The sequence below is a fragment of the Streptomyces sp. NPDC059582 genome, assembly GCF_042735715.1.
Classification (GTDB): domain Bacteria; phylum Actinomycetota; class Actinomycetes; order Streptomycetales; family Streptomycetaceae; genus Streptomyces.
On record NZ_JBHWCC010000023.1, the window covers coordinates 60,683 to 117,935 of the forward strand.

The 57,253-nt window shown below is 72.6% G+C and carries 50 protein-coding genes and 1 pseudogene (2 of these 51 cut by a window edge); 26 read left to right on the plus strand and 25 right to left on the minus strand.

Annotation, left to right across the window (positions count from 1 at the left end; all coding sequences use genetic code 11):
* The 4 genes from ACFV0T_RS20705 to ACFV0T_RS20720 all read right to left on the minus strand — a co-directional run.
* On the minus strand, positions 1-437 hold the 5' end (the start) of the coding sequence (locus tag ACFV0T_RS20705; protein ID WP_385780920.1) for a HupE/UreJ family protein. Its footprint begins 694 nt before the window's first position; only the first 437 of its 1,131 coding nucleotides appear in the window; it begins with the start codon at positions 435-437; its stop codon lies off the left edge, out of view.
* A gap of 168 nt (positions 438-605) precedes the next feature.
* Positions 606-869: a VanZ family protein gene (locus ACFV0T_RS20710; protein WP_385781083.1), complete on the minus strand. Its 264-nt coding sequence runs from the start codon at positions 867-869 to the stop codon at positions 606-608.
* A 143-nt stretch (positions 870-1,012) separates the two neighbouring features.
* Positions 1,013-2,377, minus strand: a complete 1,365-nt coding sequence (locus tag ACFV0T_RS20715; protein ID WP_385780923.1) for an aKG-HExxH-type peptide beta-hydroxylase — start codon at positions 2,375-2,377, stop codon at positions 1,013-1,015.
* Positions 2,374-3,945, minus strand: coding sequence for an FxsB family cyclophane-forming radical SAM/SPASM peptide maturase (locus ACFV0T_RS20720; RefSeq protein ID WP_385780926.1), 1,572 nt, complete (start codon positions 3,943-3,945; stop codon positions 2,374-2,376). Before ACFV0T_RS20720 ends, ACFV0T_RS20715 begins: the two co-directional genes overlap by 4 nt.
* 286 nt (positions 3,946-4,231) lie before the next feature.
* On the opposite strand from ACFV0T_RS20720, the gene fxsA reads away from it, so the two are divergent.
* From fxsA to ACFV0T_RS20735, 3 genes are all read left to right on the plus strand, one after another.
* Complete coding sequence (gene fxsA, locus ACFV0T_RS20725; protein ID WP_385780929.1) at positions 4,232-4,450, plus strand: FxSxx-COOH cyclophane-containing RiPP peptide; 219 nt, start codon at positions 4,232-4,234, stop codon at positions 4,448-4,450.
* A gap of 179 nt (positions 4,451-4,629) precedes the next feature.
* The gene (gene fxsT / locus ACFV0T_RS20730) at positions 4,630-8,331 is read left to right on the plus strand and encodes an FxSxx-COOH system tetratricopeptide repeat protein (protein ID WP_385780932.1); all 3,702 of its coding nucleotides are present in this window, start codon (positions 4,630-4,632) and stop codon (positions 8,329-8,331) included.
* A 62-nt stretch (positions 8,332-8,393) separates the two neighbouring features.
* Positions 8,394-9,407 (plus strand): hypothetical protein, encoded by a 1,014-nt coding sequence (locus tag ACFV0T_RS20735; protein WP_385780935.1) that lies wholly within the window; start codon positions 8,394-8,396, stop codon positions 9,405-9,407.
* Between the two features lie 21 nt (positions 9,408-9,428).
* Here the strand turns inward: ACFV0T_RS20735 and ACFV0T_RS20740 are convergent, their stop codons facing one another.
* The 12 genes from ACFV0T_RS20740 to ACFV0T_RS20795 form a co-directional block, all read right to left on the minus strand.
* The gene (locus ACFV0T_RS20740; RefSeq protein ID WP_385780938.1) at positions 9,429-11,744 is read right to left on the minus strand and encodes a hypothetical protein; all 2,316 of its coding nucleotides are present in this window, start codon (positions 11,742-11,744) and stop codon (positions 9,429-9,431) included.
* Between the two features lie 136 nt (positions 11,745-11,880).
* A complete protein-coding gene (locus tag ACFV0T_RS20745; RefSeq protein ID WP_385780941.1) occupies positions 11,881-12,993 on the minus strand; it encodes an AAA family ATPase in 1,113 nt (370 codons plus the stop codon).
* Positions 12,990-13,961, minus strand: a complete 972-nt coding sequence (locus ACFV0T_RS20750) for a hypothetical protein (RefSeq protein ID WP_385780944.1) — start codon at positions 13,959-13,961, stop codon at positions 12,990-12,992. Before ACFV0T_RS20750 ends, ACFV0T_RS20745 begins: the two co-directional genes overlap by 4 nt.
* 134 nt (positions 13,962-14,095) lie before the next feature.
* Positions 14,096-15,307 carry a hypothetical protein gene (locus ACFV0T_RS20755; RefSeq protein WP_385780946.1) on the minus strand — a complete coding sequence of 404 codons (1,212 nt, stop codon included), beginning with the start codon at positions 15,305-15,307 and terminating at the stop codon, positions 14,096-14,098.
* Positions 15,308-15,722: 415 nt separating this feature from the next.
* The gene (locus tag ACFV0T_RS20760) at positions 15,723-16,397 is read right to left on the minus strand and encodes a GntR family transcriptional regulator (RefSeq protein WP_385780948.1); all 675 of its coding nucleotides are present in this window, start codon (positions 16,395-16,397) and stop codon (positions 15,723-15,725) included.
* Positions 16,398-16,442: 45 nt separating this feature from the next.
* Complete coding sequence (locus tag ACFV0T_RS20765; protein ID WP_385780950.1) at positions 16,443-17,444, minus strand: proline racemase family protein; 1,002 nt, start codon at positions 17,442-17,444, stop codon at positions 16,443-16,445.
* Positions 17,445-17,663: 219 nt separating this feature from the next.
* Positions 17,664-18,560: a dihydrodipicolinate synthase family protein gene (locus tag ACFV0T_RS20770; RefSeq protein ID WP_385780953.1), complete on the minus strand. Its 897-nt coding sequence runs from the start codon at positions 18,558-18,560 to the stop codon at positions 17,664-17,666.
* Between the two features lie 33 nt (positions 18,561-18,593).
* On the minus strand, positions 18,594-20,012 hold the full coding sequence (locus tag ACFV0T_RS20775; protein WP_385780956.1) for an FAD-dependent oxidoreductase: 1,419 nt from the start codon (positions 20,010-20,012) through the stop codon (positions 18,594-18,596).
* On the minus strand, positions 20,005-20,304 hold the full coding sequence (locus ACFV0T_RS20780) for a (2Fe-2S)-binding protein (protein WP_385780959.1): 300 nt from the start codon (positions 20,302-20,304) through the stop codon (positions 20,005-20,007). The genes ACFV0T_RS20775 and ACFV0T_RS20780 overlap by 8 nt, the downstream gene beginning before the upstream one ends.
* The gene (locus tag ACFV0T_RS20785; protein WP_385780961.1) at positions 20,301-21,455 is read right to left on the minus strand and encodes an NAD(P)/FAD-dependent oxidoreductase; all 1,155 of its coding nucleotides are present in this window, start codon (positions 21,453-21,455) and stop codon (positions 20,301-20,303) included. The genes ACFV0T_RS20780 and ACFV0T_RS20785 overlap by 4 nt, the downstream gene beginning before the upstream one ends.
* Before the next feature lie 40 nt (positions 21,456-21,495).
* A complete protein-coding gene (locus ACFV0T_RS20790) occupies positions 21,496-22,329 on the minus strand; it encodes a hypothetical protein (protein WP_385780964.1) in 834 nt (277 codons plus the stop codon).
* Between the two features lie 337 nt (positions 22,330-22,666).
* The gene (locus tag ACFV0T_RS20795) at positions 22,667-22,972 is read right to left on the minus strand and encodes a hypothetical protein (RefSeq protein WP_385780966.1); all 306 of its coding nucleotides are present in this window, start codon (positions 22,970-22,972) and stop codon (positions 22,667-22,669) included.
* Between the two features lie 356 nt (positions 22,973-23,328).
* Between ACFV0T_RS20795 and ACFV0T_RS20800 the strand changes: the two genes are divergently transcribed.
* From ACFV0T_RS20800 to ACFV0T_RS20840, 9 genes are all read left to right on the plus strand, one after another.
* On the plus strand, positions 23,329-24,054 hold the full coding sequence (locus ACFV0T_RS20800; protein ID WP_385780969.1) for a DNA polymerase beta superfamily protein: 726 nt from the start codon (positions 23,329-23,331) through the stop codon (positions 24,052-24,054).
* A gap of 414 nt (positions 24,055-24,468) precedes the next feature.
* Entirely contained in the window at positions 24,469-26,625 is a 2,157-nt protein-coding gene (gene fusA, locus ACFV0T_RS20805) for an elongation factor G (protein ID WP_385780972.1), read from the plus strand.
* Positions 26,626-26,995: 370 nt separating this feature from the next.
* Positions 26,996-28,312 (plus strand): ABC transporter substrate-binding protein, encoded by a 1,317-nt coding sequence (locus ACFV0T_RS20810; protein WP_385780975.1) that lies wholly within the window; start codon positions 26,996-26,998, stop codon positions 28,310-28,312.
* A 5-nt stretch (positions 28,313-28,317) separates the two neighbouring features.
* Positions 28,318-29,316: a carbohydrate ABC transporter permease gene (locus ACFV0T_RS20815; protein ID WP_385780977.1), complete on the plus strand. Its 999-nt coding sequence runs from the start codon at positions 28,318-28,320 to the stop codon at positions 29,314-29,316.
* Positions 29,309-30,163, plus strand: coding sequence for a carbohydrate ABC transporter permease (locus tag ACFV0T_RS20820; protein ID WP_385780980.1), 855 nt, complete (start codon positions 29,309-29,311; stop codon positions 30,161-30,163). Before ACFV0T_RS20815 ends, ACFV0T_RS20820 begins: the two co-directional genes overlap by 8 nt.
* 44 nt (positions 30,164-30,207) lie before the next feature.
* Positions 30,208-31,572 carry a GH1 family beta-glucosidase gene (locus ACFV0T_RS20825; RefSeq protein ID WP_385780983.1) on the plus strand — a complete coding sequence of 455 codons (1,365 nt, stop codon included), beginning with the start codon at positions 30,208-30,210 and terminating at the stop codon, positions 31,570-31,572.
* A 165-nt stretch (positions 31,573-31,737) separates the two neighbouring features.
* A complete protein-coding gene (locus ACFV0T_RS20830) occupies positions 31,738-33,630 on the plus strand; it encodes a discoidin domain-containing protein (RefSeq protein WP_385780986.1) in 1,893 nt (630 codons plus the stop codon).
* Positions 33,631-33,921: 291 nt separating this feature from the next.
* Positions 33,922-34,794 (plus strand): helix-turn-helix domain-containing protein, encoded by an 873-nt coding sequence (locus tag ACFV0T_RS20835; protein ID WP_385780989.1) that lies wholly within the window; start codon positions 33,922-33,924, stop codon positions 34,792-34,794.
* Positions 34,791-34,976 carry a DUF397 domain-containing protein gene (locus tag ACFV0T_RS20840; RefSeq protein WP_385780991.1) on the plus strand — a complete coding sequence of 62 codons (186 nt, stop codon included), beginning with the start codon at positions 34,791-34,793 and terminating at the stop codon, positions 34,974-34,976. Before ACFV0T_RS20835 ends, ACFV0T_RS20840 begins: the two co-directional genes overlap by 4 nt.
* A gap of 59 nt (positions 34,977-35,035) precedes the next feature.
* Here ACFV0T_RS20840 and ACFV0T_RS20845 read toward each other — a convergent pair whose 3' ends face one another.
* From ACFV0T_RS20845 to ACFV0T_RS20860, 4 genes are all read right to left on the minus strand, one after another.
* Positions 35,036-35,671 (minus strand): hypothetical protein, encoded by a 636-nt coding sequence (locus tag ACFV0T_RS20845; protein ID WP_385780993.1) that lies wholly within the window; start codon positions 35,669-35,671, stop codon positions 35,036-35,038.
* Between the two features lie 75 nt (positions 35,672-35,746).
* Positions 35,747-37,192 (minus strand): hypothetical protein, encoded by a 1,446-nt coding sequence (locus ACFV0T_RS20850; protein WP_385780996.1) that lies wholly within the window; start codon positions 37,190-37,192, stop codon positions 35,747-35,749.
* A gap of 403 nt (positions 37,193-37,595) precedes the next feature.
* On the minus strand, positions 37,596-37,988 hold the full coding sequence (locus ACFV0T_RS20855; protein ID WP_385780999.1) for an SCO5389 family protein: 393 nt from the start codon (positions 37,986-37,988) through the stop codon (positions 37,596-37,598).
* A gap of 47 nt (positions 37,989-38,035) precedes the next feature.
* A complete protein-coding gene (locus ACFV0T_RS20860; protein ID WP_385781002.1) occupies positions 38,036-38,983 on the minus strand; it encodes an adenylyl-sulfate kinase in 948 nt (315 codons plus the stop codon).
* Between the two features lie 145 nt (positions 38,984-39,128).
* Between ACFV0T_RS20860 and ACFV0T_RS20865 the strand changes: the two genes are divergently transcribed.
* Together ACFV0T_RS20865 and ACFV0T_RS20870 are read left to right on the plus strand one after the other, a co-directional pair.
* Positions 39,129-39,734 (plus strand): hypothetical protein, encoded by a 606-nt coding sequence (locus ACFV0T_RS20865; RefSeq protein ID WP_385781005.1) that lies wholly within the window; start codon positions 39,129-39,131, stop codon positions 39,732-39,734.
* 40 nt (positions 39,735-39,774) lie between these two features.
* Positions 39,775-40,518, plus strand: coding sequence for a YcnI family protein (locus ACFV0T_RS20870; protein ID WP_385781008.1), 744 nt, complete (start codon positions 39,775-39,777; stop codon positions 40,516-40,518).
* Positions 40,519-40,645: 127 nt separating this feature from the next.
* Here the strand turns inward: ACFV0T_RS20870 and ACFV0T_RS20875 are convergent, their stop codons facing one another.
* A complete protein-coding gene (locus ACFV0T_RS20875) occupies positions 40,646-41,410 on the minus strand; it encodes a CDP-alcohol phosphatidyltransferase family protein (RefSeq protein WP_385781010.1) in 765 nt (254 codons plus the stop codon).
* 107 nt (positions 41,411-41,517) lie between these two features.
* On the opposite strand from ACFV0T_RS20875, the gene ACFV0T_RS20880 reads away from it, so the two are divergent.
* The 5 genes from ACFV0T_RS20880 (at position 41,518) to ACFV0T_RS20900 (ending at position 46,805) form a co-directional block, all read left to right on the plus strand.
* On the plus strand, positions 41,518-42,498 hold the full coding sequence (locus tag ACFV0T_RS20880) for a dehydrogenase (protein ID WP_385781013.1): 981 nt from the start codon (positions 41,518-41,520) through the stop codon (positions 42,496-42,498).
* Between the two features lie 113 nt (positions 42,499-42,611).
* On the plus strand, positions 42,612-43,010 hold the full coding sequence (locus tag ACFV0T_RS20885; protein ID WP_385781016.1) for a 6-pyruvoyl tetrahydropterin synthase family protein: 399 nt from the start codon (positions 42,612-42,614) through the stop codon (positions 43,008-43,010).
* Entirely contained in the window at positions 43,007-44,188 is a 1,182-nt protein-coding gene (locus ACFV0T_RS20890; RefSeq protein WP_385781019.1) for a glycosyltransferase family 4 protein, read from the plus strand. Before ACFV0T_RS20885 ends, ACFV0T_RS20890 begins: the two co-directional genes overlap by 4 nt.
* Positions 44,185-45,255 carry a trans-aconitate methyltransferase gene (locus ACFV0T_RS20895; RefSeq protein WP_385781021.1) on the plus strand — a complete coding sequence of 357 codons (1,071 nt, stop codon included), beginning with the start codon at positions 44,185-44,187 and terminating at the stop codon, positions 45,253-45,255. Before ACFV0T_RS20890 ends, ACFV0T_RS20895 begins: the two co-directional genes overlap by 4 nt.
* Positions 45,252-46,805: a lysylphosphatidylglycerol synthase transmembrane domain-containing protein gene (locus tag ACFV0T_RS20900; protein ID WP_385781023.1), complete on the plus strand. Its 1,554-nt coding sequence runs from the start codon at positions 45,252-45,254 to the stop codon at positions 46,803-46,805. Before ACFV0T_RS20895 ends, ACFV0T_RS20900 begins: the two co-directional genes overlap by 4 nt.
* On the opposite strand, the pseudogene ACFV0T_RS20905 reads toward ACFV0T_RS20900, so the two are convergent.
* Positions 46,697-47,437: pseudogene (locus ACFV0T_RS20905) on the minus strand (creatininase family protein); the annotation flags it as partial. The gene ACFV0T_RS20900 and the pseudogene ACFV0T_RS20905 overlap by 109 nt on opposite strands.
* A gap of 38 nt (positions 47,438-47,475) precedes the next feature.
* Between ACFV0T_RS20905 and ribA the strand changes: the two are divergent.
* The 4 genes from ribA to ACFV0T_RS20925 all read left to right on the plus strand — a co-directional run bounded on the left by ribA (position 47,476) and on the right by ACFV0T_RS20925 (position 51,647).
* Entirely contained in the window at positions 47,476-48,135 is a 660-nt protein-coding gene (ribA, locus tag ACFV0T_RS20910; protein ID WP_385781026.1) for a GTP cyclohydrolase II, read from the plus strand.
* A gap of 101 nt (positions 48,136-48,236) precedes the next feature.
* Positions 48,237-49,382 (plus strand): NAD(P)/FAD-dependent oxidoreductase, encoded by a 1,146-nt coding sequence (locus tag ACFV0T_RS20915; protein ID WP_385781030.1) that lies wholly within the window; start codon positions 48,237-48,239, stop codon positions 49,380-49,382.
* Positions 49,379-50,503 (plus strand): saccharopine dehydrogenase, encoded by a 1,125-nt coding sequence (locus ACFV0T_RS20920; protein ID WP_385781032.1) that lies wholly within the window; start codon positions 49,379-49,381, stop codon positions 50,501-50,503. The genes ACFV0T_RS20915 and ACFV0T_RS20920 overlap by 4 nt, the downstream gene beginning before the upstream one ends.
* Positions 50,496-51,647, plus strand: a complete 1,152-nt coding sequence (locus tag ACFV0T_RS20925) for a saccharopine dehydrogenase family protein (protein ID WP_385781034.1) — start codon at positions 50,496-50,498, stop codon at positions 51,645-51,647. The genes ACFV0T_RS20920 and ACFV0T_RS20925 overlap by 8 nt, the downstream gene beginning before the upstream one ends.
* 17 nt (positions 51,648-51,664) lie before the next feature.
* Here ACFV0T_RS20925 and ACFV0T_RS20930 read toward each other — a convergent pair whose 3' ends face one another.
* Positions 51,665-52,894, minus strand: a complete 1,230-nt coding sequence (locus ACFV0T_RS20930) for a serine hydrolase domain-containing protein (protein WP_385781036.1) — start codon at positions 52,892-52,894, stop codon at positions 51,665-51,667.
* Between the two features lie 252 nt (positions 52,895-53,146).
* On the opposite strand from ACFV0T_RS20930, the gene ACFV0T_RS20935 reads away from it, so the two are divergent.
* Both ACFV0T_RS20935 and ACFV0T_RS20940 read left to right on the plus strand, forming a co-directional pair.
* A complete protein-coding gene (locus ACFV0T_RS20935) occupies positions 53,147-53,584 on the plus strand; it encodes a PPOX class F420-dependent oxidoreductase (RefSeq protein ID WP_385781039.1) in 438 nt (145 codons plus the stop codon).
* A gap of 289 nt (positions 53,585-53,873) precedes the next feature.
* Positions 53,874-54,284 carry a VOC family protein gene (locus ACFV0T_RS20940; RefSeq protein WP_385781042.1) on the plus strand — a complete coding sequence of 137 codons (411 nt, stop codon included), beginning with the start codon at positions 53,874-53,876 and terminating at the stop codon, positions 54,282-54,284.
* A gap of 55 nt (positions 54,285-54,339) precedes the next feature.
* Here the strand turns inward: ACFV0T_RS20940 and ACFV0T_RS20945 are convergent, their stop codons facing one another.
* Together ACFV0T_RS20945 and ACFV0T_RS20950 are read right to left on the minus strand one after the other, a co-directional pair.
* A complete protein-coding gene (locus ACFV0T_RS20945) occupies positions 54,340-55,698 on the minus strand; it encodes an MFS transporter (RefSeq protein WP_385781045.1) in 1,359 nt (452 codons plus the stop codon).
* Positions 55,699-56,006: 308 nt separating this feature from the next.
* The gene (locus ACFV0T_RS20950; protein WP_385781047.1) at positions 56,007-56,672 is read right to left on the minus strand and encodes a TetR/AcrR family transcriptional regulator; all 666 of its coding nucleotides are present in this window, start codon (positions 56,670-56,672) and stop codon (positions 56,007-56,009) included.
* Between the two features lie 162 nt (positions 56,673-56,834).
* On the opposite strand from ACFV0T_RS20950, the gene ACFV0T_RS20955 reads away from it, so the two are divergent.
* Positions 56,835-57,253 carry the beginning of a shikimate dehydrogenase gene (locus ACFV0T_RS20955; RefSeq protein WP_385781050.1) on the plus strand. Its footprint extends 523 nt past the window's final position, so 419 of the gene's 942 nt are visible here — the first part of the coding sequence; its start codon is at positions 56,835-56,837; its stop codon lies beyond the right edge, outside the window.

The window sequence follows — 57,253 nt, forward strand, 5'->3', positions numbered from 1 at the left end:
CGGAAGATGTCGCTGCGGACGGTGAGCGCGCCGGACGCCGGGCAGTCGTAGGCGAGCGCGACCCGCACCGCGCCGGAGTCGGCGAGTTCGACGCGGGCACCGTCCGCAGCGGTGCACCCGATCGAGCCGCGGCTCAGCCGCAGCCGTTCGCCGACGTACGCCGCCACGTCGCTCGCGTGCGCGTCCAGCGAACTGCGCCGCACCCCGGTCGGCACCTCGGCGGCCGTGCCGTCCGCGCCGGCCGCGTCCGGGCTCAGGACACCGTCGAGGCTCAGCAGCCGGGCGAGGACGTCGTACTCCACGTCGACGACAGCCGTGACGTCGTCGCCCTGGCTGCGCAGATCGACCGCGACCGAAGTCGCACGGATGTGTGCCTGCGCCGGAGTGGCGACGAAGAGAACGGCAACAAGGGCGGCGAGAAACGTCAGCAGACGCACAGTCGAGCACTTCCATGGTGAGGGGAACGGCGGTCGGCCCCAACCCTGCAGTGCTCGCACAACACCCGGCAACTGGAGATGTCCCAGTTCACCGACCCTTCCACTGCCGGTCACCCACCAGTCGAGAGCCGGGTTGCCGGGCGTCGAAAGCTGGGCTTTCGAACCCGGCTACGAGGCCCGCGTACGAAGCCGGGTGAGCCCGGCGCCCAGGGGCCACCCGCACGAGGTGAGCATGACGTCCTTGACGTCGGCGGCGCGGCTCAACAGCAACTGGCCGAGCCCGATGAGCAGCAACAGGCCCGCACCCGCCGCGACCACCGCCCCCGCCTGCGGCAGCACCACGCGCAGCAGCCATCCCACGGGAGCGAACAGAACTCCACGCTGCCCACATTGACGATGGTGACAGCGCGAAGAGTGGCCCTCCTGTCGGATCCGTGGGTCTTGGCCGGAGCCGCCCTTGCGCGATCACGAGCGCATCGGCCGTGGTCAACTCGCCCCTCGGACACCAGCTACAGCTGAGACCCCTGTCGATCAGGGGTCTTCTGCGTTTCTCCGCGCGGTCTGCGGATCCGGGTTCACGCCGACAGCATCCGCGCCGTGCTCCCGTTGCGCTCCCGCCACGCCGCGCGGTGCGCGCGGGCCGCCGATTCGGCGCGGTGCCTGGCACTCGCGGGGACCGGCAGTCGGCACAAGGCGTCGAGGGTCCGCAGCATCCGGTCGGCGAAACGGACGCCCAGGGGCGTGAGCCGGCCCGAGGCCAGGGTCACGAGCGTCGCCTCCCGTGCCGCCAGGCGCCAGCGAGCGAACTGCATGTGTGCCTCCGTACGCAGTCCCGGGTCCGGCTCCGTCTCGCGCTGCCGAGCCCAGAAGCGTGCCACGCCGAGATGGGCGTACGCGCCGTGGAAGAGGCCGAGCAGGGGACGCGGGTCGGGGCGCCAGGGGGCGTAGAAGCCTTCCGGGCCGCCCGGCTCCAGCAGGTCGAACAGGTGCAGCAGCGCCGCGAACTTGTTGTGCTGCATCTCGTGCGTCATCGTCACCGCGAAGCCCGGCCCCGTCGTCGGCCGGGACATCGCCACACACCCGAACGTCTCCGCGCTGCTCCCGCTGACGGTTCCCTGGCCACGGCCGACGAGGGGCACCAACAGGCGTGGCCCCGCGGCCAGTTCCGTGTACAGCTCCGGGTGGTCCGTGCGCAGCAGACCGCAGGCCTCGCGTGCCACCGCCGCCCAGCGGCGCACCTCGTCGGCGTCCAGGTCGTCGGGGCAGCGCGCCGCGTTCGGGAATCCCGGCTGGTCCAGGACGTCGAGCAGCAGCGGGGCGCCGGAGTCGAAGGTGGCGAGCAGGTGCGCCCCGTGCCAGCGGCCCGCGCTGCGGTACGGGGACGCGGGCACCGTCAGGGTTCCGGGAGCGGCGCCGGGGGAGTGTCCGCGCAGCGAGAGCCGGGCCCGGCCGGCCGCATCGACGCGTATCTCGGCCCGGCCCCCGGAGCCCGCCTCGGGGAATCGGGCCCTGCCGAGCGACGGCAGCACCACCCACGGGCCGTCCACCGGCCACTCCACCCGCCCCGGCAACTCCGCGTGCACCGCCGCGGCGGCGGCCAGCGCGGTGAACCACCGCACGGGCGATCGCTCCGGATCGTCCCGCCGCGTCAGGTGCGCGAGCAGTCCGAACAGGGCGGGTCCGGCCGCCGGGTGGGTCAGCACGGCGGCCGCCGCCTCGGGAGCCGCGCGCGTGGCGGCGGCGAACAGCTCCCAGGCGCGCCCGGCCTCCTCGGCCACCGGTCCCCCGGCCGCCCGGGCCGCGGCCGTCGCGGCGTACATGCTGGCCAGGCGCCGGCTGTGCTCGGCGCGGGCCAGCAACCGCAGGGCGCCGGCCCCGCCCCCGCCCGCGGCGACCTCGTCGAACAGTTCGCCCGGCATACGATGCGGCGACGGCGTCATGCCACCTCCGCTCCCGTCGCACCCGGACCCCGCCACCGGCCCGGATCCGCGCCTCGTCGCCGATCGGCCCCGGGGGCAGGTCCCCGCGCGGGAGGCGAACTCCGGCGCCGACCGGTCGACGGATCCTGCCGCGGGTCTGCCTGTCGTCCCTGTGCCGGGTGGGTCTGCTGTTGTTGTGCCGGGTCTGGCTGTCGTCCCTGTGCCGGTTGGGTGTGCTGTTGTTGTGCCGGGTCTGCCTGTCGTCCCTGTGCCGGGTCGGTGTGCCGCTTTCGCGCCGTGTCGTCCGGCCGTTCCTGTGCCGAGTCGGTCGGCCGTTCCCCATCCCGCCTCGACCCCGTGTCCCCCCGCGTCAGGCCGGTTCCCGTCATGTCCGCCCGCAGTCGGTGCCGTACCCGGCCGATCAGTTCCGTCAGTTCCGCGCAGTACACACTCGGGTTGGCGAACCCGGTGTCGTGTCGGTAGCGGGTCGCGTAGTGGCCGCCGCCGCACACCCGGTGCAGCGGGCAGGCCCGGCACCGGGCGCACAGGCCGTCGGCGCCCCACTGGCGGGCCGCGACGCCCGGATGGCGCAGGAGTTCGTCGAAGGAGTGGCGCCGGATGTCGAGTCCGGTGCGGACGGCGCCGTCGTAGGCGGTGCGCAGGGCGTCGTCCTGGGCGAGGGAGCCGTCCGTCTCCACCACCGCGTACCGCACGGGGGCCAGGCCGAGCGACTCCGTCCGCGGGGTGCCGCCGAGCAGCAGCGCGAGCAGGTCGTCGAGGAGTCGTACCCGCGTCTCCTGGGCCGGGGCGTCGTACCAGCGCTCGAAGACGGCCCACAGCCAGTCCGCGTAGGGGGTGCGCCGCCCGGCGGGGTCCAGCCCCGGCGGCGGGGTGTCCCAGTTGCCCAGCGGAAGAAGGAAGTCGACGGCCGGCGGGCGGTGTTCGAGGAGATCCTCGTAGGTGCGCACCGGGTCGTTGCGCAGGTCGATCGTGCACAACAGGGCGCCGAACAGCGGGCGGTAGACGTCCTCGGCGAGGAGGCGCAGCGCCGTCCGGACCCTGGTGTGGCTGCCGCGTCCGTCGGCGCCGCGCCGGTGCCGGTCGTGCGCGGCCCGCCCCCCGTCGGTGCTCACGCCGATTCGCAGGCCCAACTCGCCGCACAGGTCCAAGCGTTGCCGGGTCAGCCGTAGGCCGTTGGTCTGGAGCGAGAGGTGCAGTCGTATGCCGTCACCGACTGTCGCGCGCAACACCCGTACCGTCCGGGTGAGTTCTGTGTCCCCGATCAGGAGGGGCTCGCCGCCGTGCAGGACCACACCCGCCTCCGTGACGCCGTGCGCGGACAGGTGCGCGGCGACGCGTTCGGCGGCGCGGGCCACGGTCGCCGGGGCCATCGTGCGCGGCTGTGTGCGCCAACTCTGGTCATGGGAGCGGTACATGTAGCAGTAGTCGCATGCCAGGTCGCACCGGCTGTGCACCTTGAGGACGAAGGAGTGGAACGGGTACGGCACCCAGCCCGCCGCCTGTGACGCTTCCACGTCGGCGGCCCTCGGCCAGGGCGGCTCGGCATGGCGCAGTGGCGGTCGACTCATCCGCTTCCCCCCGAAGACGTACGCAGCGGACCCGGCCCGGCGTGGTCGGCGGCGCACTCTGTTCGACCAGTATTCGTTCGTGGTGCGTCCAGCGTCAACATCACGAATGAGTCAACGGGTGCCTTCCGGGAGGCGATTGTGGGCGCCCCGGCGCTCGATGGGTTCCCACCGCTGCCGCGGGAGCGGGCCTCGGCGCTACCCTGAAACGGCAGTCCCGTAGCCTGCCGGCGCGCAGGCGTCCGGAGGGCCGCCGCGGCGGTCCACGAGACCTCATGGAGTGGACACCGTGGCCGAAGCCGAAGGCGTCGCCCCTGGTGAGGCCCGTGCGGGTGGGGCCGGTGGGTCGACGCCCGACGTCGAGTCCACCGTCCTGGACCTCACCGCACTCGCACCCGAGGACGTCGCCGCCCTGCCGGAGTCCGTGCTCGGCGTGGTCCTGCGCCGGGTGTACGCCGGTTGCGCGGAGGGTGATCCGTTCGTCACCGGGCACAAAGAGAGCGCATGAGCGCCCGGTGCGCGGAGCGACCCTATACTGACACCTCTGTGTCCGTTTTGCGAATATTTACCCGTGGTGCCGCCCAGCCCTGCCGCCTTCCCCGTCGCCTTCTCAGCCGCCGTCCCTGTCGCTTTCCCTGTCGCTTTCCTTGTCGCCTTCCCTGTCGCGCCGCGCCGAGCGGAGAGGTCATGCCAGACGTCAACCCACCTGACGGACGAGCTTCGTTCGCCGTCTTCCTCGCCACCTCCGAGAACCTCGGCCTGAGCACCACCCTGCGCAACGCCGCCGACATCCTCGCGGAGGCCAACCGCAGCGTCCTCGTCGTCAACGGCCGCTCCGCAGCCGACGGCCCCTCGGCCCAGCTCCCCCCGCCCGCACCCGGCGAGGTCCGTACGACCGCCGTCGTCGGCCCCGCGCTGGCGGCCCTCGGCGCCGACCCCGTCGCCGCGTCCTACGACCACGTCCTGATCGAGGCACCGGTCCCCGACACGCCGGAAGCGGCGGAGGCGACCCGGCCCGCCGCCTACGCCGACGCGCTCGTCGTCGGATTCGCCATGACCGCCTGGTCCATCGACGGAGCGGCCGCCCTCGCCGAGGACCTCACGGCGCGCCGGGCCGACCGCCCCCCGCGGCTGCTCACCCTCGGCCTCAAGAGCGACGTCGGCGTCCACGACCGGCTGCGCAACGCGCGCGAGCGGGTGCGCCGCAAGTTCGGCCCGATCGCCCGCACCCTCGGCGAGGACGACATCCCCTTCCTGGAGATCCCGTACAACCCGATGTACCAGGACAGCCGCAGCCTCGCCGTCGAGGCCGAGGACGCCGGCACCGTCACCGGCCTGCGCCCCTACTACGAGCGGCTCGCCGACTGGCTGCGCGACCGTCGTACCGCGCGGCTGACCGATGTCACCGTCGTCCACTCCACCCGGCACGCGCCCTGGGCCGCCTGGCTGCGCGACCGGCTCGCCGCGCAGGGAGTACGCACCGAACTGCGCCGCGCCGACACCTACACCGGCGAACGCCCCGACTCCGGCGGCGCCCTGCTGTTCCTGTCGCCCGACGACGCCGACGAGACGCTGCTCGCCCAGATCGGCGCACTCTCTCACACCGACGTACGCATCGTCCTGGTCGACGAACCGTTCCCGCACACCGAGGCCGCGCACCACGAGCGGATCGACCTGCGCGGCACCACCGAGGAGGAGGCGCTGCGGCTGCTGTACCGGGGCCTCGGCCTCGGCACCGCCGAGCACGCCGCGCCGCGTGCCGCGGCCCGCTTCCCCCGGCTGCCCGAGACCACCAACCTCACCGTGCGCGGCGGCGGGTTCGTCGACCGGGGGGACCTGCTCGCCCGGCTCGACGGCACTCTGCGCGCCGCCGGCCGCGACGGCAACTGCGCGGTCCTGCACGGGCCCAGCGGCTGGGGCAAGAGCGAGGTCGCCTATGAACTGTGCCATCGCTACGGCGCCGGCTACGACGTGGTGTGGTGGGTGCGTTCCTGGGAGCGGCAGCGCGTGGAGCGCGGCCTCGCGCGGTTGGCCGGCCGCCTCGGCAGCCCCGAGGAACGGCTCGGCTCCAGCGCCGACGACGCCGGTGTCTCCCGTCTGCTGACCCGCCTGTCCCGTCCTGACGACGACCTGGGCACCTGGCTGCTCGTCTACGACGGCGTCACCGACCCCGCCTCCCTGGACGGCCTGCTGCCCGTGCCGCACGAGCGCGGGCACGTTCTGATCACCAGCCGTCTCCCCCCGCAGCCGGAGACCCCGGCCGGCGCCCCCGGCACCCCGGGCGTCCCCGAGACCCGCCCCCCGCACCTGACCCCCCTGGCCATTCCCCCGATGACCCTCGAGGAGAGCCGCGCGCTGCTCGCCGAGCGGGTCCCGGAGATCACCGAGCAGCAGGCCGGACAGCTCGGGAACGTGGTGGACTTCGTCCCGCACGCCCTGCACCTGGCCGCCCACTGCCTCGCCGAACGCGCCGCGGTCCATCGCCGCGACGACCACATGAACCCGGACGCCGCCCTGCGCGCCGCGGTCGGCGACGTGCTCGCCGAGTACCGCGCAGGCAAGACCGAACTCCTGCGCCACACCGAGGGCGCGGCCCCGCTCGCCGTGATGGTCCGCGTCGCCCGGCGCGTCGTACAGTCCACCCCCGGCGCCGTCGCGTGGCGCGCCGAGAGCCCCGAACACGACGCGCTCGGCTGGCTGCTGAACGCCGCCTCCCTGCTCACCGGCCGCGGCATGGGCCTGGAACTGCTGCGCTCGCGCCGCATCCTGTCCGAGCTGGCCCGCGACGACGACGCCGACCGGCCGCCCACCCCCGGCACCCGCCACCCCGACGACGTGCAGCTGCCCGACGAGCACATGGTGAGTGTCGCCCTGTGGGCCCTGGCCCAGGTCGGCCTGCTGGACGTCGACTTCGACCGCGCCGCGCAGCCCCTCGCCCAGCACCACGCGCTGCGTGACCTGATCAGGGAGGGCATGGCCGACGAGGACCGCCACCACATCGAGTCGGTGCTCCGGGGCATCCTCGCCGAGTACGCCCCCCAGGAGCACCAGGACCTGCCCGCCGACTGGGCCCGCGAGGTGTACTCACTGCGCCTGTGGGAGGACCCCCGGCCCCGGGTGCGCCGCTCGCTGCTGCGCCACCTCAGCGCCCTCAGCCGGCGTGCCGAGTCCGCCGACCTCGTCCGGCTCCTGGAGATCGCCGCCCGCGCCCGCGACAACTGGCGGGCCGACGGCGACGAGCAGTCCCCCGAGTACCTGAGGCTGCTCAATTTCACCGCCCGCGCCCACCGTCTGCGCGGCGACTACGACACCTCCCGCCGTCTCGCCCAGGAGGCACTGGGCGGACACCGCAGACTCCTCGGCACCACCCACCCCCGCACCCTGCTGTCCGCCGACTCCTACGCGGCGACCCTGCGCACCCTCGGCAGGTTCGACGACGCCCTGCTCCAACTGCGCCCCGCCCTGGACGGACTGCAACTGCTGCTCGGCTGGAAGCATCCCGCCACCATCCAGGTCGAGTACAACGTCGCCCTCACCGAGGCCCTCACCGGCCGTGTCGCCCGCGCCCTCAGCCGCGTCCAGGAACGCTTCCGCTACCGGCAGGCCGTCGGCGGCGCCGACGACGAGGTCGCCTGGGACAGCGCCGACCTGCTCGCCTACCTCTACCGCGCCGCGGGCCGCGACGGCGAGGCCCACGACCTGCTGCGCCAGCGGCTGCGCCGGCACGGCGACATCTGGGACGGCGACCGTCTCAACACCGAAGTGGGCCTCGCCGTCAGCGAACGCCGCCTCGCCGACGGCTTCCCGGCGGTCAAGGACCCGCGCTACGGCTACGAACTCGCCCACGAACGCGACCAGCGGGCGCTGCGCCTGTACATCGGCCGCTTCGGCGCCGACCGGTTCGACACCCTGCGCTGCCAGTTCAGCTACGCCGCCGACCTGCACGCCCTCGGCAAGGCCGACGAGGCCGAACAGCAGGCCCGGCAGTGCGGGGACACCCTCGCCCGGCGATTCGGCCCGGGGCACCCGTACACCGCCCTGTGCCAGGTGCGCCACGGCGTGTACCTGCGGGCCACGGGCGAGGTCCGGCTGGCCGAGGAGGTGGGCCGGCACGCGCTGAACCTCCTCACCCACAAGCTGGGCCAGGCCCATCCCTGGGTGGCCGCCGCGGAGAACTCCCTGGCCGCCACGCTCGCCACCGCCGGCCGCCGCGACGAGGCGGCCGCGCTCGCCGGGGTCGCGCTGAGCCGGCTGCGTGACCTCGGCGTCGCGCACCGCCCCGACGGGCGCCGGGTGAGCCAGCACCTCGACCAGCTCACCACCGCCGAGACCGCCCGCCCGGCACCCCAGTCGGGCTACGACATCGACCTGGAACTGCCCGACGTGTAGCGCACCGCCGACGCCGGCCGGCCGCGAGCGGCCCCGCACCCACCACCGAAAGGCGAGCACCCGTGGCAGCCCCCATAGCCCACCGCACGCACACGCTGAAGGAGTCCCACTGGACCGACAAGCGTCACGGCCGGATCACCGCGCTGTGCGAGGAGGAGGTCGTGGGGACGCCCCGGATCCGCTCGCTGTCCCACTACAGCAACGGCATCCTCGACTTCACCGTCTTCCGCCTCCCGCGCGCCCCGCTCAGCAGCCTGGTCGCCGAACCGGGCGACGAGGAGGAGAGCGAGGCGCTGCCCGGCAGCCGGCTGCTGCTGTGCGCCCAGGACCTCGGGGCGGTCCTGCGGCCGCTGGGCACCGGTGAACTGATGCGCACGGTCGTCGCCAACACGCGCGGCGGTCTGTGGGGCGGGCGCGCCCGCCCCGGCGAGTTCCTGGCGGCGGTGACGGACCTGCCCGAGGGGGTCCCCGCGATGGACGCCGCCATGAACCACCTCGTCACCCGGATCCGCACCGAGGTGCACTCGTTGCCCGACGAGAAGCCCGGCGGCGACCCCGAGGCCAAGGCCCACCCGCGCACGGGAGCGGGCCCCGACGGTCCGCACGTCGACTTCGGTACGGCCGCCGCGCCGGACGTCGTCTACGAGGAGCAGCTCCGCAGCCTGTGGCGCACCCACGTGAACACCACCGACCTGCACTACGCGGGCTACTACCGGGACTGGACCCTGGTCTGCGTCGGCGACGTGTTCGACGCCCATGAGGTCGGCCCACGCTTCATCGACGTCAGCGTCCGCACCCGGCGCACCGCCTACCGTGACCTCTCCCGCAGCCTGCGCGGCCACCTCGTCCGTCTCACCGACGCGCTCTCCCTGGTCGCCCCGCCCGTCCCCGGCCGCGCCCCCGTGGACCGGCTCGTCCTCGATGTGCAGGAGGGCGCCGTGTACGTCCACTGGACGTCGCCCGGCGCCTTCCTGCTCGGCGTCACCCTCGATCAGCGGCAGGTCGACAACGCCGAACGCCGCCTTCAGGGACTGGCGCAGGCCGTCGGCGCTGTCACCACACCGCCACCCCGCTGAGCGGCCGGACCGACGGCGGGCTCACGGCACGCCGGCCGCGCTGAGCGAGCCCCACACCTCCTCCGCGAGCACCTCCACCGCACGCGCCGGAGTCAGCGGATGCGGGGGCTCGGCATCGCCCAGCAGATGCACCGGCAGCACCTCGACCGCGCACTCGTACTCCCGGCAGATCCGGCGCAGTTCACCGAGCTGGAGCTCGGTCGGCGCACCGGGGACCGCGCTGCGCACCCAGGCCGCCACCGCGCCCCGGAACTCCTCCGTCAACTGCCGCACCAGCGTGGCGCAGCCCAGCATGCTGAGCTCCGCGGCCGTCGCCGCGGCCCGCCGGTTCACCGCCCGCCCGGCCACCCGCCGCGTCACCGTCTCCAGCATCGCCAGCGCGTCGAGGAACCTGCGCCGCACCGGCACCGGCAACTCCGCGACACCCGCGTCCGGTTCACCCGGGGTCCGTACGGTCGTCGTCGGCACCCCGGCCGCACCCGGCTGCGCCTCCATCGCCAGCGTCGCGAACACGCGGCGCAGCTCGACGAGGTGGGCCGACTGCTGCTGCTCCAGATCGCGCCGCATCTGCTCGCCCAGCTCGGCGAGCTCGCCCTCCCGCTGCTCCTCCACCAGACGCCGCTCCAGTTGCAACAGCGCCTCGTGCACGCTCTGCGCGAACCCGCCCTGCCGGTACACGAGCGGCCGCGACCCGATCGCCCGTCCCAGCCGGTCCTGCATCGCCTGCGAGACCAGCCCGTTGACCACCAGCAGCGCCTCGAACCGCCCCGGGCGCACCGCGCTGCGCAGCCCGTGCACATGGGCCGCGACGCGTTCGGCGTCGTCGGCCAGAAGCACCGAACGGGTGTGGATCACCGCCAGGTAGGCGTTCGGAGCGGGCGACAGCCAGTGCACCACCTCGTCCCGGCCGCCCGGCGAACGCGACAGCCGCGCCGGCACCGGATCACGCGAGGCGATCCGCCACTGCCCCAGGTCCAGCGCTTCGTGCACGTCGTTGAGGACCTGCCGGTACGAGACCCGCTCGTGCAGCTGCCGCACCGCCTTCAGCACCGTCGCCCCGGTCACCGAACGCACCACCGGCACCTGGGCCTCGGCGGGGGCGCCGGGAACCTCCGGCTCCTCGCTGAGCTGCCACGCCAGCCGGCACACCTTGAGCACCTCGCGCGGCACGCCCTCGGTCAGCTCGTGCAGCAGCCGCAGCGCCTCCTCCTGGAACGGTCCCGTGACCGGCGTCCCGGCGGCCGCCCGTTCGCCGCTCGCCGCGAGGTACTTGGCGACCAGCTCCCGGGTGTGCTCGTCGCTCAGGCCCGTAGGCCACAGCTGCACCACCCGCTCGTGCATGCTCGCCCGCAGTGTCCGCAGGCCCTCGGGCGGGGTGCAGAAGACCAGCAGACCGCCGTGGCTCGTATAGATGTTGACGAGCCGCTCGAAGGCGTCCAGGAAGGTGCGCCGGTTCTCCTCCGGCCAGTCGAGCACCTTCTCCAGGGAGTCGAGCAGCAGGATGTAGGGGGTGCCGACCCGGCCGTGCAGGAAGCCCTGCACCGCCAGCGCGTCGAAGACCCGGTCGATACCGGCCGCGGTGCCCGCCCCGCCGCCGGACGGGCCGATCGCCTCGGTGATGCCCCGCTCGCGCAACGGCTCGGCAGGCTCCTCGCCGCCGAGCCAGTTCCACACCATGCGCTTGAACGGCGGCTCCAGCAGCAGGGCCAGCGCGGTCGCGAACCGGCGGTGCTCCGTGACCTCGCCGAGCGTGCCCCGCAGGTCGGCGTGGATCACCTCGGGGTCGTAGCGCAGTGCCGCCACCACCTTGTCCGGGTCCAGTGTGCGTTCGCGCAGCCCGGTCGCGATCTCCTGGAGCGTGTCCCGGCGCGGATCGTCGTCCTGAGCGCCCACCCAGCCCGCCGTCACGTACGCGTAGTAGTCCCGCACCAGCTCCTCGAAGGCCTGGCGGCCCTGCGGCGAGTCGCCGGGACCGCGCAGCCGGTCACGGTAGAGCCGCCCCATGTCCTGCGCCGGCTCGTCCACGATCCACATCGCCGACTCGGGGTGCCGCTCACGCACCTTCTGGTACATCCGGCGCAGCGCGTGGCTCTTGCCGAGACCGAACCCGCCCACCAGGGCGATGGCCCGGCCACGCCGGCCGGGCGCGGCGGGCGGCGCGAAGTAGTCGTCGACGAGTGCCTGGAGATCCTCGACGAGCGGGGTGTCGATGTGGGCGTTGCCCGAGTCGGCCCCCCGCACGGTGGGGTCTCCCAGGTCGGACGCCGGACCGAGGCGTACGACCGGGATCAGCGGGAAGGGGTTCTCGTGCCAGATGTCTCCACGGTCTGGGGCCACGATGGCACTCCTCGTGTGTCCGGATTCGGCTTCCGAGCGGCGGGGCGGGGTGCGGGGGTCACTGCGGGCGGGATCCGCCGGATTCGCGGTGCGACGCGGGGGCCGCGCGGCACCGCGGAGGTGCGGGTGCCGGAGGTCAGGAGCCCGGCGGGGGAGCGGACTGTCTGGGCACCGGGGCACCGGCCGACGGATTGCGGGCCATCGCCGTCATGTCCAGGGTGGGGGCGCCGAGGTCGGCCGCGGTGACGATGACCTCGCCACCCGTGCGTCTCTGCTCCTCGGCGATGCTGAAGTACCTCTTGCGCAACTGCCGTACGTCGGAGGTGAGCCAGGCCCCCGAGGTGACCGGCGCGTCGGGGTCGGGATGGTCCCCGCGGGCGGACTGGCTGAACTTCACGGTGTCCTCCGAGGTGAGGCTGCCGAGCTTGAGATGGGTGAGCGCGGAGTCCGGCCAGATCTCCTCGACCACTTCGTGTGCCGTGTCGGGATTCTGGTGGCACACCTCGACGAACAGTACGATCCGGCTCCGCGCATGTTTCAGACACGACCTCAGGAAGTCCGTGCGCACGGACCCCATGTCGTCCCGCCAGTCCATGTGCGGCACCAGGACCAGCAGCAGCGCGTCCTGCTGGGCGAGCAGCCTGCTGAGCGCCTTGAACGCCTCGTGGACGTCCTGCTCGCCCCGGACCCGCTGCAAGGTCTTCTCGGGGAGGTACCCGCTCAACTCGTCGACGATCTTGTCGCGCAGAGCGGCGTTGATGTCCTGCGTCGACGCGAACTGCCCGCGCGCGTCCGTGCTGATGCCGTTCGCGCGATTGTCGTACCCGCCGGTCATCGCCACATACGGGTGCGGCGGCCGGATGACCTCCGGCTGACCCGGGGCCGGCGGCGGGGCCTGCTGCGACACCCGTGCGAAGTACTCCTCGAAGCGCTTCAGGTGCTGGTGGGCGAGATGCACACACCGGTGGATCAGGGTCGTCTTGCCCATGCCGACGGGTCCCGTCACCACCACCAGATGCCCCGTGTCCACCTTCGGAAGGATCATCTCCGGCAGCCGTTTCAGGCACTGCTCGAACTGTTTCACCTGGTCCAGGGCGTGATCGACGTCCACCCACTGACCGGCGTGGCTGTCCTCCACCCACGGCACCAGCGGATGGTCGTCCAGCACCGACGGCGGCAGCCACGGCAGACTCGTCTTGCTGCCCGGCACGTTCACGCCGTACGGGTTGTCCTGAACCGGCTCGGTCATACGGCCGCTCCCGACCCGGAACGGCCGACCCGCCACTCCCGCACCGTGCGCCAAGCCCAGTGTGCGAAACCCCGGTCGAGGTCCGACACCGCGCGCAGCACCCGGTTCACGGCGTCCCCGGCCGCCCGCGACTCGGCGGCGCGACCGTCCGTGCCGAACACCGTGCCCGCACGCGCCGAAGGCAGTGGCTCCGCCAGTGGCAGCCCCTCGACGGCCTGTACCGCGGCCCGCCGCCGGGCCCCCGGACCCGACACCTGGAACAGCGTCCCGGTCAGCGTCTCCCGCGCCGACCGCACCGCCGTGTGATCGGCGTCCGCGTCCCCCTCGTACGCGGTCAGATACGCCCGCGCCGCCCCCCGGAACGCCGCCTCGTCGGTCCGCAGCCGCTGCCTCGACTGCCGCCGCTCGGACGACACCCGCTCGGAGAGCTGGCCGCCCAGGGTGAGCAGCGCACCCACCGCCAGCACGGGCAGCCCCTTCAGGAACGTCACGAACCAGCCGTCCTCGCCCCCGGAGCCCTGCGCGGACGCCGCCCGTGAGCCGGCCGCGGAGGTCATCAGCGCCGAACACGCCCGCGAGAAGTCATCCTCGCGCTGCCCGGCCCACCGCTGGAGCGTCATGCGCCCACCGGATCCCACGGGCCGCACCGAGTCCCCGGCCGCCGTACCGTCCGGCGTCAGCAATCCCAGGGCGACCGCGGCCGCGACCAGGTCGGTACGGTGCGCGGCGGCCAGGCAGTACACCAACTGCACGTCCCGCTCCCCGGACGCCGCCGGCGCGGCGGACACCGGCGCGGCGGCGCCCGCCAGCAGCAGCGCCGCCCCGCAGGCCGCCGTGAACCCGTGAGCGCCGCGTACAGGGGACCGTGACCCGCGAGGCGGCGCGGTGGCCCGCTCCGCCGGCCGGACGCCGGGCGGACGGCCACCGGGCGGTGCCCCCCGCCGACCGTGTCCCGTCCCCTGTCTCATACGCCGCTCCCCGTCCGGCCGCCCCGTTGCTCCGGCCTTCGTACGACCCCGCGGACCCCGTCGGCCCCGCCCACTCCGTACAACTCCTCACGCGCCGGGAACCGTTCGAGTTCCCGGGCGTCCGCCCGCCGCGGCTACGCGACCGACTTCTCGTCCGCCACCCGCGGCTCGTGCCGGCAGGGACGCAGCTCGTCCGCGCGGAGTTCCCCGCGGCCCCGCGGCCACCGCGCGCCGGGCGAACGGGCGAGCAGGGTCTGCGAGATGCCGTGCAGGACGTTCACCGTGATGACGGCCGGGCCCACCGTGGCCGCCGTACCGGGGAAGTCGCGTTCCAGGGTCAGCGCGATCAGCACGGCCGTGATGCCGTTCTGCTGCCCCAGGCCCAGCGCGATCCGGTCGCCGCGCCCCAGTCCCCGGATGAACAGCGGCATCACCCCGAGGGCCACCACCGCCTGCGCCAGGAACGCCGCCGCCCCGAGCACGAAGCCCGGCCACCACGCCACCCCCTCTGCGAGCAGCAGCCCGAGCGCCCCGAACGCGGCGAGGAACGCACCGCCCACCGCCCGCCCCAGCACCCTGTCCAGGACCGTGGCCCGCACCACCAGCCCCGCCAGCGCCACCGCGAGCATCAACTGCCCCGCCGCCGCGAGCACCACCGTCACCAGCACGAGCAGCACCGTCACGGCACCCCTCGTCCGCCGCACGGACACGGTGTCGGGCAACCGCGCCGCCACCCGACGCCCCGCCCACCACACCAGCACCACTGCGGCCAGCAGCGCGGCGTTGAGGCCGAGGCCCACCAGATAGCCGCCCCCGCCGCCGCCCGCGATCTCGGGCGCACCCGGGTGCCCCGCGGCCGTGTAGGCGTATCCCGCGAGGTACAGCGTCAGCAGCACCGTCATCGGATCGTCGAACGACGCCCACGCCGTCAGCAACGACCGCGCACGCGGCGACATCCGCCCGTCACGGCCGAGCGCGGCGACGGACAGCGGGTCGATCTGAGCCACCGCGACACCGAGCACCAGCGCCTCGGGCCGACGGAAGACCAGCAGCATCGTGCCGGCGATCAACCCCGCCTTCAGCAGCACACCCACGGTCACGGCCGCCAGCACACCGCTCAGGTCGGCCCGCAGCTCCTTGAGATCGATCCCGTACGTGCTCCCGTACAGGCCGACGGCGAGCAGCAGCCCCGCGCCGAACAGATAGCCGCCCGAGTCCACCAGGGCCGACGTGTCCACCACCAGCCCGCACACCACCCCGACGACCAGCGTGCCCGCCGCGCCCAGCACGATGGCGGGAACCGACTCCGGCAGCCACCCCATACGGGTGCGCCCCGGTGTCGCCATGGCTCGTCCCCCCTCCGTTCCGGGCCCGCACGGTGTCCGGCACGGCCGAGGACGCACCGCACGCACGGCACCGACGGCCGCCGCGCGTCCATTGCCGTGGGGCACGTGAATGGTAGGGGGCCCTGATACCGCGCCGGAAGCACGACACCGGCCTCGTGTACGGCAGTTGACGACCCCCTGGCCCGCATGGTCGCGCGGGACGGCACCGGTGCCGCACCGCCTTGTATGCACGATGCCCTGCGCGGGGCGTCACCGAACACGGCAGGGCCGGAAGCGGCCGTATCCGGTCGGTTTCCACCCCTCCGTGTTCGGCGGGGTGTTCGATCCGGTGCGCGGGAGAGCGAAAGGGCCGGAGAGCCGTCGGTGAGCAGGCCGGTGCGCGGGAGGGCCCGGTGAGCGGAGAGCCGCCGGTGGGTCAGCCGTGGGCCGCCCACAGACCCCGTACATGACCGAGGTGACGCGTCATCACCTCGCGCACGGCGTCCTCGTCCCTCGCCAGCAGCGCGTCCAGCAGCTCCAGGTGCTCCTCGGCGGAGGCCGTCAGGCGGCCCGCGGCGGCCAGGGCGGTCAGACCGTACAGGCGTGAACGGCCGCGCAGGTCACGAACCACCTCCACCAGGTGCGCGTTGCCGGCGAGGGCGAGCAGCTCCAGGTGGAAGCGAGTGTCGGCCTCGACGTAGGCGATGAGGTCGCCGGCCGCCGCGGCGCTGACGATCTCCTGGGCGACCGGGCGCAGCGCCTCCAGGGACACCGGGTCCGCGGTCCGCGCCAACCGCACGACCGTGGGGATCTCGACCAGCGCGCGGACATGGGTGTACTCGTCGAGCTGCCGCTCGGACACCTCGGTGACCCGGAACCCCTTGTTCGGGACGGTGTCGACCAGGCCCTCCTTCGCGAGGTCGAGCATCGCCTCGCGCACCGGGGTGGCGGACACGCCGAACCGGGCGGCGAGTCCGGGCGCCGAGTACACCTCGCCCGGGCGCAGTCCACCCGTGATCAGCGCGGCCCGCAGCGCCTCGGCGACCCGCTCCCGGTAGCTGGGCTTCCGGCCGCCCAGTACGGGCAGGGCGGGGGTGTGCTGCGCGGCCATGGCGGGGCGCCCTTCTCGTCGGTCACCCGACATTATCGACGCCGCCTACAGCACGAACCCCGCCGGGAAGGGGTCCTCCGGGTCCAGCAGGTACTGTGCGGTGCCGGTGATCCAGGCCCGCCCGGTGAAGCTCGGCAGCACCGCCGGGATCCCCGCCACCTCCGTGGTGCCCAGCAGCCGGCCCGTGAACCGGGTGCCGATGAACGACTCGTTCACGAACTCCGTGTGCAGGGGCAGCTCGCCCCGCGCGTGCAGTTGCGCCATGCGCGCGCTGGTGCCCGTACCGCACGGAGAACGGTCGAACCAGCCCGGGTGGATCACCATCGCGTGCCGGGAACCGCGGGCCGTGGCGCCGGGCGCGTGGAGATGGACATGGTGGCAGCCGCGGATCGACGGATCCTCCGGGTGCACCGGTTCTCCGTCGGCGTTGATCGCCTCCATCAGCGACAGACCGGCGGCCAGGATGTCCTCCTTGCGGGCACGGTCGAACGGCAGCCCGAAAGCGTCCAGCGGCAGGATCGCGTAGAAGTTGCCGCCGTACGCGAGGTCGTACGTCACCGTCCGCCCGTCCGGCAGCGTCGCCTTGCGGTCGAGCGCCACGGAGAAGGAGGGGACGTTCCTGAGCGTGACGCTCTTCGCCGCGCCTCCCTCCACCGCGACCTCGGCGACCACCGGCCCGGCCGGCGTGTCCAGGCGGATGGTGGTGACGGGCTCGACCACCTCCACCATCCCCGTCTCCACCAGCACCGTCGCCACACCGATCGTCCCGTGCCCGCACATCGGCAGATAGCCGGAGACCTCGATGTACACGACACCCCAGTCGCAGTCCGGCCGGGTGGGCGGCTGGAGGACCGCGCCGCTCATCGCGGCGTGCCCGCGCGGCTCGTTCATCAGCAACTGCTTGATGTCGTCACGGTGTTCACGGAAGTACAGCCGCCGCTCGTTCATCGTCGCACCGGGGATGGTGCCGATCCCGCCGGTGATCACGCGGGTGGGCATGCCCTCGGTGTGCGAGTCGACGGCGTGCAGGACGAGTGTGCTGCGCATGGCCGGGTCCTTCTGGACGAGGGTGGGGATGGGGGCGAGCGTGGGGACGGGGCGCGGCGACGGTCGGCCGCCTGTGGTCCGTGCGTCCGTGGTCCGTGGTCCGTGGTCCGTGGTCCGTGGTCCGTGGTCCGTGGTCCGTGGTCCGTGGTCCGTGGTCCGTGGTCCGTGGTCCGTGGTCCGTGGTCAGGTGTCGGCTGGCGCCGACACCTGACCGAACGCCTACGTCAGTCCCGACGCGACGGCCTTCTCTGTCGCCGCCCGTACGGCCGCCTCCTGCTCGGGAAGCAGGGGCGTGCGCGGCGGTCGGCACGGGCCGCCGTGGCGGCCGACGACATCCATGGAGAGCTTGATCGCCTGGACGAACTCGGTGCGGGAGTCCCAGCGCAGCAGCGGGTGCAGTCGGCGGTACAGCACCCGCGCCGTGTCCAGGTCGCCGGTCACGGCGGCGTGGTACAGCTCGACCGTCGCGGTGGGCAGCGCGTTCGGGTATCCGGCCACCCAGCCCTTGGCACCCGCCAGTGCCAGTTCCAGCAGTACGTCGTCGGCGCCGACCAACAGGTCCAGGTCGGGGGCGAGTTCGGCGATACGGTAGGCGCGGCGGACGTCGCCCGAGAACTCCTTCACGGCGTGGATGCAGCCCTCGCGGTGCAGTCGGGCGAGCAGTTCGGGTACGAGGTCGACCTTGGTGTCGATCGGGTTGTTGTACGCCACCAGCGGCAGACCGGCCTCGGCGACCTCGGCGTAGTGCGCCAGGACCGAACGGTCGTCGGCCCGGTAGGAGTTGGGCGGCAGCAGCATCACGGCGGCGCAGCCTGCGTCGCGCGCCTGTTCGGCCCAGCGTCGGGCCTCGGCCGAGCCGTAGGCCGCGACACCGGGCATGACGCGCTGACCGCCGATCGCGGCCACGGCGGTCTCGACGACCTTGGCGCGTTCCTCGGGGGTGAGGACCTGGTACTCGCCGAGCGAGCCGTTCGGTACGACGCCGTCGCAGCCGTTGTCGATCAGCCAGGCGCAGTGTTCGGCGAACCGGCCGTGGTCGACGGACAGATCGGTGTTCAGGGGGAGCGCGGTCGCGACGAGTACGCCGCGCCAGGGGCGGTACTGCGGGTCGGTCATGAGCGGTTCCCTCCCTGAGGTGGTGACGGCATGTCACCCACGGTCTGATGTGTCGGGGTGCTCTCCGGGCTCCCGGGCCAGTGCGCCCAGCGGTACGGGGCGGGCCAACATGCGGCGGCCCGGGATGAGTTCACAACCTGTGACGGCGGCGACTCCGGGTTCGCACATCCGGCCCTGGCACCAGCCCATGCCGGCCCGGGTCAGCAGTTTCACGGTGCGCAGGTCGCCCGCTCCGAGCCGGCCGGTCGCGGCCCGCACGGTCCCGGCGGTGACCTCCTCGCAACGGCACACCACTGTGTCGTCGGAGACCTGCTCCGGCCACCACGCGGGCGGCCCGTAGGCGTGTTCGAGAGCCGCGAAGAATGTCCGCAGCCGGGTACGGGCCCGCCCCGCCGCGGCCCACTCGCGCGGGTCGGGTTCCCTCCCGCGCAGCCGTGCGGCGGCGGACCGGCCGGCGACGTGCCCCTCGGCGAGCGCGAGGGCGGCACCGCCGATCCCCGTGCTCTCCCCGGCCGCCCACACCCCCGGCACGTCGGTGCGCTGCTCGTCGTCGACGTGCACGCCCGCTCCTTCGAGCCGGCAGCCGAGTGCCTCCGCGAGGTCGGTGTGCGGCAGCATGCCGTGCCCGACGGCCAAAGCGTCGCAGGAGAAGCGCCGCAGGGTGCCCGGCCGGGCCTGGCCCTCGGCGTCCAGGGCGGCCACCGTGACCGCCGTCACCCGTTCGTCGCCGTGCGCCTCGACCACCGCGTGGCCGGTGAGGACCGGGACGCGACGGCGCAGCAGTCCGGCCGTGTACCGGGCGCCCTCGGCCAACTTGACCGGCTCCGCGCTCAGCTGCCGGGCACGGCGGGCGAAGTCACGTGGGTGGGCGGACTCCACCAGCGCCGCCACCCGTGCGCCCGCGGCGGCGAGGCCCGTGGCCACCGGCAGCAGCAGAGGTCCGCCACCGGCCACGACGACGGTGCGTCCCGGCAGCACGAGCCCGCCCTTGAGCATGGCCTGCGCGCCGCCCGCGGTGACCACCCCCGGCAGCGTCCAGCCGGGGAACGGCAGCACCCTCTCGTAGCCGCCCGTCGCCAGCAGCACGGCCCCGGCGCGCACCGTGACGGGCTCCTCCTGCGCCGGGCCGACCAGTGCATGCACGCTGTACGCGGCCGACTGTCCGCCGACGCTCCACACGTGATGGTCCGCCAGATACGTGATCCGGCCGTCGGCGACATACGCGTCGAGCCCCGCGCGCAGCCGCCGCCACGTGCGCCCCTGACGGTGCGGCACCCGGGGGTGCCGGGCCGCGAGACCGGGAGCCGGCTGTCGGTGGAACTGCCCGCCCGGCTCACCGGCGGCGTCGACCAGGACCACGCGAACGCCTCCCGCGGCGGCCGCGAGCGCCGCGGCGAGCCCGGCGGGACCCGCCCCCAGCACCGCGAGGTCCGGCGCCGGACGCTCAGCCATCGTGCCCCGTCCCCTCCTGCGTACGGACGTCCGCGCCGGGCTCGGCCGGCACGAGACAGGCCCGCAGGTTCGGGCGGCCGTCGACGGTGACCAGACAGTCGAAGCAGACGCCGATCCCGCAGAAGACTCCACGCGGACGGCCCGCGCCGCGGGTACTGCGCCAGGAGAAGACGCCGGCCGCCCAGAGCGCCGCGGCCACCGTCCGGCCGGGCAGCGCCTCGATCTCCCGGCCGTCGAACGTGATGGTGAACGGCGCACCGGGGCGGGCCCGGGCCCGCTCGACGGGGTTCACGAAGCGGCCTCCTCGGGGAAGCGGTCGGGACGGAACGCGGCGAGGTCGAGGTCCGGCTCGCCCTCGGTGAGCACCTGGGCGATCAACTGCCCGGTGCCGGTCGCGAGTCCGATGCCCGCGCCCTCGTGACCACAGGCGTGGAACAGGCCCGGCGCCCGGGGATCGGGACCGATGGCGGGCAGGTGGTCCGGCAGGTAGGGGCGGAAGCCCAGATAGGCGCGGATCACCCGGACCCGTTCGAGGAACGGGAACAGCAGGGTCGCGCCCGCGGCCAGGGCCCGTACGGCCGGCAGGGAGAGGGTGCGGTCGAAGCCGACGCGCTCGCGACTGGCGCCGATCAGCACCGGACCGGCCGCCGTGCCCTCGACGACGGGCGAGGTCATCAGGGCGGCGGAGTCGCTGGCCACGTCGGCCACGTAGTCGGCGGCATACACCTTGTGCCGCACCATGCGTGGCAGCGGCTCGGTGACGAGGACATGGCCGCGGCGGGGGAGGACGGGCAGGCCGACGCCCGCCAGCGCGGCCACCTCGCCGCCCCAGGTGCCCGCGGCGTTCACCACGGCCGGGGCGTGGATCTCGCCCCGGTCGGTACGCACCCCGCGCACCGCTCCGCCGGGACCGCGCAGTACCCCGGTCACGGTCCGCCCGGTCTCCAGCCGGGCGCCCGAGGCCCGTACGAGGTGGGCGGCGGCCAGGGCAGGCATCACCTGGGCGTCCTGCGGATAGAGGACACCGCCCGCGAGACCCGGTGCCAAGTGGGGTTCCAGCGAACGAAGTCCGTCGGCCGCGATGCCCGACGCGGTCACACCGGCGCTCCGTTGTCCGGCAGCGAATGTCTCCAGGGCCGCCAGGCCGTCGGGTTCGGAGGCGACGACGAGCCCGCCCTTGGGCTCGTACTCGATCGCCGCTCCGAGTGTGTCGGCCAGCTCGGTCCACAACCGGGCCGACAGCAGGGCGAGTTCGAGCTCCGGTCCGGGTTCCTTGTCGGAGACGAGGAGATTGCCCTCGCCCGCGCCGGTCGTGCCGCCCGCCACCGGTCCGCGGTCCACCAGGGCGACGTCGAGACCCGCCCGGGACGCGTACAGGGCGCAGGCGGCCCCCACCATGCCCGCTCCGACCACAACGACATCGCAGGTCAGTCGGTTGCCCACGCCAGTACTATGTCACACGGCACTGTGCGGGGGAACGACGTCACTCGATCTGACTGGGCGTGGGCGCGGGCGACTTGCCGGCGAGTACGTCCTTCAGGTGCTGGGTGCCGAACACCACCGCGTCCGCGGTGCTGTCGTGATCGGCGCCGTCCAGACCACCGTTCGTGACTGTCACGGCGTCCGAACCGACCCGCGAGGCGGCGACGTCCAGAGTGAGGGTGACGGGCGTACCGTCCGTGCTGCCGCGCACCGTCACGGTCAACGCCTGCGCGGAGTCGGCCGCCTTCGGCAGGGACGTCGCCACCACCTCCACGCTCCGGTCGCCGCCCGAGCCGGTCACGGTGAACTGGTCGCAGGTGTCGGGCAGGTTCTTCAGCCAGGTCATCGACTTGTCGAGGTCGCCCTTGGCGTAGGCGGCGACCTGCTGGCGGAGCCGGGAGTCACCCTCGGTGAATCCCACGACCGCCGAGGCACCGGACGGCTTGCCCAGGAGGTCGTCGCCGTAGAGCCCGTCGAGCAGGCGCTGGCAGTCGGCGACGGCCGTCTTGCCGGTGAGGAACTGGGCGGCGTCGACCTTGCCGATGAGCAGCGAGTCCTTCCAGCCGCCGGCGTCCTTGGCCTGGGTCCAGGCGTCCTCGAGGTCGGCCTCGGTGATCAACGCGGACTGGGCCAGTGCCTGGGTGAGGGCCGCGGTGGCCGACGGGCTGGCGGAGTTCCCGGCGCCGGCCGACTCCGTCGCCGATGGGGACGCGGTGGCGTCCGAGCCGCCCGAGTCACCGCCGTTGTCGTCCGAGCAGGCGGCCGAGGTCAGCAGCGTGCCCGCGGCCAGGACCGAGGCCAGGACGCGGCCGTGGCGGGAGGGACGAGGGGTCATCGCGGATGCCTCCTGAGGACGTGGACGTTCTCCCGGGTGCTTGGTGCTCCCTCCCACGGCACCACCGGCACCGGTGGCCGACCAGCGCACCGCGCCGAAAGGGTGAACGCCGCCGGACCGGCGGCCGTCGGGCCGCCCGGCCGGCGACCCCGACGGCGTTTCCGCGCGGCCCTCAGTCCGGCCGCGCGGCGACCCCGACTCCATGCCCGGTCGCACTCGGTCCGCCCGCCCGGTGACCCCGACGCCATGCCCGTCCGCGCGGGGCGACCCCGACGCCGTGTCCCGGCCGCCCTCCGCCCGCCCTCTCGACGCCCTTCGGACCGCGTCCCGGCCGCCCTCAGTCCGTGTCGTGACCCGTGTCGTGACCCACGTCGTGGCCCCTGCCGGGGCTCCCCGGGGACGTCACTCGCACGCGGCGGCCGCCGCAGTCGGGGCAGACCGCCTCCGACAGCGGTGTTCTGACCGCCCTGCCGTGCTCGTCGACGTACTCCTGGGTGGTCAGTCCCGCGGCGTCGGTCGGGTTGGTGAAGAACATGACGCGGAACACGGCCTCCCAGACGTGCCCGCAGTCGCCGCAGGCGAACGCGAACGTCTCGGACACCGGTCCGTGCTCCGCACCGGACGTGGACATGGGCATCGACATCGGCACGGTCCTCTCGCCGTCGCAGCCCCTCCAGCGCACCCCGCGCGCGGAGCCCCCGCAACTCGAACCCGGGGAGGGCGCGCGCCATACCGAACCGACCACGTACCCGAGGGCCCTGCGGTGGCCGATCGAGACCGTGACCACTGTCGGCTGCGGCGGCTTCCGCCCACGTCACCCCGTGAGCAGGACGTCGGCGCCGTGAGCCACCCGGCCGGGCCGGAAAATCCGAGGTGACGGCGGTGGAGACAGGGCATCATGGCGGTCCCGCCGCCCGGCCACCGGGCGGGACACGGTACGGCGCCCGCGGCCGTACGCGACGGCCCGCGCCGGCGGAACGACCACCATCGGGGGCTCCTGTGACCGTGCCGAACATCCTGCTGTCCGGCGTCGTCGGCTCGACCGCGTACGGACTCGCCCACGAGGGCTCCGACGTGGACCGGCTCGGCATGTTCGCGGCCCCGACCGAGGATCTGCACGGCCTGCGCGGACCCAAGGAGTCCCACGTCAGCACGGCACCGGACCGTACGCTGCACGAGGCGGCCAAATGGTGCCGGCTGGCCCTGGGCGGCAATCCAACCGTGATGGAACTCGTCTGGCTGCCGGACGAGTTGTACGAGGTCCGCACCCCTCTCGGTGACGAACTCATCGGCATCAGGGCGTCGTTCCTGAGCGGCCGGCGGGTCCGTGACGCGTATCTCGGCTATGCATCCCAGCAGTTCAGGAAATTGCAGAGCCGCGGCGACGGGTCGTTCTCCGCCGACACCCGCAAACGGACCGCCAAGCATGCCCGTCACCTCAAACGGCTGTGCGGACAGGGCTACGAGCTCTACGCGACCGGCCGGTTGAGCATCCGGGTCGAGGACCCCGAGAGCTATCACCGCTTCGGCGAACAGGTGGCCGCCGACCCGGCTGTCGCCCTGTCTCTGCTCCGCCGGTTCGAGGAGGCCTTCGAGGAGACCCGCAGCGTGCTGCCGGAGCAGCCGGACGAGGCGGCCGCCGACGCGTGGCTGCGACGGGTGCGGGCGCACTTCTACGGGGTCGGCGAGGTCGCCATGGCCGACGCCGTCGGCAAGTGTTCGTGACGCGCCATCAATTCACGTGACCCGGCGTCCCGGCGCTCCCTACACTCGTCACACAGCACGCGCCCCGGAAGGTACGGCGGCGCGTCGTCGTGACGAGTGAGGGGAGCCCGGCCGTGTGTGACCGCACCGCTGTCGTCGTTCCCCGTTCCCGGTACGAGGTGATCCTCGTGTCCTCGGCCGTCCGGTGCCCGCTGCGCGGCCGGCACCGGATGCCGTGACGAGTCGGCTTCCGTCCTCTCGGAGCCCCTTCCACACCGACGTGTCGACCGCACCGACCCGCTGACCGCACCGATCCGCCCTGCTGATCGGCCGTCAGCGGACACGTGTGCTCAGGCAGCACGCCGGTGGGTCACCCCACCGCCTCGTCCGGTGATCGCGCCGCCCTTTCTCCGTCACCTCGAAAGGCCATGGGCCGTGCGTACCGACCTCAACCGTCACCTCACCAGCCCCGACCCGCTCGCCGCCGTGCGCAACCTGGGCATCCTCGCCCACGTCGACGCCGGCAAGACGACCGTCACCGAGCGGATCCTGTATGCGACCGGCAGCACACACAAGCGGGGCGAGGTTCACGACGGCACGACCGTCACCGACTTCGACCCGCAGGAGCGCGACCGTGGCATCACCATCTCCGCCGCGGCCGTCAGCTGCGCCTGGGACGGTCACCGGATCAACCTGATCGACACCCCCGGACACGTGGACTTCGCCGACGAGGTGGAGCGCTCGCTGCGTGTGCTCGACGGCGCCGTCGCGGTGTTCGACGCCGTCGCGGGAGTGGAACCGCAGAGCGAGTCCGTGTGGCGACAGGCCGACCGGTATGCCGTGCCGAGGATCGCCTTCGTCAACAAGCTGGACCGGGCGGGCGCCGACCTCGACACGGCCGTCGCCTCGATCCGGCGGCGGCTGCACCCGGCTCCGCTGGTCGTGCAGCTGCCGATCGGCGCGGAGGACGGCTTCACCGGCGTGGTGGACCTGCTGCGCATGCGTGCGCTGGTCTGGGCCGACGGCAGTGAGACGCCCGAGGAAGGGCCGGTGCCGCCGGAGCTGCGTGAGGAGGCGCACCAGCGGCGCCGGATGCTGGAGGAGGCCGTGGCCGAACTGCATACGGGCGCGCTGGACGAGTTCTGTACGCGGTCGACGGTGTCCGCGCGCACGCTGGCCGCCGCCCTGCGCGACCTGACCCACAGCGGCGACGGCGTGGTCGTGCTGTGCGGCTCGGCCTATCGCAACCGGGGGATCGAGCCGCTGCTGGACGCCGTCGTGTCCTACCTGCCCTCGCCGTCGGACGTACCCGCCGTCAGCGGTACCCACGACGGCGCGCGGCAGGAGCGGTCCGCCGACCCGGCGGCGCCGCTGGCGGCCCTGGTGTTCAAGGTGAACGCCACGGCGACGGGACGGCTGACGTACCTGCGAGTGTACTCGGGAACGATCGAGAAGGGAGACGCGGTGATGGACGCGGGCGCGCGGCGCACCGAACGCGTCGGCCGCATCCTGCGGGTGCAGGCGGACCGTCAGACCCAGCTGGAGCGGGCGGTGGCCGGGGACATCGTCGCCGTGGTCGGCCTGAAGTCGGCCCGCGCGGGCGCGACCCTGTGCGCTCCCGAGGCCCCCCTCGTGCTCGAACCGCCGGGTGTCGCCGACCCGGTCGTCTCCGTGGCGGTCGAGGCCCGACGGGGCACCGACACCGAGCGGTTGGTCACCGCGCTCGTGCGGCTGGCCGAGGAGGACCCGTCGCTGGTCGTCCGCACCGACCCGGAGACGGGCCAGACGGTCCTGTCGGGCATGGGCGAACTGCACCTGGAGGTGGCGGTGGAGAAGCTCCGGCGGGCGCACGGCCTGGACGTCAACGTGGGCCGCCCGAGGGTGGCCCACCGCGAAACGGTCGTACGCGGTGTCTCCGGGTTCGTCTACCGGCATGTCAAACAGGAGGGAGGGGCTGGTCAGTTCGCGCATGTCGTCCTCGACGTGGAACCACTCGAACCAGCGGCCCCGCCGGACGGGTTCGACGGGTCGGACGGGCCGGTGGAGCGGTCCGGGCGCGGCGGCCCGGGATTCGAGTTCCGCTCGGCCGTGGTCGGTGGGCGAGTCCCGCAGGAGTTCGTCCGCGCGGTCGAGGCAGGGTGCCGGGACGCCCTCGCCGACGGTCCGCTCGGCGGGCATCCGGTCACCGGGCTGCGGGTGACGCTGACCGACGGGGCGACGCATGTGAAGGACTCCTCCGACACGGCGTTCCGTACCGCCGGCCGGCTCGGGCTCCGGGCGGCCCTGCGCGCCTGCGCGGCGGTCCTCCTGGAACCGGTCGCCGAGGTCACCGTCACCGTGCCCGAGGAGGCGGTCGGCGGGGTGCTCGGCGATCTGGCCGCACGGCGCGGCCGGGTCACGGGTTCGGTCATGCGGGGCGGTTCGGCGGTCGTCACCGCGACCGTGCCCCTGGCCGAGCTGTTCGGCTACGCGACCCGGCTCCGCAGCCGCACCCAGGGCCGCGGCACGTTCACGGCCCGGCCCACCGGGTACGCGCCGGCGCCGACGACGGCTGCGCCGAACGCGGCGGCCACAACCGGTGGTTCGCGGTAGCGGTGCCCGCCGGTCCGCACCACGAGCCGTCATTGCTCGTGGTGCGGACCGGTCGCGCCCCGGCCGTCCCGTCCGCTCCGACTCCCCCCGCCACCCCGCCCGTCACCCCGTCGAAACACAACCGTTGTACAGCGCCGCCGTGGTGCTTCCGCCGCAGGTCACGGCATGTCCCGCCGTCGCTGGCACCCGTCCGGTCCCGCGTACGGCCGTCCCTCCCCGCGGGCGACCCTGCCGGATGTCTTGACGCGCCTTTCTTCCGAGGTTTAACTCACGTCCTAAATTAAGCCATGAGGGGCTTCGGGAGTCGAACGGGGTGTCACTTCCGCGGTCTGTCTCGGGCAACGACTCCAGGAAAGGGACACCAGGAGCCATGCGCAGCATCCGAGCCGCGGCCGTCGGCGCCGTCACCATGTCACTCGCCCTTGCCGCCTCGGCCTGCGGAGGCGGATCGTCGTCGGGTGGCGGGTCCAACGACTCACCGAAGACGCTCACCTACTGGGCCTCCAACCAGGGCGCGAGCATCGAGATCGACAAGAAGGTCCTCCAGCCCGAACTCGACAAGTTCGAGAAGCAGACCGGGATCAAGGTCAAACTGGAAGTGGTCCCCTGGTCGGACCTGCTGAACCGGATCCTCACCGCCACCACCTCCGGCCAGGGACCGGACGTCCTCAACATCGGCAACACCTGGAGCGCCTCGTTGCAGGCCACCGGGGCACTGCTGCCGTGGGACGCGAAGAACTTCGCCGCGATCGGCGGCAAGGACCGCTTCGTCGCGTCGGCGCTCGGCTCGACCGGCGCCGAGGGCAAGGACCCGGCGGCGGTGCCGCTGTACTCGATGGCGTACGCGCTCTACTACAACAAGCAGATGTTCGCCGACGCCGGCATAGCCAAGCCGCCGGCCACCTGGGACGAGCTGGTCGCCGACGGCAAGAAGCTGTCCAAGGGCGGCAAGTGGGGCCTGGGCGCAGAAGGCGCCAACGTGTCGGAGAACATCCACCACGCCTTCGTCTTCGCCAAGCAGCACGGCGCCGACTTCTTCACCGCCGACGGCAAGGCCGACTTCACCTCGGACAACGTGGTCGCCGCGGTCAAGCAGTACGTCGACCTGATGGCCGCCGACAAGATCATCGCCCCCGGCAACGCCGAGTACGCGCAGAACCAGTCCGTGAGCGACTTCGCCAAGGGCAAGAACGCGATGCTGCTGTGGCAGTCCGCGTCCGCCAACCTCAAGTCCCAGGGCATGAGCGAGGACGACTACGGCATCGCCCCGGTGCCCGTGCAGTCCGGCACCCCCGGCACCGGCGCGAACGTCAACTCGATGGTGGCCGGCATCAACCTGGCCGTCTTCAAGAACTCCGACAACCTCGACGGCGCCACCAAGTTCGTGAAGTTCATGACGAGCGACGAGGAGCAGAAGACCCTCAACAAGGCGTACACCTCCATCCCGCCGGTAGCCTCCGCGCAGACGGACGCCGCTTTCAACAGCCCGTCCAACGCCGTCCTGAAGGACACCCTCGCGGGCAGCGCCGCCGCGCTGCCGCAGGTCGCCGACGAGTCCCAGTTCGAGACGGCCGTCGGTACGGCGATCAAGGAACTGTTCGCCGACGCCGCCGCCGGCCGCCCGGTCACCGCCGAGTCGGTCAAGGCCAAGCTCGAGAAGGCCCAGCAGCAGATGCCGACGAAGTGAGCACGATGACCACCACTGTCTCCTCGGAGGCCGGCGGGCAGGTCGTGCGCAAGGACACCCCCGGTGCGGCGCGCGGCCCCCGCCGCCGCACCGGGCGGCTGCGCAGCATCGGACTGCCGTACCTCCTGCTGTTGCCGGCGCTGATCCTCGAACTCCTGGTCCACCTGGTGCCGATGGTGATCGGCATCGTGATGAGCTTCAAGGAGCTCACCCAGTTCTACATCCGCGACTGGGGCACCGCGCCGTGGTCCGGACTGGACAACTACTCGGTGTCGGTGGACTTCGACGCGCCCGTCGGCGAGGCCCTGCTCCACTCGTTCCTGGTCACGGTCGCCTTCACCCTGCTGTCCGTCGGCCTGTGCTGGCTGATCGGCACGGCGGCCGCGATCTGCATGCAGGACACCTTCCGCGGCCGTGGCCTGCTGCGCGCGCTGTTCCTCGTCCCGTACGCCCTGCCGGTCTACGCGGCCGTCATCACCTGGGTGTTCATGTTCCAGCATGACAACGGCCTGGTGAACCACGTGCTGCACGACCAGCTGCACCTCACCGACAAGCCGTCCTTCTGGCTGATCGGCGACAACAGCTTCTACGCGCTGCTGGTCGTGCACGTCTGGAAGGGCTGGCCGTTCGCCTTCCTGATCGTCATGGCCGGCCTTCAGAACATCCCGCGGGAGCTGTACGAGGCGGCCGCGCTCGACGGCGCGGGTGTGTGGCAGCAGATCCGCCGCATCACCCTGCCGTCGCTGCGCCCGGTCAACCAGGTGCTGATCCTGGTGCTGTTCCTGTGGACGTTCAACGACTTCAACACGCCGTACGTCCTGTTCGGCAAGGCCGCCCCGGAGGCCGCGGACCTCATCTCGGTCCACATCTACCAGGCCTCCTTCGTCACCTGGAACTTCGGCACCGGATCGGCGATGTCCGTGCTCCTGCTGCTCTTCCTGCTCGTCGTCACCGGCGTGTACCTCGCCCTGACGTCGCGCGGACGGAGGACCTCGAATGTCTGACTCCCCGATGGCACAGCCGAGTTCGTTCGTGTGGACCCGGCGGGTCTTCCTCACCCTGCTCACCGGGTTCGTGCTGGTGCCGGTCTACGTCATGATCTCCAGCTCGCTGAAGCCGCTGGCGGACGTCACCGGCAAGTTCCGCTGGCTGCCGAGCGGCCTCACCGTCCGCCCGTACATCGACATCTGGTCGACCGTCCCGCTCGCCCGGTACTTCGTGAACTCGCTGATCGTGGCGGGGGCGGCCACCGCCTGCTCGGTGGTGATCGCGGTCTTCTCCGCGTACGCGGTCAGCCGCTACGAGTTCCGCGGCAAACGCGTGTTCACGGTCACCGTCCTGTCGACGCAGATGTTCCCCGGCATCCTCTTCCTCCTGCCGCTGTTCCTCCTGTACGTCAACATCGGCAACGCCACCGGCATCGCCCTGTTCGGCTCGCGCGGCGGGCTGATCCTGACGTATCTCACCTTCTCCCTCCCGTTCTCGATCTGGATGCTGATCGGGTACTTCGACTCGGTGCCGCGCGAACTCGACGAAGCGGCACTCGTGGACGGCTGCGGCCCGCTCGGCGCGCTGTTTCGGGTCGTGGTCCCGGCCGCGATCCCGGGCATCGTCGCGGTCGCCGTGTACGCCTTCATGACGGCCTGGGGCGAGGTGCTGTTCGCGTCGGTGATGACCAACGACACCACCCGCACGCTCGCCGTCGGGCTCCAGGGCTACTCCACGCTCAACGACGTGTACTGGAACCAGATCATGGCCGCCTCGCTCGTCGTGAGCGTCCCGGTGGTCGCCGGATTCCTGTTGCTCCAGCGCTATCTCGTCGCCGGACTCACCGCGGGAGCGGTGAAGTGACCAGCGGCGAAGCGACCGACCCCCCAATTCCTGAGAGGGCTTCAGTGTCCGAACGTATCGACCTCGCCGCACTGCCGCACGACTTCCTGTGGGGCACGGCCACATCGGCGTACCAGATCGAGGGAGCCGTGGCGGAGGACGGCCGTTCGCCGTCGATCTGGGACACCTTCTCGCACACCCCCGGCAAGATCGACAACGACGACCACGGCGACGTCGCCTGCGACCACTACCACCGCTGGCGCGAGGACGTCGGCCTGATGGGCCGGCTCGGCACCAACGCCTACCGGCTGTCGGTCGCCTGGCCGCGGGTGGTGCCCGGCGGCGACGGTCCGGTCAACCCCAAGGGCCTGGCGTTCTACGACGAGTTGGTCGACGGTCTGCTGGCGGCGGGCATCACCCCGTCCGTCACCCTCTACCACTGGGACCTGCCGCAGGCGCTCCAGGACCGCGGCGGCTGGCCCGAGCGCGAGACGGCGGAGCACTTCGCCGCGTACGCCGCGGCCGTCGCCGAACGCCTCGGTGACCGTGTCACCCACTGGGCCACCCTCAACGAGCCGCTCTGCTCGGCCTGGATCGGTCACCTGGAGGGCAAGATGGCCCCCGGTCTCACCGACCTGACGGCCGCCGTCCGCGCCTCCTACCACCTCCTGCTCGGCCACGGCCTCGCCGCACAGGCCATCCGCGCCGCCGCGCCCGGCGCCGAGGTGGGCATCGTCAACAACCTCTCCACCGTGTACGCGGCCTCCGACCGGCCCGAGGACGTGGCCGCCGCCCGCCGGATGGACGGCCACACCAACCGCTGGTGGCTGGACCCGGTGCACGGCCGCGGCTTCCCGGCCGACATGCGCGAGGTCTACGGCGTCGAACTGCCCGAGCGGCCGGGCGACCTGGAGACGATCGCCGCCCCGCTCGACTGGCTGGGCCTGAACTACTACTTCCCGGCGACCGTCGAGGACGACCCCACCGGCCCGGCCCCGCACGCCCGTTCGGTGCGCCGCGAGGGTGTCCCGCGCAGCGGCATGGACTGGGAGATCGACGCGAGCGGCATCGAGACGCTGCTGCTGCGCCTCACCGAGGAGTACGGCCCGCGCAAGCTGTACGTGACGGAGAACGGCTCCGCCTTCCCCGACGTCGTACGCCCCGACGGCACCGTCGACGACCCCGAGCGTCAGGAGTACCTGATCCAGCACCTCGCCGCCTGCGCGTCCGCCGCCCGCAAGGGTGCCCCGCTGGCCGGCTACTTCGCCTGGTCGCTCCTGGACAACTTCGAGTGGGCGTACGGCTACGACAAGCGCTTCGGGCTCGTCCACGTCGACTACCGCACCCAGGCCCGCACCATCAAGGGCACCGGTCACCGCTACGCGGACGTCGTCCGCGCCCACCGGGGCCGGTCGAGCCGGGCCGCCTGAGGCCCCTGAGCCCCCGCGGTGGGCGTCGGCGCGGGAGCCCGCGCCCACCGCGGGATCGACGGCACGACCCGCAGGAACGGCGATACGAGACGAACCACGCACAGAAATGTCAGGTGCATGCCATTAGCGATGTCATGACGCGAGTACTGATCAGAGGAGAGCCGCATGCCGTCCCGCACCCCCCGCACACTCGTGACCGCCCTCGCCGCGCTGGCACTGCTGTCCACCGGACCGGCCTTCGCCGCGCCCGCGTCCGTACCCGCCGCGCAGCCCGCCGCCGCAACGGCGGCGGTCTGGGACACCGACCGCGCGGGTGCCGCGTACGCCCTGAACCCGGCCGCGGTCACCGCTTCCGGCAGCGAGAACGGCGGTACCTCCCCCGGCCTCGCTTTCGACGGCAACGGCACCACCCGCTGGTCCAGCAACTTCGCCGACGACGCGTGGATCCGGCTCGACCTCGGCACGACGCTGCGCATCGACCGGGTCGTCCTGGACTGGGAGGCCGCCTACGGGAAGCGCTACGTGCTGGAGGTGTCGAAGAACGGCGCCGACTGGACCCCGTTCTACACCGAGACCGCCGGCACCGGGGGCTCGGTCACCGCGAGCACGTACCCCCAGGAGGCGACCGGCCGTTACGTCCGCCTGCGTGGCCTGGAGCGTGCCACCCCGTACGGCTACTCCCTCTATTCCTTCAAGGTGTACGGCGGCGAACCCGCAGCCGCGTCGACGACCCGCACCAACCTGGCCCTGAACCACCCGGCCTACGCGAACTACTACCAACACGCGGGCAACTCACCGGCGTTCGTGACGGACGGCGGCTGGCCGGCCGACCTGAAGGCCGACGCCACCCGGTGGTCCAGCGACTGGAACGCGGACCGCTGGGTCTCGGTCGACCTGGGCGCGACGTCGACGATCGACACCGTCGACCTCTACTGGGAGGCGGCCTTCGCCGTCGACTACCTGCTCCAGGTGTCCGACGACAACCGCACCTGGCGCACGGTCCACCAGCCCTCGGCCACGGAGGTCGCCGCCCGCCGCGCGAACGTCAAGCCGCCGTCCGAGGCGGTCGGGCTCCACGACACCGTACGCCTGCCGCAGCCCGCGACCGGCCGATACGTCCGCATGCTCGGCAAGGAGCGCCGCTCCTTCTACAACCCCGCCCCCTACACGGCCCAGTTCGGTTACTCGCTCTACGAGTTCCAGGTCTGGGGAACGGGCGGCAGCGCCTCCGCCGCCTACCCGGCCCTCCCCGGCGACCAGTCGGGCGCGTACCGGACGACGTTCTTCGACGACTTCACCGGCACGGCCCTCGACCGGGCCAAGTGGCGCGTCGTACGCACCGGCACGGAGATGGGCTCGGTCAACGGCGAGTCGCAGGCGTACGTCGACTCCACCGACAACATCCGCACGGAGAACGGCAGCCTGATCCTCCGGTCGAAGTACTGCAAGGGCTGCACCCAGGCGGGCGGCGGCGCCTACGACTTCACCTCCGGCCGCGTCGACACCAACACGAAGTTCGACTTCACCTACGGCAAGGTCAGCGCCAGGATGAAGCTCCCCGTCGGCGACGGCTTCTGGCCCGCCTTCTGGCTCCTCGGCAGCAACGTCGACAATCCCTCCGTCTCCTGGCCGGCCTCCGGCGAGACCGACATCATGGAGAACATCGGTTACGCCGACTGGACCAGCTCCGCCCTGCACGGCCCGGGCTACTCGGCGGACGGCAACATCGGCGCCCGCCAGACCTACCCGAACGGCGGCCGCGCCGACCAGTGGCACACGTACGCGGTGGAGTGGACCCCGACGGGCATGCGCTTCTTCGTCGACGACCGTCTCGTCCAGGAGACGACCCGCAACAAGCTGGAGTCCACCCGCGGCCAGTGGGTCTTCGACCACCAGCAGTACGTGATCCTCAACCTCGCCCTGGGCGGCGCCTACCCGGCCGGCTGGAACCAGGTCACCACCCCCTACTGGGGCCTGCCCCAGTCGAGCGTGGACCGCGTCGCGGCCGGGGGAGTGCAGGCGGAGGTGGACTGGGTGCGGGTGGAACAGAAGGGGTGACCGGCACGCGCGGCCGACCACGGGCCGGTGCGGGGACCTTGCGGAGGGGCGCGGCCTCAAGGTTCCCGGGGTTCGCCGCAACGTGAGTGCTCAGCCGGAGAGTTCCGGACCGGTCGCGTTCATGTGCCGTGGCCGGTGTACGCACGTGCCGTGGATCGACCCGCGCCGTACGGTCTGTGAGCGTACGGGCGCGTTTCGTGGACTGTACGTCGATCTGTCGGTCACGCTGGGTGCTGTCGGGTGTGGGGCAGCGCTCAGCACGTGCGGGTACGGAACCGGAGGTGGCCGCGGATGGCCGATGGCGGCAGGGAGTACGACGACGACCGGACGGGCGGTCAGGAGGACCGTGAGCCGGATCCCTCGGACAGCTTACGGACGTGGGGTGCCGTGCAGCAGGCGTTGCGCGAGCACGCGGGGTACAGCAGGGCCGAGTTCGCGGACCTGGTCCGGTTCTCCACCCACACGGTGGAGTCGGTGGAGTTGGGGCGGCGAATGCCCGATGTGGCGTTCGTCGAGCGGGCGGACGAGGTGTTGGGGAACACCGGCGCGCTGCGCAGAGGCTCCAGGTTCGTGTCACGGGGTCGCGGTGACGTGGGGCTGGCGGCCTGGTTCCGGCGGTGGGCTCGGCTGGAGCGGGAGGCGGTGAGCCTGTGCACGTACGAGTGCAGGCTGGTGCCCGGGTTGTTGCAGTCGGAGGCGTACGCGCGGGCGGTGTTCGAGGGGACCGTGCCGGTGGCTCCCGACGAGCAGCTGGAGAGCTTCATGGTGAAGCGGATGGAGCGGCAGCGGCTGCTGTTCGAGCGGCCGACGACGCCGTTCAGCTTCATCGTCGAGGAGCATGTGTTCCGGCGGCGGTTCGGTGACGCAGGGCAGATGCTGGGCCTGTTCGACCATGTGCTGGAGCTGAGCGCACCGCGCAATGTGACACTCCAGATCGTGCCGTTCGAGGCCGGGTTGCATGCTTGTCTGGACGGGCCTGTGCGACTCTTGGAGACTTCGAAGGGGCAGCGGCTCGCCTACTCCGAAGGCCAGCAGAACGGGCGTCTCATCTCCGACCCGAAGGAGGTGAGCCTCCTCCACCAGCGCTATGACACACTGCGCTCGCAGGCCCTGAACGCCCGGGACTCGCGGGGTCTGTTGGAGCGACTCCGAGGAGAGCTATGAGCACGACGGAACTGGCGTGGTTCAAGTCCAGCTTCAGTGGGAGCCAGGGTGACGACTGCGTCGAGGTCGCCCTCACCGAGCGGGTCGTCTGCGTGCGGGACTCCAAGGACGTGACGCGTCCTCACTTCGCCGTCCCGCGTGAGGGCTGGACGCGGTTCGTGGGGTTCGTGTCGCAGTTGTGAGGCGGGTCCTCCGCCGGTGCTCGGCGTCACGAGCACCGCGGAGACCTCGCCAGGTGCGCTCAGTTGGCCAGGGCGACCCGCTCGACGTGGGCGACCTCGATGGAGTCGATGTCGGACAGCTCGTGGCCGTCCTCGAGTTCGACGTACTCGTCGAAATCCCCGGTGTCGGCATCCGTCGTGCCGGGGCGGAGGTGGGTGGCGCTGATGAACGTCTGGCCGACGAAGTCGCCGTCGTCGTCGAAGCCGTTCACGATCACGGCGTAGTTGGCGGGCTCCTCACCTTTGTTGGTGATCTTGTAGGTGAACTCGTAGGCCTTGCTGGCGTCGCAGTTGTTGTAGTCGAACTCGTCGGCGTCGTCGCACACCTCGTCGTCTTCGAGGAGGCTGTTCTCGCCCTCCGTGAGCTTGCCGCCCGAGAGCTCGACGTGACTCATGGGGTCGTCGCCGTCCATCAGGGCCCACCAGGTGACGCCTCCGCCGACGAGCAGCACCGCGACGACACCGCAGGCTATGAAGGCCCGCTTGCGAGAGCGACGCTGGGGGACGGCCGGGGGAAAGGGCGGCGGGGGGAAGGCCGGCGGGGGGAAGGCCGGCGGCGCCGTGGGGAATGCGGGCTGGGTGGCGGCTTCCGGGGCCGGGGTCGGCGCCGGAGGCGCGGGCGTCGTCGCCGGTCTCTCAGGTGTGTTGTCGGTCATGCGGGAGCTCCTTGTCAGGACGGGGTGCGCATGTGCGGCGGCGCGGGTGGGTCGGGGGACGGACGCGGCGCTGGATCAGACGGAGGGCACGGCAGCCTTGTCGCTTCGGCCCTGTGTCCTCTTCAGGCGGCGGCCGGTCCCGGCCACCAGCAGCGCTCCGGCGAGGACGGACGTGACGCAGCCGCCCACGAAGACATCGGACTTCTCGTCCGCGAACATGCCGGCGGCGGCCAGGGCGAAGAACACCCCGAAGGCCTGCGGGCCGGTCCCGGAGGGCATCGCGCGCGGCGTCCGCCGGCTTCTGCGCGGGATCCACAGCCGCAGGAGTTCCGCGGTGGCCGCCAAGGCCAGGATCCGGGAGGTGATCATGAGCGGCACGGAAGCCGTGTTGCCGCCCAGTTCGCCCACGCCCACGACGGTCGTGAAGCCGAAGTAGAGGATCGGCAGCAGCCAGCCGAGGCCTGCCCGGCCGCTTGGGGCCGGGGCCGAGGTCGAGTCGGGCTTCGTGAGGTCGACCGGCGGGCGGGGCGATGGCTGGGGCGTGTACGGCCTGCGAGGAGTGGGGACGGCGGGCAGCGCGCGGACCGGTCGGAGCGCGCGGGACTGGCCACGGCGGACGCGGCGGCCCGCGTCGCCGTACCGGTCCATGTGCAGGGACAGTTCCGTCTGAAGGGTGAGGAGTCGTTCCGTCATCGCGTCGAACTCGGCTCGGCGTTCGGCGGCGAGACGTGCCGCATCGCCTTCGGCGGCGGTGAGGCGTTCGAGGGCGTCCGCGTACAGGCCCGCCGCCTCGCTCCGGGCCGCTTCCGCGATGTGCGGCGCCGTGGCCGACTCCGTCGCCAGCCGGGTGCGTTCCGCCTCGATGATCTCGGCGATGCGGTGGCGTTCGTCCGGCGGAAGTTCGCGCGGGGCGCGAGCCTCCGCCCGCGCGACGGCAGCTCGGCGCCACTCCATCAGGGGACGGCCTCGGTGCTCGCCGATGCCGTTGATGTGGACCTTGCGGCCATGGGCGCGGTGGATGTAGAGGACCTCGCCGCCCTTGCCGTTGGGTGCCTTGCCCCAACTGACCCGGGTGAAGTCGGCCGCCGTGCCGATGCCTTGGGCGGCGAGGGCGCGGACCAGGCCGCTGCCGATGCCGCTGACCTCACTCGCCGAGAGGCGGGTGCTGTTGAGCGTGCGCACGATGGACTCACGGCGCAGGACGGCGAGGGCTCGCCTCTCCTGGCTGTCGCGTCTGCCGTCGAGGCCGTTCAGCCGACGCGTGAGGGAGCGCTCCTGGCGGACGTGCTTCTCGTGGATCCTTCGCAGCGCCTTGCCGTGGTTGGCGTGCGCGCGGTCACGGTCCCTGGCCTCACGGTTGAGTCGGCGGCGGTCGGCGACCTCGAAGGAGCGGCGCTTGTCGAGAAGGCGGCTCAGGGCGAGTATCGCCTCGATCAGGCGGCGGCGTTCGGTGCGTATCTCCGCCGGAGAGGGTGGGGCCGGGGTGAACGCCCCCCGCTGTGGGGTTGTGCTGTCGATCAACTGCGTCTCGCCCTTGTGCCGCCGTGCATGGTGTCGTGTCCGAGCGCGTCCTCGCTCGAAGGGTGGGAACCCTGTGGATCGGTGAGGCCGGGGCGGCCCGGTTGCGGGACGAGCCGGCCCCATGGGGCCCGCCGGTCCGAGATGTCCGCGTGCATGTAGACGCGGACTCTTCGGATGGGGAAAAGGTTGCACGAAACTGTGAGAATGCTGTGCAGCCCGGCTCCGGTGGGGCCCGTGCGCGACGGACGCGATACCGCGTACTCCGGCGGTAAGGTGACGGCGCGTGCCCGGCGCGTACTGGGTATCGCCCACGAAGGCGATAGGGGGCAGCCGCCGGGCACTGGTCGGACGGGGCGAGGTGCTGCCGCGCGGCCGGCCGGGATGCCGTGTCGCGCCGGCCGTGTCAGCAGTCCCGCAGCACCGCCGACTGGTTCAGCACCTGCGCACGTGTCGACGTGAACCGCGCGTAGCGCTCCCCGCCCCGCGCACCCGGCCGGAACGCCGCCACCCGGTGGCAGTTCTGGAAGGCCAGGGCCACGTCGAAGTGGCGCTCCAGGCTGCCGCGGACGGCGTCGCCGGCGAGGGCGCGCAGGAGCTGACCGCGCTCGCGCTCCGAGGGAGGCGGGGTCCGGTTGTCGGTGAAGTCGGCCGTGCCGTCCTCGAGCCGGGCCGCCAGGGAGGCGATCAGGTCGTAGGCGTACGGGAGGGACGTGCGGACGGTGTCCACGAAGTCCTCCTCGCGGATGTCACCGCGCTCGGCTTCGGCGAGGAGCTGGGGGGAGACGTCGAGAGACATGCTGAAGTGTCCTGTCTGTGGGTGATGTGCCGCGGGTGAGAGGCGGGTCAGGTCAAGGCCGCCGGGCCCGGGACGAAGTCCGGGTCCACCTGTCGCGCCAGGTCGAGGCCCGTCGCCCGGTCCGCCCATGCCTCGGCGTTGCGCAGGTGGAACGCGACGGCGTGGCGCTGGAAGGCCGGCCAGTCCTTGGGGCGGGCGTCGACGGCCGTACGCAGCAGGTTCAGCGCGTGGCGGTTGTGCGGCTCCAGCACGCCGTTCGGACGGCCTTGTTCGGCCGAGCGCACCCAGGGGGAGTGCACGAGGTAGGTGAGGAGGTCGTCGCCCACCTCCTCCTTGAGGAAGAGGAGATCCTCCTCGCCGGTCACCTTGTTGCCGACCACCGCGACCGGGATGCCGAACTCCCGGGCGTGGTCACGGTACTGGCGGTAGACCGAGACGCCCTTGCGGGTCGGCTCCGCCACCAGGAACGTCAGGTCGAAGCGGGTGAACAGGCCGGAGGCGAACGCGTCGGCGCCCGCCGTCATGTCGACGACCACGTACTCGCCTGGACCGTCGACCAGATGGTTGAGGTACAGCTCCACCGCGCCCAGCTTGGAGTGGTAGCAGGACACCCCGAGGTCGGCCTCGTCGAAGGCGCCCGTCACCATCAGTGGTACGTCGCCCACGCGCCGGACGTGGCGGGTGTGCACCTCGTCGTCGCCCAGGAGGCGCAGCAGACGTGAACCGCGTCCCGGCGGTGTGGTCTTGGCCATGGCCTCGCGGGAGGCGATGCGCGGGTTGGTGCCGCGCAGGTAGTCCTTGAGGTCGCCCAGGTGCGCGCTCAGGGGTGGTGCGGTGAACGGTTCGTCGCGGCGGCCGAGCGCCTCGGCGAGGTGTTGGTTGATGTCGCCGTCGAGGGCGAGCACGGGAGCGCCGGAGCGCGCCAGGCGGCGGGAGAAGAGCGCCGACAGGGTGGTCTTGCCGCTGCCGCCCTTGCCGACGAACGCGACGCGCACTACCGCCCGACCCTCGTTTTGAAAATGAATGTCATGTGGCTAGGTTTAGGGCGTGCCCTGAGCCCCGTCAAATCGACACGCGAGAGCGTCGCGAACGCCGCGTCGGCACGGCGCATACCAGTCGTCCGTGGGAGGATCCCGGTCCATGAGCGCGTCCCCGGCGGTACGGAGCCTGCGCGCCGCGGTGTTCGCCGCGGTGTGCGTGCTGCTCGCCGCCGCCGGACACGGCCTCGCCACCGGCAACGCGCCACCGCTGTGGGCGGACGGCGCCGGGTTCCTGGCCGTCTTCGCGGCCGGATGGCTGCTCGGCGGACGCGAGCGGTCCCTGCCGGGCATCGGCACGGCCATGCTCGCCACGCAGGCGGTGTTGCACCTCGCCTTCTCCCGGGCCGTCACCACCGCGCCCGCCACGCACATGGCCCACATGGCCCACATGACACACCTGCGCGGCGACGGCCACCCGGTCACCCAGGCGCACGCCATGCACACGAACGTGGTCGCCGCCCACTTCCTCGCCGCGCTCGTCGCCTCCTGGTGGCTGCGGCGCGGGGAGGCCGCCGTGTGGTCACTGCTGCGCCGGGCGGTCACGTTCCTGCCCGGACTCAGGGCCTGGTGGCGCGACCCGGCCGCGCCGCCTCCCCTGCCCGCCGCCGGCCGCACGCCGGTCGACACGCTCCCGCCGCGGACGCTGCTGCTGCGGCACGCGGTGAGCCGCCGCGGTCCGCCCGCCTGGATCCCGTACGCCGGCTGACCCCCCGCCACACTCTTCCTGTACGGAGATCCACTCACCCATGTCCCTCACGCGTACCACCACCCTGCGTCGCGCCGGTCTCGGCACCCTGCTCGCCGCCGCCGGCGTGCTCGCCGCGGCCGGTGCCGCCTCCGCGCACGTCACCGTCCACCCCGAGAGCTACGCGAAGGGCGCCACGGACGGCGTCCTGACCTTCCGGGTCCCCAACGAGGACGACGCCGCGAGCACCACCAAGGTCCAGGTGTTCCTGCCGACCGACCACCCCGTGCTCGGCGTGCTCGTCAGCCCGCACGACGGCTGGACCGCCAAGGTGACCACCACCAAGCTCAAGACGCCGGTCAAGACCGACGACGGCACGATCACCGAAGCCGTCTCCGAGATCACCTGGACCGGCGGGAAGATCGGGGCCGGGCAGTTCGAGGACTTCGACGTCGCGTTCGGCGAACTGCCGGAGGACACAGACGAACTGGCCTTCAAGACGCTGCAGACCTACTCCGACGGCAACGTCGTCCGCTGGATCGAGGAGGAGCGGCCGGGCGCGGACGAGCCGGAGAACCCGGCCCCGGTCCTCGAACTGACGGCGAGCGACGACGACACGCCGAGCCCGGCCCCGGCCGCGGCCGCGAAGGGCTCCGCACCGGCGGCCTCCGCCGGCGCCACCACCGACGCCTCCGCCAGCGACTCCACCGCGCGCGGCCTGGGCGTCGCCGGGCTGGTCGTCGGCGTGCTCGGACTGGCCGCGGCGGCCTTCGCGTTCGTCCGCACCCGTTCCGCCCGCCCGTAGCGGCCGCGACGCCGGACGGAACACCGAGCGACGCCGAGCGACGCCGAGCGAACGCCGAAGGGCCCGGACCACCAGTGGTGATCCGGGCCCTACGGCGGTCCGCCGGTCCGGGCGGACGGCGGGCGCCTCAGCGCGCGGCCAGCTCCAGCACCTTCTCGGCCGGAACCGGCTCCTGCGGCAGGCGGGAGGTCCGCCACAGCCACAGCACGTCCCGGCCGAACGACCACACCAGCAGCCCCAGCGCCAGCAGCGCCACCCCGAAGTTCCCCGCGTACGGCAGCAGGTCGGCGCCCGCCAGCAGCAACAGGACACCCTGGAGCGCGGCGACCGTCTTGCGGGCGGTGCTCGGCGGCAGTGCCGCGTTCAGCCACGGCCACACCCGGGCGGCGGCCACGAAGGCGTAGCGCATACCGCCGATGAGCAACACCCAGGGGCCGAGCTCCATGGAGACGTAGACGCTGAGCACCAGGATCAGGAACGCGTCGACCTCCATGTCGAACCGGGCGCCCAGCGCGGTCGACGTGCCCGTGCGCCGGGCCACCTTGCCGTCGACGCCGTCCAGGATCAGGGCCACGGCCGTCAGGCCGACCAGGAGCGTGACCGGCGGAGAGCTCTCGAAGGAGTCCGCGACCAGCGCGGTCACCCCGCCGACCAGGGTCGCCCGGCCGAGGGTGACGCGATTGGCCGGCCCGAAGGAACGCAGCCGGGATCGGTGCAGGGCCCGCGACAGCACCGCCCAGCTGGCGATCGCGAACGCGAGGCCGGTCAGCCAGCCGGCCGGCCCCATGCCGATCGCCGTGCCGAGCAGAGCCAGCAACAGGATCTGTACGCCCGCTCCCACAGCGGTCTCCTGCTGGACCAGCCTTGCGTCGTATGTGTTGTTCAGGGCCACCGCACATCCTCCGGCCGAGTGACAGAGTCGATCAACGCCGCGTACTGTGCGCGGCCTGTGCACATCTCGGTACGTGAACCACGTGTCGATCGTTCAGGAGGATGTCGATGAACCGTTCAGCCCGCGCGTTCTGGCTGCGCTCACCGGGCCACGGCGAGCTGCGCGACCTCACCCTCCCGGAGCCGGCCGAGGGCGAGGTGACGGTGCGTGCGCTGTGGTCCGGGATCAGCCGCGGCACGGAGACGCTCGTCTTCCGCGGCGGCGTCCCGGCCAGCCAGCACGCGGCCATGCGGGCACCGTTCCAGGACGGCGACTTCCCCGGTCCGGTCAAGTACGGCTACCTCAGCGTCGGCATCGTGGAGGAGGGCCCGGACGCGCTGGTCGGCCGTACGGTCTTCTGCCTCTACCCGCACCAGACGCGCTACGTCGTCCCGGTGAGCGCCGTGACACCGGTGCCGGACACCGTGCCCGCCGAGCGGGCCGTGCTGGCCGGCACGGTGGAGACCGCGGTGAACGCGCTGTGGGACGCGGCCCCCCTGGTCGGCGACCGCGTCGCCGTGGTCGGCGGCGGCATGGTCGGCTGCTCGGTCGCCGCCCTGCTGGCCAGATTCCCTGGCGTACGCGTCCAGCTCGTCGACGCCGACCCGGCGCGGGCCGCGGTGGCCGAGGCCCTCGGCATCGGCTTCGCCACCCCCGAACAGGCTCTCGGCGAGTGCGACCTGGTCGTCCACGCCAGCGCCACCGAGCAGGGCCTCGCCCGCTCGCTGGAACTGCTCGCCGCCGAGGGCACGGTCGTCGAACTGAGCTGGTACGGCGACCGGAAGGTCACCCTCCCGCTCGGCGAGGCCTTCCACTCGCGGCGGCTCACCATCCGCGGCAGCCAGGTCGGCACCGTCTCCCCGGCCCGCGCCAACCGCACCTACGCCGACCGGCTGGCCCTCGCCCTCGATCTCCTCGCCGACCCCGCACTGGACGCGCTCGTCACCGGCGAGTCGGCTTTCGAGGACCTTCCGGAGGTGATGCCGAAGATCGCCTCCGGGGAGATTCCGGCGCTGTGCCACCGGGTCCGGTACGACAAGACCGCCTGACCTGAGAAAAGAGTGAGACACGACTGAACACGGGGAAGCGTAGAGCCGTACTACACGGCACCCCGGTGGCCATCAGCCGGGGACCAGACGCGCCGCACCTGGAGGGTCGTCCGTTGTTCAGTGTCACTGTCCGCGATCACATCATGATCGCCCACAGCTTCCGCGGTGAGGTCTTCGGACCCGCGCAGCGCCTGCACGGAGCTACGTTCCTGGTGGACGCCACCTTCCGGCGCGAGGAGCTGGACGACGACAACATCGTCGTCGACATCGGTCTGGCCACCCAGGAACTCGGCGCCGTCGTCAGCGAGCTGAACTTCAGAAACCTCGACAACGAGCCCGACTTCGCCGGGATCAACACCTCGACGGAGTTCCTGGCCAAGGTCATCGCCGACCGGCTCGCCGACCAGATCCACAAGGGCGCGCTGGGTGAGGGCGCCCGCGGCCTGACCGGGATCTCCGTCACCCTGCACGAGTCGCACGTCGCCTGGGCGAGTTACGAGCGTGGGCTGTGACCGACACGACCGTCGGCCGGGCGTCCCTCGCCTATGTGCCCGTGCAGTCCGTGGCCCGGAAGAACGGCGAGATCATCCCCATGTCCCTGCGCTCCGTGCACTTCGTGCTGCCGGGCAGCGTCGACGACCCGGCCACGCCCAGCGGCGGCAACGCCTACGACCGCCGGGTCAGCCTCGACCTCCCCGGCTTCGGCTGGCAGGTGCACAAGCACGCCGTGGAGGGCGCCTGGCCCCGCCCCGGCGCGGCCGCCCGCACGGAACTGGCGCGCACGCTCAGCCAGTTGCCCGACGGTTCGGTCGTCCTGCTGGACGGGATCGTCGCCTGCGGGGTGCCCGAGATCGTCGTCCCGGAGGCCGAACGCCTGCGGCTCGCCGTCCTCGTCCACCTCCCGCTCGGCGACGAGACGGGCCTCGCGCCCGACGTGGCCGCCGACCTGGACACCCGCGAACGCACCGTCCTGCGGGCGGTCCCCGCGGTGATCGCCACCAGTGACTGGGCGGTCCGCCGCCTCGTCTCCCACCACGGCCTCGCGCCCGAACGGGTCCATGTCGCCGCCCCCGGCGCCGACATCGCCCCCCTCGCTTCCGGCACCGACGGCGTCTCCCGGCTGCTGTGCGTCGCCGCGGTCACCCCGCGCAAGGGCCAGCACCGCCTGGTCGAGGCGCTCGCCGCGGCGGCCGACCTGCCGTGGAGCTGCGTGTGCGTCGGCGGCCTCGGCCAGGACCCCGAGTACGTCACCCATCTGCGGACCCTGATCCGCAAGCACGGCCTCGAGGACCGGCTGCACCTCGCCGGACCGCAGGCCGGCGCCGAACTCGACGCCAGCTACGCCGCCGCCGACCTGATGGTCCTCACCTCCTACGCCGAGACGTACGGCATGGCGGTCACCGAGGCGCTCGCGCGCGGCATCCCGGTGCTGGCGACCGATGTCGGCGGGCTCCCGGAGGCCGTGGGCCGCGCCCCCGACGGTGGTGTCCCCGGCATCCTCGTCCCGCCGGAGAACCCCGCCGCCCTCGCCACCGAACTGCGCGGCTGGTTCGGCGAGGCGGACGTACGGCGCCGTCTCAAGGCCGCCGCCCGCAGCCGGCGGGCCGCCCTCGGCGGCTGGGCGACGACTGCCAAGAGCCTCGCCGGCGTACTGGGCCGGCTTCCCAGCGAACCCCGGAGGGCGGCATGAGGAAGACCACGGCGACACCGGCGGACCTGGCGCGGCGCGCCCGGGGCATTCCGGCCCAGCCCGGCCCCCGACAGGCGGTGGCCACGGCGGACACGGTGACCACGGCGGGCCCGGCGAACACCACCGAGGGCAAGGGAGCGGCGGACGCCGTGCAGAACGTGATCGCAGGCGCCGGTCCCGTCGGCCGGCCGGAGGAGCGAGCCACCGTGCGACTGCGGGAGGCCGCCCCCGACGAACCGCCCCGCTACGCCCCCGAGTGGCTGGAGTTGCGCGAGAGCGCCGACGCCGCAGCGCGGTCGCTGGACCTGCTGGACCCGCTGCGCAGCCGGCTCGCCGATCTGCCCGGCCGGTCCGGGTTCGTCATCCACGACCTGGGCTGCGGCACCGGCTCGATGGGCCGCTGGCTCGCCCCTCGCCTCGACGGCGCCCAGCACTGGGTCCTGCACGACCGCGACCCCTACTTGCTCCACTTCGCCGCCGTGGCTTCCCCGCGCTCCGCCGCCGACGGCAGCCGGATCACCGTCGAGACCCGGCGCGGCGACGTCGCCCGGCTGACCCCGGACGCCCTCGTGGGCGCCTCACTGGTGACGGCCTCGGCGCTGCTCGACGTGCTGACCCGCGAGGAGATCGAGACCCTCGCCGTCGCCTGTGCGGGCGCCGGCTGCCCGGCCCTGCTGACGCTGTCCGTCGCCGGACGCGTCGAACTCACCCCCGCCGACCCGCTGGACGCGGAGATCACCGCGGCCTTCAACGCCCACCAGCGGCGCGGCGGCCTGCTCGGCCCGGACGCCGTCACGGTGGCCTGCGAGGCCTTCGCCGCGCACGGCGCGACGGTGAAGCTGCACCCGAGCGCGTGGCGGCTCGGCCCCGACGAGGCCGCGCTGACGGCCCAGTGGCTTCGCGGCTGGGTCGGTGCCGCCGTCGAGGAGCGGCCCGAACTGGCCGCCCGCGCCGAGCCGTACCTCGCGGCCCGGCTGGCCGCCTGCGCGGCCGGTGAACTGAGCGTCGTCGTGCACCACAGCGACCTGCTGGCACTGGCCCGGCCGACGGGCGGAGCCTCGTCATGACCGCGGAGACGGTGAGCGCGCAGGCCGTGGCCACGACGCGGCCCACGACGCCGACGCCCCGGACCGCCGCGGGCCGAGCGCCCGCGCGGGCCGGTGCGGCCGTGCCCCGGTCCCGTGTCGGGGCGATCGCGCCCGCGGCCGGCGGCAGGACCACCGTCCGACCGACCGGACCGGCCGAGTCCGCTGCGACGGGCTTCGAGGCGGCTGTCGTGTCCGACGCCACCGGCTCCGAGACCCCCGCTTCCTCCTCCGGGGCCACCGTCTCCTCCTCCGAGGCTGCCGCCGTCGCCGAGCGTTCCCGCGGCGGGCTCCTGCGGGTCGTTCGTACCCATCTGGGTACCGTCGCCGGAGTCGCCATCCTCGGCGTGCTGTTGTGGCGGCTGGGGACCGGCGTCTTCCTTGACGGGCTGCGGCGGATCGACGCCGTGACCCTGCTCGTGTCGGTCGGGATCGGCGCCGTCACGACGGTGTTCAGCGCCTGGCGCTGGGCGCTCGTCGCCAGGGGCCTGCGGCTCCGGCTGCCGCTCGGCCCGGCGGTGGCCGACTACTACCGCGCGCTGTTCCTGAACGCGGCCCTGCCCGGCGGTGTCCTCGGCGATGTGCACCGGGCCGTCCGGCACGGGCAGAGCGCCGGTGACCTCGGGCGCGGGGTACGGGCCGTGGTGCTGGAGCGGGTCGCGGGGCAGATCGCGCTCGCCGTGGCCGGAGTGACGGTCCTGCTGACGCTGCCGTCCCCCGTCATGGACGAGACCCGGCACCTCGTACCGCTCGTGGCCCTCGGCGCGCTGGGCGCGCTGGCCGTCGTCCTCGCCCTGCGCATGAACCGCGTGCCGTCCGCCTCCCGCCGCGGGCGGGCACTGCGGGCCACCCTCGCCGAAGCGCGCGAGGGGCTGATGTCCCGCCGCAACGGGCCGGGCGTCGCACTGTCCTCCGTGGTCGTGCTGGCCGGCCATCTCACGATGTTCGTGCTGGCCGCCAGGGTCGTCGGAGCCGGCGCCTCCGTCCTCGTGCTGCTGCCCCTGGCCGTCCTCGCCCTGGTCGCCATGGGCGTGCCCCTGAACGTCGGCGGCTTCGGCCCCCGCGAGGGCGTCACCGTCTGGGCGTTCGGCGCCGCGGGGCTCGGCGCGAGCAACGGACTGGCCGTCGCCGTCGTGTACGGCGTGCTCAGCTTCGTGGCCGCCCTGCCGGGCGCGCTGGTCCTGGTCGTGCGCTGGTACCAGGGCCTGCGGGCCCCGGCGCCCGGCACCGAGGTGGCGGACCCGGCGGCCGACGACCGCACGCCCGACGACCGTACGGCTGGCGACCGTACGGCTGACGACCGCGCCCCGGCGGCCGGCGGCCGCACACCCGGCGGGGACTATCCGCGCCCGTCGCCCGGGCGCCCGGCGACCGCTTCCTCGTCGCCTGCACCGTCCGCGCCGCCGGAGCCGTCCTTGCCGCCGAGCAGTGCGAAATACGCGCCGAAGGAATCGGTCAGGCTCGCCAACAGTGCCTTTCCCTTTTCCGCGGAACCCAGCGAAGGGCGGCCGATGACACCCGAATCGGTATAGGCGGACATTCCCGTGGTGAGGAGATGACGACGGTCGTCCGCGACGAAATCGGCGGACTCGTAACCAGGACGGATCAATTCGGGATGAGCGTGCAACAGGATGGAGGCCTCGATTTCCCCCGCGTGCATGTCGGTCAGCAGCGAGGTCCGTACCCCGGCCCGCTCCCGCGCCGTCTCCCAGTCCTCGGCGGCCGGGAACAGCGCCATCCGTTCCCCGCGCGCGGAGGACTCCTGGACGACGTTGCCCAGGACGTAGTTCCCGCCGTGCCCGTTGACCACCACGAGGGCGTCCACGCCCGAGCGGCGCAGCGAGTCGGCGATGTCCCGTACCACCGCGTGCAGGGTCACGGCGGAGATGCTGACGGTCCCCGGCCAGGCCGCGTGCTCGTGCGAGCAGGAGATCGTCACCGGAGGGAGGAGGTGCACCGGGTACGCGTCGGCGATGTCCCGGGCCACGGCACAGGCGACCAGGGTGTCGGTCGCCAGCGGCAGGTACGGACCGTGCTGCTCGAAGCTGCCGACGGGAAGGACGGCGATCTGTGTTGACACGCCCGCCCCCCTCGTCCGTACGTCTTCGGTAGTGTCCGCCGGCACCGAACCGTAGGCCGCCGTACGCGCGCCCGAACCACTCATTTCTTCACGGCCTTTCGTCTCTGCTTAGGAATCAGATCATGACAGAAAAAATCGGCGTACTCGGCAAGAAGTCCCCACAGCGCACGGGCGTGGAACGCGTCGTGAATGCCCCGCTGCCCACCGTGTACGGGAAATTCCAGGCGATCGGTTACCTCGACCACGACCGCGGCGACGAGCAAGTGGCCCTCGTCTACGGCGACATCGGCTCCGAGAACGTCCTCACCCGGCTGCACTCGGAGTGCCTCACCGGTGACGCCTTCGGCTCCCAGCACTGCGAGTGCGGCGACCAGCTCGCCGCCGCGCTGCGTGCCGTGGCCGCCGAAGGGAGCGGCATCGTCGTCTACTTGAGGGGTCACGAGGGCCGCGGCATCGGCCTGCTCGCCAAGCTGCGCGCGATGGCACTTCAGGCCGAGGGACTTGACACGGTCGAGGCCAACCTCGCGCTGGGCCTGCCGGTGGACGCCCGCGACTACGGCGTGGCCGCCGGGATCCTGCGCGACCTCGCAGTGCGCTCCGTCCGGCTGATGTCCAACAACCCGCGCAAGCGGGAGGACCTGCTGCGGCACGGCATCGAGGTCGCCGAGCAGGTACCGCTGTTGATCCCGCCGTGCGAGAACAACATCACCTATCTCAGGACCAAGCGGGAGCGTCTCGACCACCACCTGCCCCACCTCGACGCGGTGGCGCACTGGTCCTGACTCCGCTCCCGGCGGTGTCCTGACCCCCCGCACGACACCGACCGTGTCGGCAACGGCCCCGGACCCCGCGCCGGGGCCGCCCGTCGAGAGGAGCCGCAGTCGTGAACACGCATGCCTCGGTCGTCGTCATCGGCGGCGGAGTGATGGGCACGAGCATCACCTACCACCTGGCCGCCGCCGGGGTCCGCGACGTCGTCCTGCTCGAACGGGACGACCTCGGCTCCGGCTCGACGTCCAGGGCCGCGGGCGGAGTGCGGGCGCAGTTCTCCGACGAGCTCAACGTGCAGCTCGGGGCACGCAGTCTGGAGGCGTTCGGCCGGTTCCGCGAGGAGATCGGCCACGACATCGGGCTGCACCGGGTCGGCTATCTCTTCCTGCTGTCCACGCCCGAGGAGGTCGACGCGTTCGAGGCGGGTGTGCGCCTCCAGAACTCCCTGGGAGTGCCGAGCCGCGTCATCGACCCGAGGGAGGCCGCGCGGCTCTCCCCGCTGATCGACACGGACGGACTGCTGGCCGCCGCCTTCTCGCCCGACGACGGCCACTGCACGCCCGAAGCCGTCGTCCACGGCTACGCGGCCGCCGCCCGCGGCCACGGCGCGCGCATCCTGCGGCACACCGAGGCGACCGGCATCGAACTGCACGGCGACACCATCACCGCCGTGACGACCACGCTGGGCCGGATCACCACCGACACGGTGATCTGCGCGGCCGGCGCCTGGTCGCGGGCGGTCGGCGCGATGGTCGGCGTGGACCTGCCGGTCCAGCCGCTGCGCCGCCAGATCGCGGTCACCGAACCCGTGCCCGGACTGCCGCCGGACCTGCCCATGACGATCGACTTCGCCAGCACCCTCTACTTCCACGCCGAGGGCCCCGGCCTCCTCGTCGGCATGTCCGACCCCGACGAGCGGCCCGGCTTCGCCACCGACCTCCACGACCGCTGGATCCCCCGGCTGTACGCGGCGATGGAACGGCGTGCCCCGGCTTTGACCGAGCTGCGTCGCACCGGCGGCTGGGCGGGCCTGTACGAGATCACCCCCGACCACAACGCGCTGATCGGTGAGGCGCCCGGACCCTCCCGCTTCCTTTACGCGACCGGGTTCTCCGGGCACGGCTTCCTCCAGGGACCCGCCGTGGGCGAGGTCGTGCGCGACCTGTACCTGGGCCGCGTACCCTTCGTGGACGTCGGTCCCCTGAGCGCCGGCCGGTTCGCGGCCGACGCCCCGCGCCCGGAGGTCAACTGCGTATGACGGAACGTCAGGAAGCCCAGGAAGCCCAGGAAGCCCAGGAAGCCCGCGGAGGCCGGCAACCCCACCTGTGGCTGCGCCACGAGGTCCGCGGCACCGAACGGCGTACCCCGATCGTGCCGTCGGACGCCCGCCGGCTGGTGGAGAGCGGGGTGACCCTGACCGTCGAGGAGTCCCCGCAACGGATCTTTCCCATCGAGGAGTACGAGGCGGCCGGCTGCGCGGTCGCCCCCGCGGGCTCCTGGGCGGAACGGGCGCCGCACACCGCCGTGGTACTCGGCCTGAAAGAACTTCCCGACGAGCCGTACGAGTTGATCCACCGCCATGTCTTCTTCGGGCACGCCTACAAGCGGCAGCCCGGAGCCGCCGGGCTGCTGCGGCGGTTCGCCGCCGGGGGCGGGGCGCTGCTCGACCTCGAATATGTGGTGGACGACGACGGGCGCCGGCTCGCCGCCTTCGGCTTCTGGGCCGGCTACCTGGGCGCGGCCCTGGCGGTGCTGCACCAGCGCGGGCGAGCGACCGCGCCGCTGCGGCCCACGGAGAAGGACGAGCTGGACGAGAGGCTGCGACCGGCAGCCGGGGACGCGGAGTTCACCGCCCTGGTGGTCGGCGCGCTGGGCCGCAGCGGCCGGGGTGCCCGTACGGCCCTGCACACGGCCGGGGTCGAATCCACGAACTGGGACCTCGCCGAGACCCGCGACCTGGACCGCCGGGCCCTGCTGGACCACGACCTGATGGTCAACGCGGTCCTCGCCACCACCCCCGTACCGCCCTTCCTGCGCGAACAGGACCTGGACGACACCTCCCGGCGGCTGCGCACGGTCTGCGACGTCACCTGCGACGTGGGCTCACCGCTGAACGTCCTGCCCGTGTACGACCGCACCACCGACTGGAGGGATCCGGTGCGCCGGCTGCGCGAGGACCCCCCGTTCGACCTGATCGCCATCGACAACCTGCCGTCCCTGCTGCCGCGCGAGTCCAGCGCCGACTTCTCGGCGGCCCTGCTGCTCCAGCTGCTGGAGTTCCCCGCCGGCCGCCCGTGGGGACGCTGTCTCGACCGGTTCCGTCAGGCCTGCCATGAACTCGGCGTCATGGAGACGGAAGGGGACTTCCACCGTGTCTGAACGCGTACCGGCGAGCGGTACGGTCCACTGGGTCGGCGCCGGACTGTCCACGGGCAGCGGACTGGCCGCCCTGTGCGAGGCGGCCGACCGGGTACGGCTGTGGCATCGCACCGAGGACCGCGCGGCCGACGCCCTCGCCCGGCTGGGTCTCACCGGCCGGGCCGAGCCCCGCACCTGCACGCTCCCCGCGCTGTCCGCGGAACTGGCCCCCGGTGACGTCGTCGTGTCGATGCTGCCCGCCTCCGAGCACGCGGTGCTGCTGGCGGAGTGCGTTGCCGAACGGGCCCACTTCGCCTGCTCCAGCTATGTGTCGGACGCGGTGCTCGAGCAGGTCCCGGCGGCCGGGAAGGCGGGTGTCGTCGTACTCACCGAGGCCGGGCTCGACCCGGGAGTCGACCATCTCTTCGCGCACAGCCTCGTGGGACGCGCCCGGGCGGCGATCGGCGACACCACGGCCGCCTCGTACACCCTCACCTCGTACTGCGGAGGCCTCCCGGCGGTCCCGAACGACTTCCGGTACCGCTTCAGCTGGGCGCCCGCCGGAGTCCTCAACGCCCTGCGCTCACCGGCGCGTTACATCGAGGACGGAGTCGAGACCACCGCCGCGCGCCCCTGGGAGGTCACCCGGCGACACCTCGTCGACGGCGAGACCTTCGAGGTCTACCCCAACCGCGACAGTGTGCCCTTCGTCGAGCAGTACGGCCTGCCCGCCGCCTGGCGACCACGGAACTTCGTACGCGGCACCCTCCGGCTGGACGGCTGGCTGCACGCCTGGGACGCCGTGTTCGAGGAGCTGAAGCGCGGCGACGACACGCGTATCGCCACCCTGGCACGGGAGTTGGCGCGCACGTACCCCACCACGGACGCCGACCGGGACCGGGTGGTGCTCGCGGTGTCGCTCGACGTGAGCGGCGGCGGCCGGACCTGGTCCGGCGGCTACCTCCTCGACCTGGTCGGGGACGCCGGGGAGAGCGCGATGGCCCGCTGTGTCTCGCGCCCGCTCGCCCTCGGGGTCCGCCACATCCTGGACGGCTCCCTGCCGGCGGGCCTGCACCGGGCCGCCGGGACGGCCGCGCGCTCGCAGCAGTGGCTGGACGAACTCGCCCGGGACGGAGTCGAGTTCACCCTGCGCACCGACAACTGAGCGTCTCCCCGGAGGCGTCAGTGCACGACGGCCTCGTGCACCAGCCGCTTCAGGTCCTGGAAGAGGGTGTGCGAGGTCCGCGGCCGTACCTGCGTGAGGAACTGCACGGTCAGGTCGCGGCTCGGATCGACCCAGAACGTCGTCGTCGCCACCCCGCTCCAGCCGTACATGCCGAGGCCGGTCGCGGCCTTGGTGCGGGCCGGGTCGATGACCACCGAGACACCCAGTCCGAAGCCGACGCCCTCGTTGCCGGGCTCGTCGTGTGCGGGACGGCTGCCGAAGGTGCGCATGTCGACACCGCCGGGCAGGTGGTTGCTGGTCATGAGGTCCACGCTGTCCGTGGTGAGCAGCCGGGTGCCGTCGAGCTCGCCGCGGCGGCGCAGCAGCTCAGTGAAGCGGTGGACGTCGTGCGCGCTCGCCACCATGCCGCCGCTGCCGGACAGGAACCGGGGCCGGCCGTGCAGCGGCAGTCCCGCGATCGGTTCGATTCCGCCGTCGCCGGTCTCGCCGTACAACTCGGAGAGCCGGCCGTCCTGTTCGCCGGTGACACAGAACCCGGCGTCCGTCATGCCCAGCGGTCCGAAGATCCGCTCGGCGAAGAACACGTCGAGCGGCTGCCCGGACACCACCTCGATCACCCGGCCGAGGACGTTGGTGGCGACCGAGTAGTTCCACTGCGTGCCCGGCTCGAACTGCAGCGGCAGGCTCGCGTACACGTCGATCGTCTCCGCCAGGTTCGCGCCCGGCGGCACCGACGACTCCAGGCCCGCCGCGCGGTACAGCGCGTCGACCGGATGCGAGTGGTAGAAGGCGAACGTCAGGCCCGCGGTGTGGGTGAGCAGGTGCCGGATCAGGATCGGTCCGTCGGCCGGACGGGTGGTGATCCCGTCGCCCGAGCCGTCGACGTACACCTGCGGGTCGGCGAAGGCCGGCAGATGGCGGCCGACCGGGTCGTCGAGCGACAGCCGTCCATCCTCCACCAGCAGCAGCGCGGCGACCGTGGTGACCGGCTTGGTCATCGAGTAGAGCCGGTACAGCGTGTCGGACTCGACGGGCAGACCGGCGGCGATGTCGCGGTGGCCGTGCGTCGTCACGTGGGCGACGCGGCCGCCACGGGAGATCGCCACGAGGTAGCCGGGCAGCCGCCCCGCGTCGACCTGCTGGTCGAAGTGCCGGTCGAGCCGGTCCAGCACCTTCGGATCCAGTCCGGCCTCACCCGGGTCGATCTCTTGTCGCAGCTGTGCCATCGCTCTCCTCCGGTCGCGCGTACGAGGTGCCGTCGGGAATACCCGGCCTCGACCACCTCACTCATCATGGTCGCGCAGGAATACGTGAACCGGCCCCCTCTGAAGTGTGTTCGAGCGCCGCCGTGACGTATCGCACGGGCATCCTGCGCCCCGCCGGCAACCCGGCCGCGGCGACGGCGACGAGGAGAGGCGACGGGAAGAGGTTCCCGCCGAGGCGGAATACCCGGCTCGGCGGGTCCGGTTGACGTGGGTATGACTCAGGACGCGACGCAGGACGCACTGCTGGAGCTGCTCTCCGAGAGCGGCGGCGGGGTGCTGGTCACCCTCAGGCGCGACGGCCGCCCCCAGCTGTCGAACGTCAGCCACGCCTACTACCCCGACGAGAAGATCATCCGTGTCTCGATCACCGACGACCGGGCCAAGACCCGCAACCTGCGCCGGGACCCGCGTGCCTCCTACCACGTGACCAGCGCCGACCGGTGGGCCTACACGGTCGCCGACGGCACGGCCGACCTCACGCCGGTGGCCAAGGACCCGCACGACGACACGGTCGAGGAACTCGTCCGTCTCTACCGCGACATCCAGGGTGAGCACCCCGACTGGGACGACTACCGGGCGGCCATGGTCCGCGACGGCCGGCTCGTACTGCGGCTGCGGGTGGAGCGGGCGTACGGGGTGCCACGGCGATGACCCGCACCATTGCTGACACCTGACACCTGACACCTGACACCTGACACCTGACACCTGACACCTGACACCTGACACCTGACACCGGGCCGGCCGTCCGCCGGACGGGTCAGCTGCCCGCGGGCTCGTCGGCGGTGCGGGACCGCTGCTGGACGGTGCGGTCGACGAGCCCGAGAGGTGAGGTGAGGTGGTCGGGACCTAGGCCTTGGGGCGCAGGCCTGACGACCGATGGTCCGGCGATCACGGGTTCCCTAGGCTGCCGACAGATCACCCACTGTGAGGAGATGCCCGGATGCCCGTCGACGGCCGCAGCCATATCCGTATCGCCCGCCCGTCCCGCGATCTGGCCGCGGCCGAGCGCTTCTGGGCGGCGGGGCTCGGGCTGAGCGTGGTCTGGCGTGCCGAGGGCGGCACGGCGCCCGGCGAGCACGACCTGCTGATGCTCGGCTGGCCGGACGCCGCCTGGCACCTGGAACTCGTGCACGAGCCCGGCCGTCCCGTCGAGCCCCGTCCCACGCAGGAGGACCTCCTCGTCGTCTACGTCGACGGCCCGGTGCCGGACGACCTGGTCACCCGGCTCGAGGAACACGGGGGCAGGCGGGTGCCGTCGCCCAACCCCTACTGGAACGAGTGGGGCGTGACCGTCGAGGACCCGGACGGGTACCGGCTGGTGCTGTGCCGGCGAGGCTGGTCCAACGTCTGACCAGGCGTGAGGGGCGGGGCCACGGACCGCCGTCGCCCCGCCCCTCACGCCCTCGTCAGGCCGTCACCGTCTCCGGCCGCGACTCGCGCGTACGGCCGTGCTCGCCGAGGAGTTCCGTCGGCACCCGGTGGGTCTCGCGGGCCGTGAGGGCGGCGATCACCGGCGGGACGCACAGGGCGGCGGTGAACAGGCCCACCGACGACCAGCCGTCACCGTCCGGGCCCGCGATCCGCGCGGCGAAGGTGACCGCGAACCCGGCCACGGCGAAGCCGATCTGCGTGCCGATCGCCATACCGGAGAGCCGGACCCGGGTGGTGAACATCTCGCCGTAGAAGGAGGGCCACACGCCGTTCGCGGCGCTGTAGACGACGCCGAAGGCGACGATGCCCATCAGCATGATCAGCGGGTAGGAGCCGGTCGAGATCGCCCACAGGTAGAGGAACATCGTCACCGCGCTGCCGACGGCACCGACCAGGTACACCGGACGGCGGCCGATCCGGTCGGACAGCGCGGCCCACAGCGGGATCGTGCCGAGCGCGACGAGGTTGGCGAGCGCGCCCACCCACAGCATGGCGGAGCGGTCCATCCCGACCGCGTCACTGGTCGCGTACGCCAGCGCCCACACCGTGAAGATCGTGCTGACCGAGGCGACCAAGGCGCCCGCGATCACCCGCAGCACGTCCGCCCAGTGCTCGCGCATCAGTACCGCCAGCGGGAGCTTCGCGACCCCTTCGCCGGCGGCCTGCTGGGCGAAGGCGGGCGTCTCCTGGAGCCTGCGCCGGATGACGTAGCCGGCGACGGCGACCGCGACGCTCAGCCAGAACGGCAGCCGCCAGCCCCAGGACAGCAGTTGGTCCTCGGGCAGCGCGGCGACCGGGATGAAGACGAGGGTGGCGATCAGCTGGCCGCCCTGGGTGCCGCTGAGAGTGAAGCTGGTGAAGAAGCCGCGTCGGTCCGGCGGCGCGTGTTCCAGCGTCATCGAACCGGCGCTGGCCTGCTCGCCCGCCGCGGAGATGCCCTGAAGGACGCGGCAGAGCACGAGCAGGACCGGGGCGAGGCCACCGACCTGGGCGCGGGTGGGCAGGCAGCCGATGAGGAACGTCGACAGGCCCATCAGGAGCAGCGTGAAGACCATGATCTTCTTGCGGCCGAGCCGGTCGCCGAAGTGGCCGAGGAAGAGCGCGCCGACCGGCCGGGCGGCGTAGGCGACGCCGAAGGTGGCCAGCGACAGCAGGGTCGCGGTGGCCGGGTCCGACTCGTCGAAGAAGACCTTGGGGAAGATCAGCGCGGCCGCGCTGCCGTAGATGAAGAAATCGTAGTACTCCAGGGCGCTGCCGATCCAGGCGGCGGTGGCGGCCTTCCTGGGCTGGCCGGGGGGTGCGGCGGGGTCACTGGGCGCGGCGGGGACGGACACGGCTGTGCTCCTTCGGGGGAACTCCGACATCGACGGAGTGAGCGGAAGGGGAGCGAAAGGGAGCGAAAGGGAGCGGAAAGGGAGCGAAAGGGAGCGGAAAGGGTGTGGGACGGAAGCGGAGCGGAAGGGGGCGGAAGGCAGCGGAAGGGGACAAGGGCCGGATCCCCGGGGTGACGGGTCGGCCGTGCCGGGTGCTCGGTGCTGCCCGGTTAATTAACCCACTGGATAGTTAGTAGCGGTTGGCTACGGATGTTGCGCCCACGTTTCCCGGGTGTCAAGGGGTCGCGCCGGAAGAGCTCTCCCGGCTCTCAGTCCGCCGCTCGCTCCGCCGTCAGATAGGCGATCACCATGTCGCCGAGCATGGCGCGGTAGCGCTCGCGCTGGGCCGGGTCGACCAGGTCGCGGCCGAACAGGGCGCCGAAGGTGTGCCGGTTGGAGACCCGGAAGAAGCAGAAGGAGCTGATCATCGCGTGCAGGTCGACGGCGTCGACGTCAGCCGTGAACAGCCCGGACTCCTGGCCGGAGGCCAGGATGCGGCGGATCACGTCCAGCGCGGGCGAGCCGATCCGCCCCAGCTTCGCCGAGGCCGCGATGTGTTCGGCCCCGTGGATGTTCTCGATGCTCACCAGGCGGATGAAGTCCGGGTGCTGCTCGTGGTGGTCGAAGGTGACCTCGGCCAGCCGCCGAATGGCCGCCACCGGGTCCAGGTGCTCGACGTCCAACTCCTGTTCGGCCTTGCGGATGACTCCGTACGCCCGTTCCAGGACGGCCGTGAACAACTGGTCCTTGCCGCCGAAGTAGTAGTAGATCATCCGCTTCGTGGTCCGGGTGCGGGCGGCGATCTCGTCGACGCGGGCCCCGTCGTAGCCGGCCCGGGCGAACTCCTGCGTGGCGACGTCGAGGATCTCGGCCCGGGTCCGGGCGGCGTCGCGGATGCGCCCGTTGGGTCGTGCCGGTTCGTCGACGCTGGTCATCGGGTTCCTTCGGGCGTAGGGCCAGTGCCGGTGATTGTAGAAGCAGGCCCGGGTGACGCCGTCGGGGTCTACCCGGGATAACTTCCGCCTGATATAGCTAACGTACTAGTTCGTTCATTAGTGCCAGCTTCTCGTGACCATGAGCCGCTCAGGAGGTCCGCCGTGACCAAGGTTTCGAAGGACCCGCGAGCCCCGGGGGAGCCGGGGGGCCCGAAGGGCTCGAAGGACTCGTATCTCGTCGGACTGATCGGTTCCGGGATCGGCCCCTCGCTCAGCCCCGCCCTGCACGAGCGCGAGGCCGACCGCCAGGGCCTGCGCTACCTGTACCGGCTGATCGACCTCGACACCCTCGGCGTTGCCCCGGAGGCGGTGGGCGACCTGGTGCGGGCCGCGCGCGACCTGGGCTTCGACGGACTCAACATCACCCACCCCTGCAAGCAGCTCGTCATCGCGCACCTCGACGCGCTCGCCCCGCAGGCCGAGGCCCTCGGAGCCGTCAACACCGTCGTCTTCGAGGACGGCCGCGCGACCGGGCACAACACCGACGTCACCGGCTTCGCCGCCTCCTTCGCGCGCGGGCT

Bases quoted from the DNA above. Each gene is read 5' to 3' on its own strand.
- ACFV0T_RS20715 (WP_385780923.1), bottom strand. From the start codon at position 2,377: ATGACGCCGTCGCCGCATCGTATGCCGGGCGAACTGTTCGACGAGGTC.
- ACFV0T_RS20720 (WP_385780926.1), bottom strand. From the start codon at position 3,945: ATGAGTCGACCGCCACTGCGCCATGCCGAGCCGCCCTGGCCGAGGGCC.
- fxsT (WP_385780932.1), top strand. From the start codon at position 4,630: ATGCCAGACGTCAACCCACCTGACGGACGAGCTTCGTTCGCCGTCTTC.
- ACFV0T_RS20745 (WP_385780941.1), bottom strand. From the start codon at position 12,993: ATGACCGAGCCGGTTCAGGACAACCCGTACGGCGTGAACGTGCCGGGC.
- ACFV0T_RS20750 (WP_385780944.1), bottom strand. From the start codon at position 13,961: ATGAGACAGGGGACGGGACACGGTCGGCGGGGGGCACCGCCCGGTGGC.
- ACFV0T_RS20755 (WP_385780946.1), bottom strand. From the start codon at position 15,307: ATGGCGACACCGGGGCGCACCCGTATGGGGTGGCTGCCGGAGTCGGTT.
- ACFV0T_RS20760 (WP_385780948.1), bottom strand. From the start codon at position 16,397: ATGGCCGCGCAGCACACCCCCGCCCTGCCCGTACTGGGCGGCCGGAAG.
- ACFV0T_RS20765 (WP_385780950.1), bottom strand. From the start codon at position 17,444: ATGCGCAGCACACTCGTCCTGCACGCCGTCGACTCGCACACCGAGGGC.
- ACFV0T_RS20770 (WP_385780953.1), bottom strand. From the start codon at position 18,560: ATGACCGACCCGCAGTACCGCCCCTGGCGCGGCGTACTCGTCGCGACC.
- ACFV0T_RS20775 (WP_385780956.1), bottom strand. From the start codon at position 20,012: ATGGCTGAGCGTCCGGCGCCGGACCTCGCGGTGCTGGGGGCGGGTCCC.
- ACFV0T_RS20790 (WP_385780964.1), bottom strand. From the start codon at position 22,329: ATGACCCCTCGTCCCTCCCGCCACGGCCGCGTCCTGGCCTCGGTCCTG.
- ACFV0T_RS20795 (WP_385780966.1), bottom strand. From the start codon at position 22,972: ATGTCGATGCCCATGTCCACGTCCGGTGCGGAGCACGGACCGGTGTCC.
- ACFV0T_RS20810 (WP_385780975.1), top strand. From the start codon at position 26,996: ATGCGCAGCATCCGAGCCGCGGCCGTCGGCGCCGTCACCATGTCACTC.
- ACFV0T_RS20815 (WP_385780977.1), top strand. From the start codon at position 28,318: ATGACCACCACTGTCTCCTCGGAGGCCGGCGGGCAGGTCGTGCGCAAG.
- ACFV0T_RS20820 (WP_385780980.1), top strand. From the start codon at position 29,309: ATGTCTGACTCCCCGATGGCACAGCCGAGTTCGTTCGTGTGGACCCGG.
- ACFV0T_RS20830 (WP_385780986.1), top strand. From the start codon at position 31,738: ATGCCGTCCCGCACCCCCCGCACACTCGTGACCGCCCTCGCCGCGCTG.
- ACFV0T_RS20835 (WP_385780989.1), top strand. From the start codon at position 33,922: ATGGCCGATGGCGGCAGGGAGTACGACGACGACCGGACGGGCGGTCAG.
- ACFV0T_RS20840 (WP_385780991.1), top strand. From the start codon at position 34,791: ATGAGCACGACGGAACTGGCGTGGTTCAAGTCCAGCTTCAGTGGGAGC.
- ACFV0T_RS20845 (WP_385780993.1), bottom strand. From the start codon at position 35,671: ATGACCGACAACACACCTGAGAGACCGGCGACGACGCCCGCGCCTCCG.
- ACFV0T_RS20855 (WP_385780999.1), bottom strand. From the start codon at position 37,988: ATGTCTCTCGACGTCTCCCCCCAGCTCCTCGCCGAAGCCGAGCGCGGT.
- ACFV0T_RS20865 (WP_385781005.1), top strand. From the start codon at position 39,129: ATGAGCGCGTCCCCGGCGGTACGGAGCCTGCGCGCCGCGGTGTTCGCC.
- ACFV0T_RS20870 (WP_385781008.1), top strand. From the start codon at position 39,775: ATGTCCCTCACGCGTACCACCACCCTGCGTCGCGCCGGTCTCGGCACC.
- ACFV0T_RS20880 (WP_385781013.1), top strand. From the start codon at position 41,518: ATGAACCGTTCAGCCCGCGCGTTCTGGCTGCGCTCACCGGGCCACGGC.
- ACFV0T_RS20895 (WP_385781021.1), top strand. From the start codon at position 44,185: ATGAGGAAGACCACGGCGACACCGGCGGACCTGGCGCGGCGCGCCCGG.
- ACFV0T_RS20900 (WP_385781023.1), top strand. From the start codon at position 45,252: ATGACCGCGGAGACGGTGAGCGCGCAGGCCGTGGCCACGACGCGGCCC.
- ribA (WP_385781026.1), top strand. From the start codon at position 47,476: ATGACAGAAAAAATCGGCGTACTCGGCAAGAAGTCCCCACAGCGCACG.
- ACFV0T_RS20920 (WP_385781032.1), top strand. From the start codon at position 49,379: ATGACGGAACGTCAGGAAGCCCAGGAAGCCCAGGAAGCCCAGGAAGCC.
- ACFV0T_RS20930 (WP_385781036.1), bottom strand. From the start codon at position 52,894: ATGGCACAGCTGCGACAAGAGATCGACCCGGGTGAGGCCGGACTGGAT.
- ACFV0T_RS20935 (WP_385781039.1), top strand. From the start codon at position 53,147: ATGACTCAGGACGCGACGCAGGACGCACTGCTGGAGCTGCTCTCCGAG.
- ACFV0T_RS20940 (WP_385781042.1), top strand. From the start codon at position 53,874: ATGCCCGTCGACGGCCGCAGCCATATCCGTATCGCCCGCCCGTCCCGC.
- ACFV0T_RS20950 (WP_385781047.1), bottom strand. From the start codon at position 56,672: ATGACCAGCGTCGACGAACCGGCACGACCCAACGGGCGCATCCGCGAC.